Genomic DNA, 57,671 nt, shown 5'->3' with positions numbered 1-57,671 from the left:
TCAGCGCTGGCCACCGGCGTGTCGTCATCGACCGTGATATCGATACTGCCGGAGGCGCTGTCACCGACGCTGTCGGTGATGGTGTAGCCGACGCTGAAGTTGATGTCGCTCTCGACACCGGGGTGGGAATGATCCAGCGGCTTGGCCAGCACCACCTTGTAGTTGCCGTTGGCAACGTCGGTGAGCTGGACGGAGATGACACGGTTACCCGTGTTGTCAAAGCCGACCAGCGAACGACCATTGCCGCTCAGCGACCAGGTGACCGGGCTGCCGCCGGAGGTCAGGACGGGGAGGCCTGTGGTGTTCCAGCTAAAGCTGCCAGGGCCGTCGCTGCCAAAATCGTAGCCCAGTGAGCCGGTGGCCGCAGTCCGTTCGCCGGCCACGTCATTGATGCCACCGGCGATGCCGCCAGGCAGGCCGTCTTCGTCGAGTACCGCCTTGGGGGGCGTGGTGTTGGGATTGCCATCGGTTTCCGGCGTGGTGGGGCCAGTGCCGCCGTCGGCGACTGCGACATTGAGGCTGCCGCCGACCGTGCTGCCGTCACCGTCGGTGGCGGTATAGTCGATGGTGGCGTTGCCGACGAAGCCGGGGTTGGGCGTGAAGGTCAGGGTGCCGTCGGGGTTCACCGCGACGGTACCGACGCCCGCGCCGCCCTGGACGGTGGCGTTGGTGATGCCGCCGGGGCCATCGGCGCCGAACTGGTCGTTGCCGAGCACATCGACGGTGACGGAACCGTCGTTGTCGGTGGTAGCGACGTCGGCGTTGGTCACCGGCATGTCGTCATCGACCGTGATATCGATACTGCCGGAGGCGCTGTCACCTGCACTGTCGGTGATGGTGTAGCCGACGCTGAAGTTGATGTCGCTCTCGACGCTGGGGTTGGAATGATCCAGCGGCTTGGCCAGCACCACCTTGTAGATGCCGTTGGCAACGTCGGTGAGCTGGACGGAGATGACACGGTTACCTGTGTTGTCAAAGCCGACCAGCGAACGACCATTGCCGCTCAGCGACCAGATGACCGGACTGCCGCCGGAGGTCAGGACGGGGAGGCCGGCGGTGTTCCAGCTAAAGCTGCCGGGGCCATCGCTGCCAAAGTCGTAGCCCAGTGAGCCGACCGCCGCGATCCGTTCGCCGGCCACGTCATTGATGCCACCGGCGATGCCGCCAGGCAGGCCGTCTTCGTCGAGTACCGCCTTGGGAGGCGCCGTATTCGGATCTCCGTCGGTCTCCGGCGTGGTGGGGCCAGTGCCGCCATCATTCACCTGGACGCTGAGGCTGCCGTTGACAGCGCTGCCGTCACCGTCGGTGGCGGTATAGTTGATGTTGGCATTGCCGACAAAGTTCGGGTGGGGGACGAACGTCAGGGTGCCGTCGGGGTTGACGGTGACGGTACCGACACCCGCGCCGCCCTGGACGGTGGCGTTGGTGATGCCGCCGGGGCCATCGGCGCCGAACTGGTCGTTGCCGAGCACATCGACGGTGACGGAGCCGTCGTTGTCGGTGGTGGCGACGTCGGCGTTGGCCACTGGCGTGTCGTCATCGACGGTAATGCCGATAGTGCCCGAGGCGCTGTCACCGACGCCGTCGGTGATGGTGTAGCCGACGCTGAAGTTGATGTCGCTCTCGACGCTGGGGTTGGAATGATCCAGCGGCTTGGCCAGCACCACCTTGTAGATGCCGTTGGCAACGTCGGTGAGCTGGACGGAAATGACACGTTCACCCGCGTTGTTGAAGCCGACCAGCGAACGACCATTGCCGCTCAGCGACCAGGTGACCGGGCTGCCGCCGGAGGTCAGGACGGGGAGGCCGGCGGTATTCCAGGTAAAGCTGCCGCGGCCGTCGCTGCCAAAGTCGTAGCCCAGCGAGCCGATCGCCGCGAGCCGTTCGCCAGCCACGTCATTGATGCCACCGGCGATGCCGCCAGGTAGGCCGTCTTCGTCGAGTACCGCCTTGGGGGGCGTGGTGTCGGGATTGCCATCGGTTTCCGGCGTGGTGGGGCCTGTGCCTGTGCCGCCGCCGTCCGCGACTCCGACACTGAGATTGCCGGTAACGGTGCTGCCATCGCCATCGGTAGCGGTGTAGTCAATCGTGGCGTTTCCGGTAAAGCCAGGGTTGGGAACAAAGGTCAGGGTGCCGTCGGGGTTGATGGTGGCGGTGCCAACATCCGGGCCGCCCTGGACGGTAACACTGGTGAGCTCGCCGGGGCCATCGGCGCCAAAGTTGTCGTTGTCCAGTACGTCAACCGTGATGGGCCCGCTGTTGTCGCCTGTGGCGGTATCGTCGCCCGGCACTGGCATGTCGTCATCCACGGTAACGCGGAGGATGCCCTGCGCACTGTCGCCGTCGGCGTCGGTGATGGTGTAGCCGACGCTGAAGTTGATGTCGCTCTCGACATCGGCTCGGGGGTGATCCAGCGGCTTGAACAGGTCGACCCGGTAGGTGCCGGCGGCAAGATCGCTCAGTTCAATCGAGAGGACCTGCTGGCCGCTGGCGCTGGTGCCAAGAAGAGAGCGTCCGTCTGCGCTGAGTGCCCAGCTGACCAGGCTTCCCTGGGAGGTCAGTACCGGCAGGCCGGCGGTGCTCCAGGTGAAGCCGCCAGGGCCGTCATCGCCGAAGTTGTAGCGTAGCCGGCCGGTGGCGATGGTGCGTTCGCCCGGGTAGTCATTGATGCCACCGGCGATGCCGCCGGGAAGGCCATCTTCATCGACCACTGCCTTGGGCGACACGGTGGCAGAGTTGCCATCCGTCTCGGGGGTGGTGGGGCCTATCCCATTGCCGCCGGAGATGACGATGTGGGCACTGGAGCTGAAGCTGTCACCGTCGCCGTCCTTGGTGGTGATGTTGAAATCGAGTGCGCCACTGGCATCGTTGTCGGCGCTGAAACTCCAGGTGCCGTTGGGGTTGACGACCAAGATGCCCTTGCCGGTATCGATCGGGGTGCCGAGCGGATACTCGTTGTCGTCGGCCTGGAGGTTGACGACGGTATCGGCGACGCCGTCGGCCCCGCCTTGCTGTGACCAGGTACCGGTGACGGTATCGCCGGCTTCCAGGCTCGAGGGTGCGATAACGGTGGTGGTCGGCGAGTCATCGTCGATATCCACGCCCAGGCGTGCAGTGGCGCTATCACCGTCACCATCGGTGATGGTGTAGTAGACCGAAAAGATCAGGTTGTTCTCGATGGTTGCGTCGGGATGATCGATCGGGCCGAGCAGCGAGATGCTGTAGCTGCCTGAGGCAAGATCGGTCAGCCTGACCTGAAGTAGGGTGGTGCCATCGCTGGTAGAGGCGGACAAGGTCCGGCCGCTTGTGGAAACCTGATAGGAAAGGGACTCGCCGCCAGATGTCAGTGAAGGAAGGCCGGTGGTTTCCCAGCGAAAGGGATGGGTCGCGGCTGGGCCGTTGGCACCGAAATTATAGCCAAGGGTGCCGGTTGCCACGGTGTCCTGGCCAGCCGCATCCTGTGGGCCGCCAGGAATACCATTGGGCAAGCCATCTTCATCCAGCAGCGCCAGGGCGGTGACCTGGGTGGTGCTGTCCTGCGCCAGCAGTGTGGCGGCAGTGGACTGATTCAATGATGAATCGGTGTTGAAGTTCATTGGATAATTCCTTGCATGGATGCCGTTGGGGAAGGCGGGGCTTGTTAAACGTATGCAAGGAAAAAAGATCGCGACATTGTACTCATGGGCGGGTGCAAGGGATTCAGAGTAGAGGGTGGCAGAGGGGGGCTGAATGCCCGAAATATGGGATGGTTTTTAAAGACCTTTTCGTCTTTTTTTTGCCTAAAAGGGTTTTTCCTTACATTGGATATCGGGCGGTATTTGAGACGATGTCGTGATGCGGGGTTCGCTGCCATGGCTGGGGGGTAAAAACGGTAATGAGCCGGTCCTGGTTTGTACGCGAAAAACGCCAGTTGTGCGCACGGCTGGCTGCCGCGACGCGGATAGGCGATAATGGCCGACTAGCGCCAGCGGTGCAGATTCGGCTGTGGAGCGCGGATCTGGTTGCCTCTATTGATTATCTTGTATTCAGCAGGTCGTATGTCCTTCTTTCACCATCTCGATGAACGTACCCCCCTCAAGGGTCGTCTGGCGCTCAGCGTCGAGTACGACGGTACCCACTATTGCGGTTGGCAGCGGCTCAAGCAGGCCCCGTCGGTGCAGGGGGCGGTGGAGAAGGCGCTGGCCAAGGTGGCGGGTGTGCCGATCACGTTGCATTGCAGCGGACGCACCGACTCAGGCGTGCACGCGACCCGCCAGATCGCCCACTTCGACCCGCCGGTGGAGCGTTCAGAGAAGGCCTGGGTGTTCGGCGGCAACGCCAACCTCCCCCGGGATGTGGCGATCCGCTGGATTCGCGAGGTGCCCGACGAATTCCACGCCCGCTTCAAGGCGTTGGGCCGGCGCTATCGCTACGTCATCCTCAACCAGCCGAGTCGCCCGGTGCTGGAGCGTGCCAACGCCACCTGGTGCCGCGACCCGCTGGATGCCGACGCCATGCACGAGGCCGCCCAGGCGCTGGTCGGCGAGCACGATTTCTCGAGTTTTCGTGCCGCCGGCTGTCAGTCGAAGACGCCCTGGCGCCACCTGCACTTCATCGAGGTACACCGCCACGGCCCGCTGGTGGTGGTGGACCTTCAGGCCAACGCCTTCCTGCACCATATGGTGCGCAACATCGTCGGCGCGCTGGTGACGGTGGGGCGGGGCGAGCAGGGCACCGACTACATCGCGCGACTGATGGCACTCAAGGATCGCAAGCAGAGCGATGTGACGGCGCCAGGCTGCGGGTTGCACTTCGTCGACACCCTGTACGACCCCGAGTGGCAACTGCCCGCCGAGCCACTGGGGCCGAATCTGCTGGCCTTCCTGGGGGAGTGGACGGGTGAGCGCCCGCTACCGGACTGCCCCATGGTGGAGTTTCGCCGCGGACGTCCGATCGCCGAGACGCGCAGGGCGGTACGTGCCGAAGAGCTCGTCGACGGGCTTGCCGACGGGCTCGGCGACGGTTTCGCTGAAGGACCTGCCGGCGCTTCGGCGGCGCACGCCGCGGACAAGGAGTCCTGATGATCGCTGCCGCGCACCGTACCCGCGTCAAATTCTGCGGTTTTACCCGCGAAGAGGATATCGACGCCGCCGCGGCGTTGGGCGCCGATGCCTTGGGCTTTGTGCTGTGGCCCGGCAGCAAGAGGGCGGTCAGCCTGGGGCGGCTGGCCGAACTCGCGGCGCGGGTGCCGGCCTTCGTCACCCGGGTGGGGCTGTTCGTCGATGCCGACGACGAGACCATCGAAAGGGCACTGCCGTGTCTCGACCTGCTGCAGTTTCACGGTAGCGAGAGCGCCGAGGCCTGCGAGCGCTTTGCGCGCCCTTATATAAAGGCGCTGAGAATGCGCGACGGCCTCGATCTGCACGAGGCCGAACGCACCTACGCCGGCGCCCAGGCACTGCTGCTGGACGCCTATCGCCCAGGCGTGCCCGGCGGCACCGGTGACACTTTCGACTGGTCGCGCATCCCGTCGTCGCTGGCAAAACCTGTTATCCTCGCCGGTGGCCTGTCGGCGGACAACGCCGCCGAGGCGATTGACCGGGTGAGGCCCTTCGCCCTCGACGTCTCCGGGGGCATCGAAAGCGCGCCGGGCGCCAAGGATCCAGAGCGCATGCAGGCCTTTATGCGCGCCGTGGGGCAGGGCGACGCCCGCCGCTGACGCGGCAGCAGGCCCCACGCCCGGTAGCGAGCGACCATCACCGACTTTTTATTCAGCCAGTTTATCCGCAAGGAGTCCGACGTGAGCAAGTTCAGTGAACTGACCCAATGGCCTGACGCTCGGGGGCACTATGGGGCCTACGGAGGTCGCTTTGTCTCGGAAACCTTGAGCTTTGCGCTGGACGATCTGAGCCGCACCTACGAAAGCCTCAAGGACGATCCCGACTTTCAGGCCGAATTTGACCATGACCTGGCGCACTACGTCGGTCGGCCGTCGCCGCTCTATCACGCCCGGCGTTGGTCTGCGCAGCTTGGCGGTGCCCAGATCTGGCTGAAGCGCGAGGATCTCAATCACACCGGCGCCCATAAGGTGAACAACACCATCGGCCAGGCGCTGCTGGCCAAGAAGAGTGGCAAGCCCCGGGTGATCGCCGAAACCGGCGCCGGCCAGCATGGCGTGGCGACTGCCACCGTGGCGGCGCGGCTGGGCCTGCGCTGTGACGTCTATATGGGCGAGGCCGATACCGAGCGTCAGAAGCTCAACGTCTATCGCATGCGCCTGCTGGGGGCCAACGTCATTCCGGTGACTTCCGGCACCCGCACGCTCAAGGATGCCATGAACGAGGCGCTGCGCGACTGGGTCACCAACGTCGACGATACCTTCTACATCATCGGCACCGTGGCGGGGCCGCATCCCTACCCGCAACTGGTGCGTGACTTCAACGCGGTGGTCGGCCGTGAAGCGCGGCGCCAGTCGCTCGAGCAGTTCGGCAAGCTGCCTGACGCGCTGATCGCCTGCGTCGGCGGTGGCTCCAACGCCATGGGGCTGTTCTATCCCTTCGTCGAGGACGACGGCGTCGAGATGTATGGCGTCGAAGCCGGCGGCGACGGGGTCGAGACCGGCCGTCACGCCGCGCCCCTGGCCTCCGGCGCGCCCCGCGGCGTGCTTCACGGCAACCGCACCTACCTGATGTCCGACGAGGGCGGCCAGGTCAGCGATACCCACTCGATCTCGGCGGGCCTCGACTACCCCGGTGTCGGACCCGAACACGCGCTGTGGAAGGACGTCGGCCGGGTCAACTATGTGGCCGCCAACGACGACGCCGTGCTCGAGGCCTTCCGTGAGCTGACCCACGTCGAGGGCATCATGCCGGCGCTGGAATCGGCCCACGCCCTGGCCCACGCCAAGGTGCTGGCGCCGACCCTGTCGCCGGACCAGAACATCGTGGTCAACCTGTCCGGGCGTGGCGACAAGGACATCCTCACCGTTGCCAAGATCGACGGAATCGACCTGTAGGAGCTAGAGAATTTCATGTCTCGTATCGATAAACGCTTTCGTTCTCTCGCCGATCAGGGTCGCAAGGCGCTGGTTCCCTACATCACCGGGGGAGATCCCACCCCTGAGGTGACCGTCGACTACATGCACGCGCTGGTAGAGTCCGGCGCCGACATCATCGAGCTCGGGGTCCCCTTCAGCGACCCCATGGCCGATGGCCCGGTCATCCAGAAGGCCTGTGAGCGTGCCTTGAAGCACGGCACCCGCCTGACCGACCTGTTGGCCATGGTGGCCGAATTTCGGCGTCAGGACGACGACACCCCAGTAGTGCTGATGGGCTATCTCAATCCCATCGAGCGCCTGGGTATCGAGCGCTTCGCCCGGGAGGCGAGGGCGGCCGGCGTCGATGGCGTGCTGGTGGTGGACATGCCGCCGGAAGAGGCCGATGAACTGGGGCCCTTGCTGGAAGCCGAGGATTTGGCGCCAATCTTTCTTGTCGCCCCTACCACTTCCCCAGAGCGTGCCGCTACAATATGCGCCCACGCGCATGGCTATCTCTACTATGTGTCGCTCAAGGGAGTGACCGGCTCGGCGAGCCTCAACGCCGACGATGTGGCGGCCCATCTGGCGCCGCTGCGCGAACTGACCGACCTGCCCCTGTGTGTCGGTTTCGGTATCCGCGACGGCGCCTCCGCCGCGGAAGTGGCAAAGGTTGCCGATGGCGTCATCGTCGGCAGTGCCCTGGTCTCACGCATCGCCGAGCACTGTGACGCTCCCCGCGAGGCCATCGCCGAATTGAAGGCGGTGATGACAGAGATACGCCAGGCCCTGGACGCCTGAGAGGCGATCGGGGAAGAGATTCGACCCTGTCGTCGGCCACCGCCGGCGACCGTAGCAACGGAAGACTTCTGACATGAGCTGGCTAGACAAGATTGTGCCCTCGGTGGGCCGCATTCAGCGCAAGGACCGCCGGGCGAGCGTTCCGGACGGTCTCTGGCGTAAGTGCCCCAAGTGCGAGTCGGTGCTTTACCTGCCCGAACTCGAAAAGCACCACAACGTGTGTCCCAAGTGTGATCACCATCTGCGCCTGACCGCGCGCAAGCGCCTTGACTGGTTCCTCGACAAGGAAGGTCGCGAAGAGATCGCCGCCGACCTCGAGCCGGTGGATCGTCTCAAGTTCCGTGACTCCAAGAAGTACAAGGACCGCCTGGCCGCGGCCCAGAAGGACACCGGCGAGAACGACGCCCTGATCGCCATGCGCGGTTCGCTGGATGGCCTGCCGGTGGTCGCGGTGGCCTTCGAGTTCACCTTCATGGGTGGCTCCATGGGGGCCGTGGTCGGCGAGAAGTTCGTGCGTGCCGCCACTATCGCTCTCGAAGAGGGCCAGCCGCTGGTGTGCTTCTCGGCATCCGGCGGTGCGCGCATGCAGGAAGCGCTGTTCTCGCTGATGCAGATGGCCAAGACCTCCGCCGCGCTTGAGCGCCTCAAGCAGGCCGGCGTGCCCTATATCTCGGTGTTGACCGATCCGGTGTTCGGTGGCGTGTCGGCGTCACTGGCCATGCTCGGCGATCTCAACGTGGCCGAGCCCAACGCCCTGATCGGCTTTGCCGGTCCTCGGGTCATCGAACAGACGGTGCGCGAGAAGCTGCCTGAAGGCTTCCAGCGCAGCGAGTTCCTGCTCGAACACGGCACCGTCGACATGATCGTCCATCGCCACGAGATGCGTTCGCGGCTGGGTGGGGTGCTGCGCAAGCTGACCCATCAACCTGCGGTAGGTATCGCCGACGACAGTGAGCCCGACCTGGTGGACGCCGCCGAAGCCGCCGAGCGTGACCTGGCGGTGGCCATGGCAGACAGTGAAGGCGCCCAGGCCGAGCACGCGCCGGAGACGGCCGAGCAGCAGACGCACAGCGACGAAGCCGATGCTGTCCAAGGCGAGGAGCCGAAGGACGGCGAACGCACCCAGGACACACCGCGCTAGCCCATGGACAACGACGGTCTGCCCACCACGCTGGATAGCTGGCTCGCCCGACTCGAGGCCGCCCACCCCGTCGGCATCGATCTGGGCCTCGAGCGGGTCGCCTGTGTGGCACTGCGTCTCGGTCTGACCGAGCGGCCGATTGCACGCCGGGTGATCACCGTCGCCGGCACCAACGGCAAGGGGTCCACGGTGGCCATGCTCGAGGCGCTGGGACGGGCCCATGGGTTGTCCACGGCGGCCTACACCTCGCCCCATCTGGTGCGTTACAACGAGCGCCTTCGGCTGGACGCCAGCGAGGCCAGCGACGAGGTGCTGATCGAAGGCTTCGTCGCGGTGGAGCAGGCCAGGCTCGCGCCATCCCCGGTCAGTCTCACCTACTTCGAGGTCGGCACCCTGGCCGCGCTGTGGACCATCGCCAGGCGCCAGCCCGAGCTGGCGGTGCTGGAGGTTGGCCTCGGTGGTCGCCTGGATGCGGTCAATGTGGTGGATCCGGATGTGGCCGTGGTGACCACCGTGGCTCAGGACCACGCCGCCTTCCTGGGCAACGATATAGCGATCATCGGCCGCGAGAAGGCCGGGATCATGCGTACCGGGCGTCCGGCGGTGCTGGGCAGTCGTGACCTGCCTTCGAGCGTTGCCGACCATGCCCGTTCGCTGGGTGCGCCGATCTTTGCGCTCGGCGAGGCCTTCGCCCATTCGGGCCGCCATGCAGGCCCTCAAGCAGCACCTTGTGCAGGACCTGATGGCGAACAGGGCGGCTGGTCGTGGCGCGGCAGCGACGCACAAGGCCAGCCGGTCGGCCTGGAACGACTAAGCGATCCCGGCCTGCCGCTGGACAACGCCGCTTCTGCGCTGCAGGCACTGTGGCTGGCCCTTGGTGAACTCGATCCAGACGCCTGTCGCCAGGCACTGGCCGAGGTGCGTCTTCCCGGGCGGATGCAGTGGCGCGGTAACTGGTGCCTTGACGTGGGCCACAACCCTCACGCCGCCAACTACCTGGCCGGGCGACTGGCCGAACGGCGTGAAGTGCAAAGGGAGGTCCAGGGGCGAACCCTGTGTCTGATCGGCATGCTCGAGGACAAGGACGCCGAGGGGGTCATCGCCGCGCTGTCACCGGTGGTGGACGCCTGGCTGCCGGTGACGCTCGAGGGCGATCGCGGACGTAGCGCAGCCGACCTGGCGGCACGCATCGAACATCAAGGTGGCACAATCCTTCACCACGCCGATAGCGTCGATGACGGCGTCGACTGGCTCGAATCGTGCGTCGAGCCGGCAGATCGTGTACTGGTGACGGGATCCTTCTTCACCGTGGCTGCCATACTGGCGAGATGGAGCCGCCAGTCCAGTGGCGGTGGCGTCATCGAGGGAGCGACATGAAATACGGAATGCGTGAGCGGATCAGCGGGATCATTATCGTGGTGGCGCTGGGCGTCATCTTCGTGCCGATGTTGTTTGATGAGCCCGAATCCCCCGAGCAGCGGCCGGACCCGGTGCTGACCATCGACCCGCCGGTGGATGTGGAGCGCCGCGACGTGCCTGAGCCCACCCCGCCGGAAGGGCTTGGGCAGATTCAGGCACCGGTTGCCCCCGGCGAGGGCAATGCTTCGCAGGCCGACCAGGGCCAGAGCGAACCCTCCGAGTCCAGCCAGCCACAGCAGGTGGATCCTGAACCGGCGCAGCAGGTGGCCGAACAGGCGTCCTCCGAGCGCCAGGCCGAGCCCGAACCGGCACCCGAGGCCAGCCAGCCCCGGGAAGATCCCATCGCCGCCCTGGCGCGCCAGGCCGAGCAGCGCACGACGAGCGGCCCCACCGCGGTGGAAGGCGGTGAGTGGGCGGTGCAGGTGGGCAGCTTCGGCGAGGCCGGCAACGCCCAGCGCCTGATGCAGAAGCTGCGTGACCAGGGTTACCCCGCCTACTCGCGTGAGCGCAACAATTCGCTGACCACGGTCTACGTGGGCCCCTTCGGCGCGTCCGAGGACGCCGAGGGCGTGATGAGCGAGCTCAAGTCCCGGGAAAATCTGCAGGGGCTTCTGGTCAAGGTGGATAGCTGATGCTGGTGACATGGGTGGACTGGGTCTTCGTCGCCGTGCTGGCGCTGGCCGTGGCGGCGGGGTTCGTCCGTGGCCTGGTGCGTGAGGCGCTGGGCCTGGCCAGCTGGATCGTGGCGCTTTTGGCGGCACGCATGTTCGCCGAGCCGGTGGCCGAGGTGCTGGGCAACTGGATCGACAGTCCGGATGGCCGGCTTATCGTGGCCTTTATCCTGATCATCGTGATCACGATCCTGCTCGGCGGCATCCTGATACGGATGATCCAGGCGGCGGTGGAGTGGGCCGGCGCAGGCTTTCTCAACCGCCTGACCGGCGCCTTGTTCGGTGGGGTGAAGGCGGCAGCGGTGCTGACCCTGGTCACGCTGCTGATCGGCTTTACCCCGCTGGATCAATTGACGGCCTGGCAGGATGCCAGCGTGCGCCCCCACTTCGAGAAATTGCGCGACTGGGGCCTTGGCCAACTGAGTGATTTCGAGGGCAGCCTGCCGGACTTTCCCGAGTCCCTGCGCGAGCTGCCCCAGGCAGAACCATCGCCGCCTACCGGTGGCGAGGCAGAGGGATCTGCCATCGACGATGCGAAGCAAGGTGCCACAAGCACGCTCTGACTTCGCCAGTGACAGACGACTCTTGCGCTGGCCCCCGGGCGGCGTTTCACGGTAAATGAGGTAAGTTGAATGTGCGGTATCGTCGGCCTGATGGCCAAGCAGGCGGTTAACCAGGCAATCTACGACGCCCTGACGGTGCTACAGCACCGGGGTCAGGACGCGGCGGGCATGATGACCTGGAACGAGGGCCGTTTCCTGCTGCGCAAGAGCAACGGTCTGGTACGTGACGTCTTCCACACACGCCACATGGCGCGCCTGAAGGGCAACCTGGGCATCGGCCACGTGCGCTATCCCACCGCCGGCTCGTCCAGCGAGGCCGAGTCGCAGCCGTTCTACGTGAACTCTCCGTACGGTCTGGCGCTGGCGCACAACGGCAACCTGACCAACTCCGAGCAGCTCAAGAAGGAACTGTTCTCCTCGGATCTCCGTCACATCAACACAAGCTCGGACTCCGAGGTGCTGCTCAACGTCTTCGCCCATGAGCTGGGCAAGCAGGGGCCCCATCTGCTGCCGGGCGACATCTTCGACGCCGTGCGTCGGGTGCACCGTCGTTGCCGCGGCGGCTACGCTGCGGTGGCGGTGATCAACGGTGTTGGCCTGGTCGCCTTCCGTGATCCCCAGGGCATCCGTCCGGTGGTCTTCGGCACCCGCGATCAGGGCGAGGGGCAGGAAGTGATGATCGCCTCCGAGTCGGTGGCGCTGGACGTCGGTGGTTTCGAGTTGGTGCGTGACCTGGCGCCGGGCGAGGCCATCTTCGTCGACATGGATGGCAACTACCACACTCAGTCCTGCGCCGATCGTCCGCTGCTTGCCCCCTGCATCTTCGAGCACGTCTACCTGGCACGCCCCGATTCGCTGCTGGACGGTGCCTACGTCTACGGCACCCGCCTGCAGATGGGCCGCAAGCTCGCCGATCGCATCAAGAGCGAATGGCCGGATCACGACATCGATGTGGTCATCCCGATTCCCGATACCTCGCGCACCTCGGCACTCGAGATGGCCCAGCACCTGGGGGTCACCTATCGCGAAGGCTTCATGAAGAACCGCTACATCGGGCGGACCTTCATCATGCCCGGGCAGACCCAGCGCAAGAAGTCCGTGCGCCAGAAGCTCAACGCCATCGATATCGAGTTCAAGGGCAAGAACGTGCTTCTGGTGGACGACTCCATCGTGCGCGGCACCACCTGCAAGCAGATCATCCAGATGGCCCGCGACGCCGGCGCCAACAAGGTATACTTTGCCTCTGCCGCGCCGCCCGTGCGTTATCCCAACGTCTACGGCATCGACATGCCCGCCGCCAGCGAGCTGATCGCTCACGGCCGCAGCGAGGCCGAGGTGGGTGAGCTGATCGGCGCCGATCGTATCGTCTACCAGGACCTTGAGGACCTGAAGGCGGCCTGTCGTGAGGTCAATCCGGCGCTGGCCGAGTTCGACTGTTCGGTGTTTGATGGCAAGTACATCACTGGCGACATCGACGAGGCCTACCTGTCCGATCTCGAGGCTTCGCGCAACGATGGCGCCAAGCAGGATCAGAGCGCTGGCGATCACGCCCTGGTCGGCATGCACAATCAGGACGATATCGACTGATACCCAACAGCTAACCGCAGGGCGTCGTCGGTCGGCAGGGGGAGTGCCCGAAGGCGCTCTCTCTCTACCCGTCCGAGTCGACGGCACCCTGGCGAGTGATGGAGACGGATATGCTGGACCCGACGCAGGACGAATGGAACCTCGAGACCCTGGCCATCCGGGCGGGGCACGATCGCACCCAGGAGCAGGAACACTCCGAGCCGATCTTTCCGACCTCGAGCTTTGTCTACGGCAGCGCAGCCGAAGCGGCGCGCAAGTTTTCCGGTGATGAGCCGGGCAACGTCTACTCGCGCTTCACCAACCCCACGGTACGTACCTTCGAGCGTCGCCTGGCGGCGATGGAAGGGGGCGAGCGCTGTGTAGCCACCAGTTCCGGCATGGCCGCCATCCTGTCCACCGCGCTGGCACTGCTTCAGGCCGGTGACGAGATCGTCGCCTCGCGCTCGTTGTTCGGCTCCACCGTCAGCCTGTTCGACAAGTATCTCGGCAAGTTCGGTATCACCACACGCTATGTGGAGCTTTCCGATCTGGACGCCTGGGAAGCGGCGATGACCCCGGCGACTCGGCTGCTATTCGCCGAGACGCCTTCCAACCCGCTGTCCGAGGTCGTCGATATCGAAGCGTTGGCCGAACTGGCCCATCGCCACGATGCCTTGCTCGCCATCGACAACTGCTTCTTGACGCCGGCGCTGCAGCGGCCGCTGTCACTGGGCGCCGATCTGGTGATCCATTCGGCCACCAAGTACCTGGATGGCCAAGGGCGCGCCATCGGCGGGGCCGTGGTCGGGCGTGACAAGGAGCTCGAGGAAGTCTTCGGAGTGGTGCGGACCTGCGGCCCATGCCTCAGTCCCTTCAATGCCTGGATCTTCACCAAGGGACTGGAGACGCTGAACCTGCGGATGAAGGCTCACGCCGCCTCGGCGCTGGAACTGGCGCGCTGGCTTGACGCTCACCCGGCGGTAGAGAAGGTTCACTATAGCGGACTCGAGAGTCATCCCCAGCACCAGGTGGCGAGCCGCCAGCAGCAGGGCTTCGGCGCCGTGGTCGGGGTCGAGGTCAAGGGCGGGCGCGAGCAGGCCTGGTCAGTGGTCGATGCCACCCGCATGCTGTCGATCACCGGCAATCTGGGGGATGCCAAGACCACCATTACCCACCCGGCGACCACCACCCACGGGCGCCTGTCGGACGAACAGAAGGCAACCGCCGGCATTTCCGAGAATCTGCTGCGCATCGCCGTGGGGCTCGAGAATCTCGACGATATCAAGGCTGACCTGGCCAGGGGGCTCGACGCCCTGGTCTAGAGGTTCGCCCGAGGCTGCCATGCTGGAGCCTCCCCATAGTGATGTGTTGAAGCGCTGCTTTACCATGACCGCCGCACGAGTCCGCTCGTCGGCGGTCGTTGCGTTACGGGGGAAGGGCAGCAGCCAGGCGCGCCATATCGCGGTTTTATCGTATCTATCGTTCGAAATTTTTCCACGGTTTGCCGTCTAAAGATGCGTTAAGCTCGATTTCATCGATTAATCAAAGGACGTTGGCATGTGGCGAAATTCACGCCAGGGGTGGGGCCTGTTCGCCATCCTGCTGCACTGGACAAGTGCGCTGGCGATTCTCGGTCTGTTCGCCCTGGGCTGGTGGATGACCGGTCTCGACTACTACAGCAACTGGTACAACCTGGCACCCTGGTGGCATCGTGGCGTCGGCATGCTACTGCTGTTCGTGGTGGCTGGCCGCATTCTCTGGCGGCTGGTGCAGCCATCCCCCGAGGCCCACGGTTCAGCGCTTGAGCGTCGCGGAGCGGCGCTCGGCCATCTGGCGCTGTATCTGCTGATGACCACGGTGCTGATCAGCGGGTATCTCATCTCCACCGCCGACGGCAAGGGCATCGCCGTGCTTGACCTGTTTACCGTGCCCGCGCTGATCAGTGACCTGCCGGAGCAGGCCTCCCGCGCCGGCGTGGTTCACTGGTACAGTGCGCTGGCGTTGATCATCCTGTCGGCGGGCCACGCCCTGGCGGCCTTCAAGCATCACTACCTGGACCGTCAGGACACCCTGGTTCGCATGGTCGACCCGCGCCTGGCGCGTCGGGCCAAGCCAGAAAAGACCTCCGGGGAGCAGGCCTGAAGACGCCAACGTTACCCTGCGACCGCCGGCAGGTGTTGTCCGGACGTCAAGAATCGACCGCCCCGGGGCCGATACATGACCCAAGGTCGGTATAGAGAAAGAGTGCTGACGCAATTACCGCGTAACCATCAAGGAGAGTAACATGTTCAAGAAGACCGCCATCGCCGCCCTGACCGCCGCTTCGCTGCTGCCGCTGGCCCAGGCCCAGGCCGCCGACTACGCCATCGATTCTGAAGGCCAGCACGCCTTTATCCAGTTCAAGATCAGCCACCTCGGCTATTCCTATATTCTGGGTAGCTTCGAGTCCTTCGACGGTACCTTCAGCTACGATCCGGAAAACGTCGAGGCGGCGTCCGCCGAGGTTGAGGTCGATGTCACCAGTTTGAATACCAACCACGCCGAGCGCGACAAGCACATCCTGAGCGGTGACTTCCTCGACGCCGGTGAGTACCCGACCGCCACCTTTACCTCCACCGGCTTTGAATCTACCGGCGATGGTGAAGGTGTGCTGAGCGGTGACCTGACCCTGCACGGTGTGACCAACAGCATCGAGATGCCGGTGACCCTGCTGGGCGAGGGTGACGACCCCTGGGGCGGCTATCGCGCAGGCTTCGAAGGTTCCACCGAGCTGGCGCTGTCCGACTACGACATCGACATGAGCAAGTTCCCCGAGCCGATGCACAACCTTGAGCTGTACGTGACCTTCGAAGGCATTCGTCAGTAACACGCCCTGGTCAACATGACGAAAGCCCCGGGACAGGTGCCCGGGGCTTTTGCCGTTGAAGGAGGCTGAGCGAGGGTTCGTTATGGCTTACCATAAGCGGCCTATCTACCATCCGGAGACACCGTGCACCTAAGTTCCGACTCTACCTCCCTGGGGCGCACCCTGTGGCAAAAGACCTGGCCGATGGCGATCGGAGTGCTGTCGCTGCTCGGCTTTCAGCTGGTCGACTCTGCCTTCGTCGCGCGCCTGGGCACCGCTCCCCTGGCGGCCCAGTCCTACACCTTTCCGCTGTCGTTTCTGATCATCGGTGTCCAGGTGGGCATGGGGATCGCCATTGCCGCCTTGATTTCCCGGGCGTTGGGCGGAGGCGAAGACGACCGCGCCCAACGTCTGGGCAGTCTGTCGCTGATGATGGGGACAGTCGCCATCGGCCTGCTGGCGCTGGTGTTATGGGCCCTGCAGAGTCCCATCTTCGGGGCCCTTGGGGCCGACGCTCACGCGCGGGAGTTGATTCGCGCCTACTGGGCACCCCAGCTGGTCGCCGCCTGGCTGGGGGCGGTGGTGTACTTCGGCTACAGCCTGTTTCGTGCACACGGCAACACCAGCTTTCCCGGCAGCATGATGGTGCTGACCAGCCTGGTGAACCTGTGTCTCGATCCGATTCTGATCTTTGGACTCGGCAACTGGGATGGGCTGGGCCTGCCCGGGGCCGCCTGGGCCACGGTGCTTGCCTTTGGCAGCGGCCTTGCCTTGCTCGGCTGGCAGTTGAAGGGGCGCCACTGGCTCGCGTTCGAAGGCCTCCGGGAGGAATGGCGGCTATCGGGGCGGTCCTTTGCGGGGGTCGCCTGTCCCGCCATGGTCAGCCAGTTGATGCCGCCACTGGCGGCGATGCTGGCGATTTCCACGGTGTCACGCCTGGGCGAATCCGCCGTGGCGGCCTGGGGACTTGCCAGCCGTCTGGAGACGGTGTCGCTGATGGTGGTGCTGGCGCTGACCATGTCGCTGCCACCCTGGCTCGGCCGCTGCTACGGCGCCGGCGACTGGGCCCAGGTGCACCGCCTGATGCGCCTTGCCCTCAAGGTGGTGGTGGTGTGGCAGTTGATGCTGGGTGTGTCGCTGGCGCTGGCTTCGCCCTGGGTCGCCCGTGCCCTGGCCGGCACGCCGGAGGTCAGCGAATCGCTGATGGTGCTGATGCGCTTCATGTTGCCGAGCTATGCCGCGCTCGGGGTGTGCATGCTGGTGGTGTCGGCCGGCAATGCCCTCGGCTGGCCGATGCGCGCCATGTTGCTGTCTGCCGCGCGGTTGTTCGTGTTCTACCTGCCGTGCCTGTGGCTCGGTGTAATGCTGATCGGCGGTGTTACCGGCCTTGGGCTTGGAGCGGGGGTTGGCAACCTGCTGGCGGGGCTTGGCGCCTACCTGTTGCTGCGGCGGACCCTGTCGCGCCCCAAGCGTAGCGGCAGGGGTGAAATTCAGGGTAGTTGAATCAACTGTTTTAAGAAGCTTGAAAGAAAGTAAAGCCTGTGACTTGTAATAACTTCGATATCACCGTTCGCGTAAGGTGGGTAAAAAAGAATAAAACACTTCGGACTCGACCCTATACTCCTCTCATTGCAGGCCGTGGCCATTGGCCACGGCCTATCTCATGCTCAACGCCCGGGATCGGGACGGGCCATCGACAACGAGAACAGAGGAGTGGCGACATGAAGGTACTGGTACTGGGAGCGGGTGTCGTAGGGGTTACCACCGCCTATTATCTGGCCCGTCAGGGACACGAGGTAAAGGTGGTCGATCGTCAGCCCTCCGTGGCGATGGAGACCAGCTACGGCAACGCCGGCCAGGTATCCTTCGGCTTCTCTTCCCCCTGGGCTGCCCCGGGCATCCCCCAGAAGGCGGTCAAGTGGATGTTCCAGGAGCATGCACCGCTCAAGATCCAGCCCAAGATGGACTCGAACATGGGTCGCTTTATGATGCAGATGCTCAGCAACTGCAATCCCGACAGCTACGCCCTCAACAAGGAGCGCATGGTCCGCGTCGCCGAGCACAGCCGTGCCTGCATCAATGCGCTGCGTGACGAGACCGGGCTGCGCTACGAAGATCGCCAGCGTGGCCTGCTGCAGCTGTTCCGCACCGGCAAGCAGGTCGAAGCGGTGGGCAAGGACATGAAGGTCCTCGAGCAGTGCGGCGTGCGTCATGAACTGCTGGACGCAAGCCGCATCGCCCAGGTGGAGCCGGCGCTTGCCCGTGTGCCTGGCAAGTTTGTCGGTGGCCTGCATCTGCCCGACGATCAGACCGGTGACTGCCACCTGTTCACCAATCGCCTGGCCGACTACTGCCGCGAGAAGCTCGGCGTCGAGTTCATGTTCAATACCACCATCGAGCGGCTGACGCGGGTCTCCGGCAAGGTAGAGGCGGTGCACACCAGTGCCGGCACCCTGACGGCCGACGCCTACGTGATGGCGCTGGGCAGCTACTCGCCGTTCCTCGCCCGTGACCTGGACATCCGCCTGCCGATCTACCCGGTCAAGGGCTACAGCCTGACCCTGCCGGTGGTCGACGACGGCGGCGCGCCCCAGTCCACCGTCATGGACGAGACCTTCAAGGTGGCGATTTCGCGCTTCGACGACCGAATCCGTGTCGGCGGCACTGCGGAGCTGGCATCCTACGACCTCAGCCTGGCCGAGAAGCGTCGTGCCACCATTTCCATGGTCGTGCGCGATGTGTTCCCGGAAGGCGGTGATCTGGCCAAGGCCGAATTCTGGACCGGGCTGCGCCCGATGACTCCGGACTCCACACCGATCATCGGCGCCACCAAGTACGACAACCTGTGGCTCAACACCGGCCACGGCACCCTGGGCTGGACCATGAGCTGTGGCAGTGCTCAGCTGCTGTCCGACCTGATCGACGGTCGCACGCCCGCCATCAACCCCGATGGTCTGGCCGTGTCCCGCTACGCCGCCTGAAGCCTGAGGCAGTAGAGGCAAGACAAGGCACAGCGCCAAGGCATAACGCCAAGACACGCGCCTACCGATAGATAGCCAGAGCAGGGTGGTGCAGTAGTGCTGCCACCCACGCAGCCGCTAAACGACACCCCGACGGGCCTTGCCCGCCGGGGTGTCGTCGTTTGTGGTATTCGACCACGGCGCGTCGTCTAATCGTGGCCAAACCAGGAAAAGGGTGGGGCGCACTCAGCGACGTCGAGGCAAAGCTCGAATCCCCGGATATGTCGGTATATGCTGAAAGGCAACAACTAAATTTAGCCACAATGACAGACAGTCCAGATCCATCAGGGCGTGGAAGCCTGGACGCCTTATTCAAGCCTGGTGGGGTAGTGCTGATTTCAGGGAAGGAAGTGGCAGCAATCGCCATGGAAGGGGCGTGTCTATGTGACATTCTCCCGCGGTAGCCTGCCTGTAGGGTAATCGGCAACCGGAATATCCACGCCGGGCCGGTGTCGTTGCTATAGCAGATCCAATGGGCTGGATGTGCCAGCAAACCGTTTGCCGATGACGTGGGTATAGATCTGCGTGGTTCGAACATCGGTGTGGCCCAGCAACTCCTGTACCGTGCGAATGTCCTGACCTGCCTCAAGCAGGTGGGTGGCAAAGGAATGTCGGAAGGTATGACAGCCGACCCGTTTATCCACGATACCTGCTTGTTTCACCGCCACCTTCAGCGCCTTGCGAGGGACCGAGTCGTGGAGGTGATGTCGACACAGAATGCCCGAAACAGGATGGGCACACAGGCCAGTGGAAGGAAAAACGAACATCCAGGCCGGTTGGCGGTAGGCACCTGGGTATTTCTTACCCAGCGCAAAGGGCAGCGAAGGGCCTACCCCACGTGCGACATCCTCGCGTTGAAGGGACAAGGCAGTATCCATCTGCCGAGTCAGTTCAGACATCAGGGTTGTACTCAGCAATGTCTTGCGATCCTTGCCTCCCTTGCCGCTGACGATGGTCAAGGCCCTTGTATCGAAATCGATGTCTTTGACACGAAGCCGAAGACATTCCGCGATACGTAGCCCACTGCCATAAAGTAAAGAGAAGATCAGCCAGTTTCGTCCCGACATGCACGACAGGATTGCCGCGACCTCGGCACGCGTCAGTACGGTGGGAAGCCTACGATGTTGGCGAGCATGCTTGAAGTCGAGCGGTCCCAACTCGACACCAAGACACTTGTGGTACAGAAAGGCGAGAGCATTCAACGCAATCTTTTGCGTATTGACCGAGACACCGTTGTCGTTGGCGAGCGATGTCAGGAAGACGCGCACCTCGGGTGCACCCATCTCAGCAGGATGTCGGCGTTGGTGAAACAAGATGAATCGCTTGATCCAGTGCAGGTAGGTTTTTTCTGTTCGAATACTGTAGCCACGCAAGCGTAGATCTCGGCGGATGGACTCCAGGAACGGGCTCTTGCTCATGTGCAACCTCCAAAATACGGTAACTATACATTCATACAGTATATCGAGAAGCGTCCAGCTGACGCGCCTGGAAAGCAACAGAAGAACGCATGTTTTCTCCGCACAAATTCTAGAAAAAAGGCAGAACATCAGAGAGATGTGAGCAGAGTCCGGTGGAATGTCGCGCACACTTTCGCAGGAATTCGAGCATGCGCGTGTTGGCGACTAAGGGCGAAGAAGGCATAGGATGAATTTCTTGGTAGTATCAAGAAGATGTGAAGCACCTTGTGCAGATCCACGCGGCGTCAATTTAAGCACGCATACGATTAAAAATGTTATACGTTTAAGGAGAATATATGGATATCGAGCATGGTAAAATTGAAGGCAATATTGAGGTTACCTCACATCTAAAAATGCATGGAATGTTTACAGGCAATGTAACTGTTAAAAATGGTGCTCACTTAATTCTTCATGGAATGGCGACAAAGTCTTTGTGTGTTGAGTTTGGTGCTGTTGTTGAAATTCCGGGCATGGTAAGCGGTGACGTAATTAATCAAGGTGGTAAATTAACAATAACAGGCTCTATATCTGGTCAAGTAATCGAGCAAGCAGGTGAAACTATGATTGCTGCTACTGCCTCAATCGGTTAACAACGTATAACAAGTCAATTAAAAGGACTAAAAATAGTGGGCTATCTCGCTTTGCTCGTATTTTAGCCCACAATTTTTAGCCTCTTATTGAGGCGTTATATGTCTGGCTTCACTGGAGACGAGAGATGGAAGACGACGTAGAAATCGAGATGAGCCCTCTTTGCCAAAAGCTCACCGACTCCGGGAAGACAGTGCGTGTCGACATTTATCGCGGAGAGGAGAAGAGGTGGATTCTCGAGGTAGTAGATGCGGGAGGCACTTCCACCGTATGGGAAGATCTGTTCACGACTGATGCCGAGGCTTTGAAAGAAGTGAAAGCGACGATACGTGATGAGGGGATTGATGTGTTGATAGGTCTCTCCAAGTAAAGCGGATGCTAAATACATATAACAATGCCAGGCAGGCGATGCAAAAAACCGCACGCCTGCTGGCGGGCGTTATGCATCCCGATAGCTGACTGATAGTGACCATAGAATGAGTGAACCGCTGCTAAAGCCCTACTATGTTTACGAACTCGTCGATCCACGTTGCGGAACTACCTTTTACGTCGGCAAGGGGAAGGGGCAGCGGGCTTTGGCCCACGGCGCTGAAGCTGGAACATCAACTGATCACAACGAAAAGCTAGCCAGAATCCGTGAGATACGGGCGGCCGGAGAGAAAGAGCTAGCAATAGTCATCGGTAGGTATGAAACCGAGGAACAGGCGTATGCTGTCGAAGCCACACTTATACATTGGGTGTACGGCTTTTACAGTTTAACGAATGTTCAGGGAGGGCATGGTGGCTCTACGATTCGCCCGAACGGAGCTATGGACGAGATTCCAGGCATAGATATCCCGAGGCGGGCTTACCGCCAATCGGGAGAATATTCTAGCGCCATGATTCGCGCTCGCGAACAAAATGACACTGTATCGTTCGCATTGGAGATTAAGCGAGCGCTGGAGGAAGAACTCGATGTGGGTTTTACTGAGCCGGATCTCGGTGAGAGCAATAAGACAAAGATCTACTCATACTTCGATGCTGCGAGGCTTCGAATTGGTATCACTCACACTAAGAATCCAACCATGTGGTTGGCGTTTGAGCCGACTGGAAAATCGGCAGAGGAAAAGGATAGATTTCTGAGATTCGCAGTCGGCGCTGAGCTATACATCACCAATGCTAAGAATCTAGCCAGGTATCCGGACTATAGTGGCACTCGTGAGATTGACGTGATTATCAGGGAAGCTAGAAAAGGAATTCAGCTGTTGGAACACGGTGATGCATAACAAAGCGCTGCTGCCGGACAATTTTTCCGCTGCGCTCAAAATTTGCCGCAGAGCACGGCGTTAGGACTAAACATGGATACAAGCACGGAATTTAATAAAGTATGGATAATTGAGTCTCTTCGCCCTGGGGATATAGAAACAGGAAAGAGTTTATATAACGATGTTTTGCTCCCCATTGCGCAATCCAATCCTGATCTTCACGTTGACATAGAGTGCCCCGTTGACCGCGATACATTTTTTAAAGCTCTAGATAAAGTAAAGAAAGACTGTGAACGCGGCCTATTCCCAATGCTGCACTTTGAGTGCCACGGTGGGGAAGAAGGATTTCAGTTAGGTAATGGCGAAATCATAGAATGGCATGAGGTTCGAGACGCTCTGATCTCAATTAGTATTGCGAGCAATCTCAATGTTGTCATCGTTGTAGCGGCTTGCAACGGAATCCATCTGATAAATGTATGCACTCAATTAGATCGCGCTCCTTTCTGGGCGATTATCGGGCCAGAAGAAAAAGTGATGGACCTTGAAGTGAAGCGCGATTTTGCAGCCTTCTATCGCAAATTCTTCGAGTCTTTGAATGGCGATGATGCAATGCTGGCGCTTAACAGAGGAGTGCAGGGTCGAGATCGACCATACCATTTTCTAACCAGTATTGGATTGTTTAAGCGAGCGTACATCGCTTATCACAGAACCAGCTGCCAAGGAAAAGGGAAGCAAGCGCGCATTGAGAACTTAGTGACGCAGGCGATGAAAGATCCAAAGTGTAAGGCTTTAGGTGTCAACGAGGTCCGTCGCCGAATCAAGGATAGGTTGGCGCAGGAAGAACACCATTTTCAGAATCTGAAAAAGCGGTTCTTTCTTATGGATCTATATCCTAAGAACGCAACTCGATTTCCTATCACCTATGACGATATTATCTCAAGCCTGCCGTCCTAACAAAAGCGTCAACACGGACCGGCTTCTCCGCTGGCGCTCCGAAACCGGCCGGTTACTCTAATCGTTAGGCAATAAAATGGACTCATCACAAGATAAATACCGGGCAGTTCTAATTGAGATCAAGCGGCGAACGGCTGTCGTAGATTTATTGCTTTTCGGTCAAGCCCACGCACTCTACGTCCCTTCTACAGTTGAGTCGGTCTGTTTGCAGATTAGAAAGATTCTAGAGCTGATTGCATTTAGCTCTTTGATCGCCAATAGAGAAAAATATTCCGCCCAACACAAGAAATTTGCAGAGCATTGGAATGCTAGGCTAATGCTCAAAGATCTAGAGCGCATCAATCCAGGTTTTTATCCGCACCCCATCATACAAAATCCAAGCAAAACGCCGGGAGTCACGTCTGATTGGGCGGATCGAAAAGATGATTTTCTAACAAAAGAACAGTTCGTTAAAGTTTATGATAGGTGCGGCGGAATATTGCACGCTGATAACCCCTATGGCACTAAAACAGACTATCCGTATTATCAGGAGCAGGCCAAAGACTGGAGAAACCGAATAGTCAACCTGCTTAACGCACACACCATCAAGCTTATTAATGATAAGAGCCTCTATCTTTTCCAAATGGGAGCAAAGGATGCAAACCCTAGTTACAATGCTTTTGCCCCAGTCGTATAATAAAGGCCTAACAATCGCAGGCAGAGGGACAACATTTCCGCTGCGCTACAAATTTTCCCGTGCTGCGGGCGTTAGCTTATTATGAGCATGGAGACATAAATGGGTCATAATGATCACATGGATGATCAAGGGTTTGAGATGGTTGACAAACATGTGTGCGCTGAATGTACTTTCGATATTGTATTAGCTCAACTTGTGATCGATAATCTTGTTAGCCACTCGTGCTCTTATTGCGAAAAATCATCAAAATCTATGATCGCCGCTCCATTTGCAAAAGTAATGGAGCGTATCTATGAGTCTATTTGCGTCTACTATGCAGACGCACAAGACATAGGGGTCCCGTGGGATGGAGGTTGGGTTTTTCCTGAAACCGAACCATATGATGTGCTTGAAGCAGTAAACCCAGGTTGGAAAGACGAATTTAGCCAAGACGTCCTAGAGTGTTTAGGGTGTGATAAATATTGGGTTCAACACTCACAGGGGGACTGGGGTTTAAGCAATCCTGCAGAAGCGTTGGCATATGGATGGAGTGCATTTACTAACACCGTTCTTTTTAAGACCCGTTATCTATTTCTTTCAGAGCCATTCGATGATCTGGATATTGGGAGGCCCGACTATATACCGGTAAAATATATTTTAGACGCGCTTGGAAATCTAGTTAAACGTCTTAACCTTGTTAAAGTTCTGGATAAAGGAACAGTGTGCTATAGAATTAGGGTTTCAATAGAAGGTGAAGTTTACAGTAAGTTCTCTGAGATAAGCGTACCTCCCAGAAGAGTTGCTAGGGCAGGGAGAATGAACCCGGCTGGAATTCCATATATGTATGTTGCACTTGAAAAAGAAACAGCAAAGCTTGAAACTCTCTTTGATAAGAAACGACGATATGCAGTGGCAGAAATGAAAACTATAAAGCCACTTAATTTATTAGATTTGTCTATTTTGCCTCAAATACCAAGTGTTTTTGAACCCGATAAATATACTGAGAGGCATGAAATACAATTTCTTCGACAATTTCGAGATGAGATTTCAAAGCCGATATCGAAAGACGGGATGGAGCACATAGACTATATTCCAACACAAATAATTTCGGAATATTTTCGTCATCGATTTACAATAGATGGTTCCAGTATTGATGGCGTTGTTTATAAGTCTTCAAAGAATCCAAATGGTAAGAATATAGCTTTGTTCGTTTCTGAGCACAAAGATGTTGAAGATATGGTGTTGTTGTCATCATTGCTGATGGAAAGCTAACAATACCAAGCACGCGGAGAATGTACTCGCTATCGCTCAAAAATTTCCGGTGTTGGCGGCGTTAGGCGGCAGGAATACACTATAGAGGGGCGTAAATGCCATACGAGATTGAAAGCAGATTAGTAATTGGGGTTGCATCAAGCGCGGTCTTTGACCTCAGCGAGTCGGATGCGGTTTTCCGCAGCGATGGCGAGGAGCAGTACCGCAAGTACCAAGAAAAGAACCTCGACGTTCCGCTGCCAAAAGGGATTGCTTATCCTTTCATCAAACGCCTTCTGGCGCTTAACGATCTCGATGTGTCTGACCCACTAGTCGAAGTGGTGCTACTCTCGCGCAATGACCCTGACACTGGCCTTCGAGTTATGAAAACCATCGAGCACTATGGTTTGGGGATGACTAGAGCAATATTTATGCAGGGGCGTTCACCGTACGAGTACATTCCCGCTCTTAATATCGCTCTGTTCCTATCCGGGAATAAGCAAGATGTGGAGGCCGCGATTGGCTTAGGTCATCCTGCAGGACAAGTGCTGGACTCAAAATTCGACGACGATGAAAGCGATAAAACACTACGCATTGCGTTCGACTTCGACGGGGTTTTAGCTGGTGACGAGTCTGAGTCAGTGATGCAAGCTTCCGGTCTCACAGCCTTCCACGACCATGAGGTCAAGAACGTCATGCAGCCCCACAATCCAGGGCCGCTTCAGGAATTACTGGTCCGCATCTCAAAGATTCAGTCTGCCGAAGAGTCATACAAGAAACAGAATCCTGATTACGAAAACAGGATTCGAGTTTCTATTGTAACCGCACGTAATGCGCCATCGCACGAACGAGCTCTTAAAACGCTAAAGAGTTGGGGCGTAATGGCCAACGATGCATTTTTCCTTGGTGGTATTGAAAAAAGCAGAATTCTAGGTGTTCTAAAGCCTCATATATTCTTTGATGATCAGTCTGGCCACCTTAAGTCCGCGAGTGCTGTCGTCCCGTCTGTTCATATTCCTTTTGGCGTCACCAATCAACCTAAGCCGGGAACAGACGTGTCAGACGCAACAGACGTATAACAATTCATTCAAGCCGCGCTTCTTTTCGGTGCAGCTTAACTCGGGCGTTGTGCCTTGGAAGGTGCACCGTATCACGAAGACAGTCGACGATAGATCGTCCAGCCATCTAGGTGTCAGGTCTCCGATGATCGATCACGATAAGTTACGCGCCTTGGTCAAACAACTTTATGCAACGGTTAGCGAATTGGAAGCCATGTTTCCTGGAAGGCACTTTACTCCGGATGGACATATGGTTGGTAGTTTGGGGGAATGTCTCGTTGCGGATGCATATAATCTGGAGCTGATGGCAGCGTCCAACGAAGGCTATGACGCGGTCACTGAGTCCGGCCTGGAAGTCGAGATAAAAGCAACACAGTCAAATTCAGTGGCGTTTCGAAGTCAGCCGCAGCATACGATCGTCATCAAAATCTTGCGCGATGGTGCTTTCGAGGAAATCTACAATGGACCAGGAGAACTTGTATGGAGCCATTTCAGAGGCAAACGTGTGCCGAGTAATGGTCAGTTTCAAATCTCTGTCAACACACTCCGGAAGCTTAATGAAACCGTCGAGGAAGTAAGCCGTGTGCCAAGAAAAACACAGTCAGAATTTGGGAGTAAGGAGGGCTGAACGATCAGACATAGACGCACTTCTACGCTTGAATCACGAGCTTGGTTTAACACACTTTGACAATGCACCAGAGGCATTTGTACAACCTTCTGACGCGGAAAAGGACTTCCTTCTAACCGCTTTAGACGAGACGGCTAGAATTTTTCTGGTAGCGGAAGTTGCCGGCGACATTGTCGGATTTGTAACAGCGAAAATCACGCGAAATGAGTCGATTACGTTTCTGATAAGTAGCCCGATATGTCGAGTTAGTACCATAGTCGTAGATGAAGCCTCAAAAGGATCTGGTATTGGTCGTATGTTGATGTCCCATTGCGATGATTGGGCTAAAGCACAAGGCGCGGAGCAAATTAGGCTGGAGGTCATGTCCTTTAATGAAGATGCGGAGAGGTTCTATAAAGAGCTAGGCTACAAAGATCAATCTAAGACTCTGTGGAAGACTGTAGAGTAGAAAAACGTGGGAGTTTCTTCATTTTTTACAGGTCTATATTTCAGCTGTGTTTCATGAGATCACGTTTGAAGGCCTAGTGTCTGTCCGTGGTGAGCGTTTTGGTTGAGCACCTTTAGTTGAATGAGTATTCTCGACTTTTAAAGTTAAGCTTGTGGGAGTTGGCCGGGTTTTTAGTCTTTGATGTAAGTGTTATAACACATATGTGCAGTGCTTTGGTATGGGCTGGCAGTCAGATAATATATAAAGGCTAGAAAGATGGTGGTGCTTGTGGGGCGATATAGATAAGTAAATAGTATGTTTGCGCTGATATTACCAATCGAGGGATAGGCCAACATGGACGTCGAGATTAGAAGAGCTGAGCCATCCGATGCTCGTGGTGTCAAGGAAATATACGACTGCAGAAGCGCTTTTGAGGGTACGCTCCAGCTTCCTCACCCATCTATTGCCTTGTGGGAAAAGCGCTTAGCCAGCACACCAGACAATGTGTATATGTACGTTGCTTTACTGGATGGAGAAATCGTCGGAACCCTTGGCCTGGAGGTTTGTCAAAACCCGCGTCGACGACACGTCGGCTCCTTGGGTATGGGAGTAAAGGATAAGGCTCAAGGTTCAGGCGTGGGCACAGCCTTGCTTTCTACAGCGATCGACCTGGCCGACAATTGGCTTGCTCTTCGGCGGTTGGAACTCACCGTCTATGTCGATAATAAACGCGCCATTGAATTATACAAACGATTCGGTTTTGACATCGAGGGAGAGGCTAAGGATTTTGCCTTTCGAGGTGGTGAGTACGTGGGAGCATTTTATATGGCGCGGCTTGGTGATGAACAACATCGGGCTACGGAGCCATAAGAAGTCGGCGGCCTCAATGAGCAAGTGCGTGCGGCATCGAACGGGACCTGCAGTTTGGCGCCATTTTTCCTGCGCTGAATAGGCATCTGCGTGGGCGATCGTCATGTGGCTCAGGACGGATGGTGCTTAGCGGGACGGCGCCGTCTCGGTGGTATCCGGTATCGAATCGGTGAGCGGGTGGCTGAGGATGCATCAGGCTAACCGAGGCCGGCGATCAAATAGTGCGGTACACCCAAGTGTGCACTCGGTGCACTCGGTGCACGCGATGCATTCAGGCTCAGGCTCAGGCTCGGGGAGATGGCGTATGACCAGGCACGTTGGGTTTCGGAGGCTATGTCTCTCGATTGTGATACTCGCTGGTTCGTCGGTGGCCCTGGGCGCCGGCCTGCCATCGGGGGAGGGCAGGGAGGCTGTCGAAGTGCAGTGCTCGGTGTGCCATCCGGTCAGTCGCATCAGCCAGAGCCTTGGCTACAGCCGAGAGGGTTGGCTCGAGTTGATGGGTACCATGGTGGATCTCTCGAGTGATCCTGCCCGCCGCGGGGCTATCGCCGACTATCTGGCGGAGCACTTTCCTCCCAATGAGCGACGGGCACCGACGTTGCTTGAGGGAGATACCGATATCAGCTTCCATGAATGGGTGGTGCCGACGCACGGGCAACGCTCGCGGGATCCGGCCGAGGCGCCAGATGGCGGGATCTGGTGGGCGGGGCAGTGGGGTAATCTGGTGGGGCGCATTGATCCCATGTCCGGTGAGATGCGTGAATACCCGCTGCCGCCCGGCAGCATGCCTCACTCGGTGACGCTGGATCGTGACGGTGGTGTGTGGTTTACCGGTAACAAGAACGGGACGCTGGGGCGTCTCGACCCGGCCAGTGGTGATATCGAGGTGGTCGACATGCCTGACCCCTCGGTGCGTGATCCCCACACGGCGGTGTTCGATGATGACGGCCTTCTCTGGTTTACGGCACAGCACGCCAATCGCGTCGGACGCCTCGATCCGCAAACCGGTGAGGTCGAACTCGTTGCCATGCCCACCACTGGGGCGCGGCCCTACGGCATCAAGATGGATGCAGAGGGCACACCCTGGGTGGCCTGCAATGGCAGCAACTGCCTGGTACGGGTCGATCCCGACACCATGGCGCTTACCGAAATCGAACTTCCCCACCAGGCAACCACTGTGCGCAGGCTCGATATCGCCGATGACGGCATGATCTGGTACGTCAATTCGGGAAGGGGCCGGCTTGGGCGCTATGACCCCCGCAGCGGTGAGGTGCAGGAGTGGCCGTCGCCAAGCGGCGAGAAGTCTCATCCCTACGCGATCGCGGTACTCGATGGCGTGGTCTGGTACAACGAATCCGGGATGCGCCCCGATGCTTTGGTGCGCTTTGATCCCGCCACCGAGACCTTCCAGAGCTGGGCGATCCCGTCCGGCGGTATTTACGCCGGTATCGTGCGGCATATGCGACCGACCCGGAATGGCGACCTGCTGATTCATCAGAGCGCCACCAATCGCATCATTCGTGTCGAGATCAATCGCTAGGGACCAGGTTGTTCCGGTGAACGTTACGCCGACTCCTTCAGGCACCCCGTCGAGAAAGCCTCTCGGCGGGGTGCCTTCGTTTGTTGCCTTGGTGGTTGATTGGACATCGTCACATTCACGAAACAGTCTATGCTTCAAAGGCCAAGTTTACTTAGGAAGAGTGTTCTACGGGGGTAGTCATTCTGATTGAATCCATCAGGAATACTTGGTAAGTACTTGATAAATTAGCCGAGATGTTTGGTGTCCTGCGGTCGTGGCCCCGGTGCCTTTTTAAGCACATTTTATTCAGGGCTGCGCCGCCAGAAGCGCTTTCCTTTCCGTGTCAGATGAAAGAGGTCAGCGCGGGGACGCTGTCGGGGCGCCTTGCCCGTTATCCAAAGCTCCGGTGTCCGAGCATGTTTCCCTCCTTCCTCGCATAGCACCAGATTCCGGTCGCCTGCCTCCTGTTTCGGTGGGCTGACGTCCCGGAAGTCGACTACCCCCGCTCGGTCATCGTTTCGATGACCCGGGTAGCGTTATTTCTCGCCGAGCTTCTTGTTGACGACCTGTACTGCGCTGCCCTGCGAAGTTGCAAACGTCATTCAACGTCAAGGAGCCAACACATGAACACGTCAAAAGACCCCGATCCCTGCCCATGCCGCTCTCAGGTGGGGCTGGGCAAGGATCGGGCGGAAGAGCTCGTGGTGGCCAAGGTGCCCCAGGGCTTTGAGGCCAACATCAATGTGCGCCTCGTGCCTGGAGGAGACTTCGCGCTCCCCAAGCGTCCTCTGCGCTGCCGTCCTCGCAAGGGAGCGCCCCGTCGGGATGCCGAGCCTCTTGCGTTACCAGAGGAGGTGATGAAGAAACTCCAGGAGGCCGACAAGTTGATGATGGAGTGGTTGGCCAAGGACGAGGCGAACGCGAGCCTATACATGGCGCATCCTGTCGAGGCCTTGCTCAAGGCCGGTGTCAAATTGTCAAGGCAGGAGCTGAAGGCCGTCGAGCGGGCCCACGGGGAGGTCGAACAGACAGCAGTGGTAGGTCCCGGAGTGAAGGTGGCGGGTTTCAAGGCTGCGGCCTTCCCGCGTGGTCGTATCGGCGAGATCAAGCCGGGTGCGAAGCCGCAGGACGATGATGGCTTTGCCGTTCACAAGGAGGGCTAGTCATGGCACTTGATCGAACTGCCGGTTTTGACATGCTCGTTCAGATTTCCGAGAACGAACTCAACAATCAACTTGCCACGGCCTTCCTCGCCGGAGGGATCTTTCCACCCAGTATCAGCGTGCCAGTCAATGCAGGCGGTGTCAGCGGGAGCGCCGATCTGAATTTCGATACCCCCGTCGCCGACCTGGACCGCCCTCGGCCGAGAATGGGGCTGACCGTTCCCTTTTCCAATTCTCAGCTCCAGATCACCGCGCCCCTGGCGTTGACGGTGGCCCCGATCGGTGGCGCCATCACGGTGGTGGACAGTATCGCCATGGTGACCGAGGGCAGCAATCAGTTCGCCACCATGGACTTCAATGCCGGTGCGCCCACGGTCAATGTGGCCTTCGATCCTGCGTCGGTGTCACTGCTTGAGCCGCTTCTGGATGTTGCGGGGCTGAGCCTCACGCAGGCGCAGAACATGATGGCGGGAGTCGTGCTCGACCAGCTTCAGTCCAGCATCGGTCGAATCGATCTGACGCCAGCGATCCCGGTCGTCGACGATACGGATGCGACAACCGTCTTCGACATCGATGTCACCACCGTGAACGATACCACGGCACTGGATCGTGATTGCCTTGCGTTCGGTGTGCGCATGTCCAGCGACGGCGGGGGTAATATCAATAACGTCACCTCCAGCTTGATCCCTGCCGGGAGCCAGTCGCTGGTGACGATGAGCAACTTCTGGTTGCTGGCCAGGGTAATGCGCCCACGTATCGCAAGCTCCATGGGCAGACCTGTCACCGATTTCGACACCCCCTTGAGGCTAAACCGCAGTATCCCCGCACCGGGTGGTCAGGGGACGCTTCGAAGTCTTGAGGCTCGCGTTGTCGCCAATCGCATTTCCGTCACGGGACGTGCCACCGACTCGGGTAGTGGTTGGTCGGCGGAGTCGAATTTCTCGTTCTTCATCGATATCGGTCTGGATGCTGGGGCGATCACGGTGACTGCCACCACGCCGGTGGTGGATACCGATGTGGACCTGGCCTGGTGGGTGTGGCTTGCCTCACTCGGTCTGGGAGGTCTGTTCGGCGGTATCGTCGGAGTCATCATTGCCGCCGTGGTGCTGGCGATTGTCGAGGCGGTGGCAGAAGGCATCGCCGATGGTCTGATTTCGGATGGAATCAGCGGGGCCATTGGTGGCCTGCCGGCGATCCCGCTCGGGCCGATCGGTGGTGGTCTGACGCTGTCCAGTATCGTCCTCGATGATCTGGAATTGCGCTCGAGCATCGTGCGGTCGGTCTCGGTGCCGGTAAAACACCAGGGCGGAAACGTCGGTCTCGGAGGGTTCTCGGTGGATCTGGACAGTGGCGCCCTCAGTGCGGGGGTGCTGCCCGGAACCGATCTCGCCTGGAATCCCGCAAGCGGCTTGAATGCCGTCGGTGGCAGTGGGCTGACGGTCACGGGGACCTCCTTCGGCGCGCTGACACCGGTGCAGATATCGCGCCTGCCGCTGGCAACAAGCCAGATGTCTCTGGGCCTGATACCCCTCACGTGGCCACGATGGTTCCTGTTCATGCCTCACCATGAGGTGGTCTTCGGGATGCGCACGTCCGAAGGGCGCCTGGCCAAGTTACGTGCCTGGCGCCAGATCGATCAGCAGGGGGCACTGCATCTGGACTGGATCACCTTCGACACCCCGACGCCATCGCTGGATATTGCGGCACGATGGAGCGTGACAGAGCGCGGAGAGGTGACTGACTACATTGCGAAGGACTGTTCTCGTTGTCGTTCCAGCCCGGTGCGATGGTGCGGCGTGTTTGAAGCCTGGCCCAGGCTCACCGCCTTCCCGGTGGACTACGAGTGGTGCCTGTGTGGGCAGACCCTGGAACAGGGCGATGGCAAGGTGAAGAGCGCGGCAGGCATCATTACCTATCGACTGGAGGGACGACGCCTCAAGATCGCGACCGAAATGGGCCAGTCGTTCAAGTGCGAGCTGTGTGTCAGCGCCATCGATGCCCGTGGCCTGGAGCTCTACACCTGTATTCAGCTCAATCAGCCCGGTATAGAGCGGCGTTGCCGTCCGTGCAAACCGACTCGCAAGGATGTGTCGGTCAATCTGTTGCCGGTGGCCGCTGAGCTTGCCTACTGGCGACCCTTGCTGCCGCGGGAGCCGCTGGTCGAGGTAGATCCCATCGGCTAGGCTCGAGCCCACAAGAAACGCAAGAAAGTAGAAGGAAAAGAGATGGCAGGAGGGGCCGGTACCCGAGCAGGGTTCCGGCCCTTTTTTTATGGACGCGGGTCAGCATGGCAGCGAATGGGGTCTTGTATCCTGATATTTTGCCGACATGGGGTATGTCATGAGGTATGGCGTCTGTGGTCTTTTCCTGATGCTAGCGCTGTTGCCGGGAGGCGCCGTGGCCCATGATGATCCCTGGACCAGGGACATCAACGAAGCGGCGGTGGGTTCCGGCTTTGATGATCCTTTTTCGCAAGGCATCAACGAAGCGGCGGTAGGAACCGGTTTCGATGATGCGTTCACGCAAGACGTCAACGAAGGCGTGATCGGCGCGGGCATCGATGATCCGTTCACCGACGATATCAACGAAGGCGCAGTCGGATCAGGGCACGACGATCCTTTTACCCCGGGTATCAATGAAGGCGCGGTAGGCTCGGGGTTCGATGATCCGTTTACTGAACAGATCAATGAGGGGGCGATTGGCTCGGGTAGCGGTGGTTTCTGATCCGCTCTTGTCAGTGCGGGTCTCTGTCGCAGGTCTCTGGCGCAGGTCTCTGGCGTCAGCCTGGCATATGCACCGGGAAGGCCGTTGACGTCGTCTCGTGCTACATTGCCAAGTTCGCCGTGGCGGATTGCGATTTCCGTGACGGCCGCTGGGTGTCTTGTCCATCATCACTGAGGAAAACCGTTGAGCGCCATCGCCACCACACCGACACCGCCGTACTACGCGGTGATCTTCACCTCCACGAGAACGCCGGGGGATGACGGCTACGGCGAGATGGCCGAGCGCATGGTCGAACTGGCGGCACAGCAGCCGGGGTTTCTGGGGGTGGAGTCGGCGCGCTCGCCGGGTGAATATGCCGCCGGCATCACGGTGTCCTACTGGTCTGATCTGGCATCGATCCGCGCCTGGAAGGCCAACCTGGATCATCGCGAGGCCCAGGCCAGGGGCCGCGAGCGCTGGTATGCAAGCTATCGCGTCAGGGTGGCACTGGTGGAGCGGGAGTATGGGCTCGACGAGACAGCGGGGATGAGCTGAGCAGCGACGTCGCTGTCATGACGCACCGCTAACATGACATGGCCAATGATAAGGCCCCGCCGGGGAGCTGCTGCACTGCAGCCCGGCGGGGCCTTGTCGTTCTTGCGTATTGCTCTCACGCGCCACGCCACTTTCACCCGACGGGGCTGGCTTTATCGCCTCACCCTTGCTCAGCGGCGGGCGGCGAGCCTGACGGCGGTGTCCCGCTGGTCGTGGCTCGCCTCACCGCCAGCGAGTGCATCAACGACGGGTATGAGCTGTGTGATGACAGCTTCCACGCAATCGTCATCGTAGCGGCGGCCGCGTCGCTTCTTGAAGCCCTGCTCGTACAGGCGCATATGGTGATTGGCGCTTACGCCGGCCTTGTCCAGGCAATGGGCGGTGCAGTGCATCTGACAGCCATCGAGTGCCACGATCGGTCGCCCGGATTGTGCCTTGCGCACCAGCCCCGGCACGCCGCCACCGACGCCCGAGATGCACGACATCTCGGCGATGCCGCGATGGTCAAGCGCAACAGCAACGCTGTTGGCGAGCTGGGCCACGTCGGAGCAGCCGGAGCAGGCGTAGACCAGGGGAAGGGTTGAGGGGGTGGCCATGGTGGGCTCTCCTTGTCTGACCATTCAGGGTGTGATGTCGGCGTTAAGGTCGCCGGGCTAGCGGGCAAACTGGCTTAGCGGCAGGTAGGGATAGCGCTGGCCGGGCACCACCTGCTGGCCGGGGGGCACCTGTAGGTAGCCGTCGGCTTGTGCTGCACTCTTGAGCATATTGGAGCCCTGGTCGCCGGCGATCCTGGCCACCGGGGCAATGTCGCTGTGATCCAGGCGGACGCGCAGCCACTGGGTGCGCGTGCGGTTGGCGCGGTAGGTGAAGCCTGCGTGTACTGCAAAGCTCGCCAGCGGGGCGATGGTTCGACCCTGTCGGCGATGCAGCACCGCCAGGCCCAGCAGGTGCCAGGCGACCAGGGCAGCGGTGGGGTTGCCGGGAAGTCCCAGCAGCGGGGTACCGGTGGATGGGGACTGGCCGATGTAGCCCAGGGTGAAGGGCTTGCCGGGCTTCATCGCTACGCCGCTGAGGCAGATGCCGCCAAGGCGCTCGAGACAGGGCCTGACGTGGTCTTCCTCACCCACCGAGACGCCGCCGGTACAGACGATCAGATCGGCCTGGCGGGCGGCGAAGGTCAGCGCTTCTTCGAGTGCCGTGGCGGTGTCGCTGATGATGCCAAGGTCGACAAGCTCGGCGTTGTGATCCTGCAGCAGGGCATGCAGCATGCCGGCGTTCGAGTTGTAGATCTGGCCCGGGGCCAGCGGCTTGCCCGGCGTGACCAGCTCCGAGCCGGTACTGATGACGGCGACGCGCACCCGACGCCGGCAGGGCACCTCGGTGATGCCCTGGGCCGCCAGCAGTGCCAGGCGGATGGCATCGAGGGGCTCACCTGGCTCGAGCAGCGCCGCTCCCAGGGTGAGCTCTTCGCCACGTCGCCGGATATGGTCTCCCAGGTGTAAATCCGAGGGAAAGTGGATCTGACCGGCGTCATCGATCCGTACCCGTTCCTGGGGCACCACCACGTCGGCACCGCGGGGAATCGGTGCGCCGGTGAAGATGCGCGCACAGCCGTCGAAGGGCAGGGTGATCGGGGCGGCGCCGGCGGGTACCCGGGCCACCACGGGCAGGGCAAGCCGGTGCTTGAGGTCGGCCAGACGCAGGGCGTAGCCGTCCATGGCGCTGTTGTCGATGCCGGGAACGTCGTGCAGCGCCTTGAGCGGCGCGGCCAGGATGCGGCCACGGGCGTGGGTCGTTCTCAGCGTCTCGGTGTCCTCCAGTGGGCGGGTCAAGGCGATGACCTGCTCGCGGGCCTGCCAGGGATCGACCAGGGTGTGGCTTCTGGTCGGTGTGTCACAGCCGCAGGTCTCGCTCATGGGGTGACCTCCAGGGCTTCGTGTCGAGCCGTCATCCCGTTGACTGAAGCGACGTGGTGATCCGCGCTGCGGCTGCTGCAGCGCTGGCTGTCCTTCACCACCATGGCGACGAAGTTGCAGGGCCGGGTGCGGGCGTCGAGCTGGGCTGCAAGAATGTCGTCCCAGGCCATGGCGCAGGCCTTGGGCGAGCCGGGCATGGAGAACACCAGGGTGCGATCGATCACCCCGGCCACGGCGCGGGACTGGATGGTGGAGGTGCCGATGGCCTCGAAGGAACGCAGACGAAACAGCTCGCCGTAGCCTTCGACGACCTTGTCGAACAGTACCGTCAGTGCCTCCGGTGTGTTGTCCCGGGCGGTAAAGCCGGTGCCGCCGTTGACCAGCACCACCTGGATGTCGGAACGGATCACCCAGGCGCTGACCTGGGCGCGAATGCGATAGATGTCGTCGGGGACCAGGGCGCGCTCGGTCAGGCGGTGTCCGGTGCCGGCTAACCGGTCTGCCAGCAGGTTGCCGCTGCCGTCTTCGTCCAGGCCACGGGTATCGGACACGGTGAGGATGGCGATATCCAGCGGGGTGAACACGGCGCACGTGGACGTATGAGACATGCAAGGACTCCGGTGGAGAGAACGTGAAGGGAGCCCGCCGGACCCTGAGGTCTGGCGGGGGTGTCAGGTGGGAGGGAAGGGGGAGTCGCACGCGTCATTCGCTAGGGCTTGTCTGAAAAGTGCCTGCGCTCGGTAATACGGCGTTAAAAATCGGATTAAAATGCTCATTTACACCCCGTAAACTGCGCTTTCTCACCGATTTTTGCCTTGTCTAACCTTCGCTCGTCGACTTTTCGGACAGCGCCTAGTGGCGCCTGATCGGCGCTCTGTCTGTGCTCTTTCAACGCCCTTGGTGGCGACCTTGCAGCGCCCTCGTCAGCGCATCAGGGGGCCGTCGACGTCATCGTCGGCCAGGGTGAAACCCTCGACGCCGATCTCGCTTTCCAGCGCCAGCAGGTAGTGGCGCAGGGCGACGCGGGTGGCCTGTTCGGTCAGCTCGTGGGCGACCCTGTCCTTGACCTCGGCGTAGGGCAGTGGCTGGCGCTCCAGACGGGCGTCGATGACGACCACGTGCCAACCGTAGCGTGACGGCAGCGGACGCTCGTGCAGGCCTTCGGGCAGGGGTTCCAGCGCGCGGTCGAGCTCGCTGACGGTCTGACCGCGGCTGACCCAGCCAAGGCTCCCGCCTTCGTCCTTCGACGGGCACTGCGAAAACCGCTGCGCCATTTCATCGAAGCGTTTGGGATGCTGCTTGAGGGTGTCGATCAGCCCTTCGGCCTTCTTGAACTGCTCGTCGCGGGCGTTCAGGTCGTCGGGGGCCGCCGCCAGCAGGATATGCCGGACCTTGAGACGGGTGGGCTCGCAGAAGCGTTCGGGGTGAGCCGCGTGAAAGCGTACGCAGGCCTCTTCATCGGGCGGGGGGACTTGCAGTTCCTGATCCAGCATCACGGCGATCGCACGCTCGTCGGGCTCGTGCAACGAGCCTGTCTCGATGCCCAGGATCTCGGCGCGCTGGCGCAAGAGTTCCTGGATGACCAGGGCGCGGGCCGCCGCCTTGGCGGCGGCCTCGCGATCCGTTGACGGATGGAACTGCATCTCCCCGGCGATGGCTTCCTCGCCGATCACGCTGTCACCAACACGAATGCTGGGAACCGTTGTGTGCGGCAGGGTTTCCACGGGGATGGTTTGCATGACATGCCTCCTCAGGCACGGCGCCGGACGATCTGGTAGCGACGCCCCAGGTAACCCAGGGGAGCGCTCCAGGCGTGAACCAGGCGAGTGAACGGGAACACCAGCACGATGGTCAGACCGACCAGAATGTGCAGGTGGTAGATAAAGCCAATGCCTTCGAGGTGGGTGGCGGCGCCGCCCCGGAAGAAGACGATGGCCTGTGCCCATTCGGCGAGCTTGATCATCACGCCGCCGTCCAGGTGATGCAGGGCGGCGGGAATGGTCAGCAGGCCCAGGGTGACCTGAACCACCAGCAGCACGATGATCAGGTTGTCCATGAAGCTGGAGGACGCCTTGACCCGTGGGTCGGTGAAGCGGCGATGCAGCAGCATGGCGCCACCGATCAGACAGGCGATACCGGCAAGGCCACCGACCAGGATGGCGAACACCTGCTTGGTGCCGGCGCTGATGAAGGGGGCGTAGACCCAATGCGGTGTCAGCAGGCCGACCAGGTGACCGAAGAAGATCACCAGGATGCCGACGTGGAACAGCGGACTGGCCAGGCGCATGCGCCTGGACGACAGCATCTGGCTCGAGCCGGTCTTCCAGGTGTACTGGCCATGGTCGAAGCGCAACAGGCTACCGATCAGAAAGACGCTGCCCGCCAGGTAGGGATAGAGGCCGAACAGCAGGGTGTGCAGGTAGTTCATGACAGACCTCCAGTGGGTCGAGAGGGCATGGCATCGGGGAGGCGAACGGTGTCGGGCTGGATACTGCCCCGACGTTCGGCGAGGCGCTTGCCCTCGGCGGAGGTCAGCGCGCAGTCCTGGTCGGATTCGGCCGAGAAACGCACGGCCTCCTCCTCCCACACGGCGTCGAGGGCGGCAGGGGTGTTGTCGGCCGGTTCTTCCTTGACCGCTTCGCGGTGGAGGTCCACCTGATCCTCGGCGCCGATCAGCGACAGCAGGGTCAGGGTCACCAGCGCCTGGTCGCACTGCTTGGCCTCCAGGCGGGCGGTGATGAGCGCCAGGATATGGCTGACGTCACCGATCCAGCGAGCCACCTCGTCACCCTCGCGGGTGGAGAGGAACTCCAGCAGCAGTGGCAGGTGGTCGGGCAGCTCGCGGCTGTCGAGGGCAAAGCCGGCGTCCTCGTACTCGCCGAGCAGGTCGACCATCGCCTGGCCACGGTCGCGGGACTCGCCATAGACGTGCTCGAACAGCAGAAGCGAGGTGGCGCGGCCACGATCGAACTGGGCGACGTAGGCCGCCTGGACGTCCAGCAGACGGGCATCCGCCAGGCGATCACACCAGTCGAGCAGTGCCTGCCGGGGGGCTCCCCCCGGCAGTGGCATGGCGGCGATCGCCGCCTTGACCTCGGCAAGCCCCTCGATCAGTTCCCGGTCGGGATAGTCGAGCAGCCGGGCCAGGGCGCGCAGACCCTGGGCGAGTGGATTAGTCATGCTCGACCTCCGGATGGCTGGGGTCGTACTGCTCGACGTTGACCAGGGTGGTGGTCTGCTTGCGTCCGCCGAACAGGCTGGTCTTGTCGCTGCCACCCTGGCAGCCGTTGCCGAAGGTGAAGCCGCAGCCGCCACGCTCCGGGAAGGCCTCGCGGGCCTGCTCGCGGTGGCTGGTCGGGATGACGAAGCGGTCCTCGTAGTTGGCGATGGCCAGGTAGCGGTACATCTCCTCGACCTGGGCCTCGCTCAGCTCGACCTCGTCGAGCACGTCGTGGCGCAATTCACCGTCCACGTGCTTGCCACGCATGTACTCGCGCATCGCCATCATGCGCTTGAGCGCGCGAACCACCGGCGCCTCGTCCCCGGCGGTGAGCATGTTGGCCAGGTACTTCACCGGGATGCGCAGTGATTCGACCTTGGGCAGCACGCCGTCGGTTTCCACGTGGCCACCGTCCACCGCCGACTGGATCGGCGACAGCGGCGGCACGTACCAGACCATCGGCAGGGTGCGGTACTCCGGGTGCAGCGGCAGCGCCAGCTGCCAGTCCATGGCCATCTTGTAGACCGGGGACTCCTGGGCCGCCTTGATCACGTTGTCATCGATGCCGTCACGCTTGGCCTGGGCGATGACCTCGGGATCATTGGGGTCGAGGAAGATCTCGCACTGGCGCTTGTACAGGTCGCGCTCGTCCTGGGAGGCGGCAACCTCTTCGATGCGATCGGCGTCGTAGAGCAGCACGCCAAGGTAGCGGATGCGACCGACGCAGGTTTCGGAGCACACCGTCGGCTGGCCCGACTCGATACGCGGGTAGCAGAAGATGCACTTCTCGGACTTGCCGGACTTCCAGTTGTAGTAGATCTTCTTGTACGGACAGCCGGACACGCACATCCGCCAGCCGCGGCACTTGTCCTGGTCGATCAGGACGATGCCATCCTCTTCACGCTTGTAGATCGCACCGCTCGGGCAGCTGGCCACACAGGCCGGGTTGAGGCAGTGCTCGCACAGGCGCGGCAGGTACATCATGAAGGTGTTTTCGAACTGGCCGTAGATGTCCGCCTGGATCTTGTCGAAGTTGGCGTCCTTGCGGCGCTTGGCGAACTCGGTGCCGAGAATCTCTTCCCAGTTCGGGCCCCACTCGATCTTCTCCATGCGCTGACCGGAGATCAGCGAACGGGGGCGCGCCACTGGCTGGTGGCGGCCCTTCTTGGCCTGGTGCAGGTGCTGGTAGTCGAAGGTGAACGGCTCGTAGTAGTCGTCGATCTCCGGCAGGTCGGGGTTGGCGAAGATGTTCGCCAGCACCCGCCACTTGCCGCCGATGCGCGGCTCGATGGTGCCGTCCTCGCGCCTCAGCCAGCCGCCTTTCCAGCGCGCCTGGTTCTCCCACTCCTTGGGATAGCCGATGCCCGGCTTGGTCTCGACGTTGTTGAACCAGGCGTACTCGACGCCTTCACGACTGGTCCAGACGTTCTTGCAGGTCACCGAACAGGTGTGACAGCCGATGCACTTGTCGAGGTTGAGCACCATGCCCACTTGGGAACGGATCTTCATTTCACTGCCTCCTGGGCGCTGTCCTGTCCTTCGCCGTCCAACCAGTTGACGTGCTTCATCTTGCGCACCATGACGAACTCATCGCGGTTGGAGCCGACGGTGCCGTAGTAGTTGAAGCCGTAGGAGAGCTGTCCGTAGCCGCCGATCATGTGGGTCGGCTTGGGGCAGACGCGGGTGACAGAGTTATGGATACCGCCGCGGGTACCGGTGACCTCGGAGCCGGGCACGTTCACGATGCGCTCCTGGGCGTGGTACATCATCGCCATGCCGGTCTTGACCCGCTGACTGACCACCGCGCGGGCGGCGATGGCGCCGTTGGCGTTGTACAGCTCGATCCAGTCGTTGTCCTCGACACCGATGGCGACCGCGTCCTCCTCGGACAGCCAGACGATGGGGCCGCCACGCGACAGGGTCAGCATCAACAGGTTGTCGGAGTAGGTGGAGTGGATGCCCCACTTCTGGTGCGGGGTGATCCAGTTCAGCGCGATCTCCGGGTTACCGTTGGGCCGCGGCATCGCCATGGCCTTGGTGGCCTTGGTGTCGATGGGCGGACGGTAGACCAGCAGGCTCTCGCCGAAGTCACGCATCCAGGCGTGATCCTGGTAGAACTGCTGGCGGCCGCTGACGGTACGCCAGGGAATCAGCTCGTGGACGTTGGTGTAGCCGGCGTTGTAGGACACGTGCTCGTCCTCCAGGCCAGACCAGGTCGGGCTGGAGATGATCTTGCGCGGCTGGGCCACCACGTCGCGGAAGCGGATCTTCTCCTCTTCCTTGGGAATCGCCAGGTGGGTGTGGTCGCGTCCGGTGATCTTCGACAGCGCGTCCCAGGCCTTCACCGCCACCTGACCGTTGGTCTCCGGTGCCAGCGCCAGGATCATCTCGGCGGCGTCGATGGCGCTTTCGAGTCTGGGCTGACCCTTGGCCGGACCCTCGAGCTTGACGTGGTTGAGGCCACGCAACAGCTCGACTTCCTTGTCGGTGTTCCAGCCGATGCCCTTGCCACCGTTGCCGATGCTCTCTAGCAGCGGACCCACCGAGGTGAAGCGCTCGTAGGTCTCGGGGTAGTTGCGCTTGACCTCGATCAGGCTCGGCATGGTCTTGCCGGGGATCGGCTCGCACTCGCCGCGCTTCCAGTCGAGCACTTCGGGCTGGGCCAGCTCGCCGGGGCTGTCATGCTGCAGCGGCAGGGTGACCAGGTCGGTTTCCTCGCCCAGGTGGCCGGGGCAGACCTGGGAGAATCTCTTGGCGATGCCCTTGTAGATGTCCCAGTCGCTGCGCGCTTCCCAGGCCGGATCGGTGGCGGCGGTCAGCGGGTGGATGAAGGGGTGCATGTCCGAGGTGTTGAGATCGTCCTTCTCGTACCAGGTCGCGGTGGGCAGCACCACGTCGGAGTACAGGCAGGTGGTCGACATGCGGAAGTCCAGGGTGGTGAACAGATCCACCTTGCCCTCGGGGGCCTCGTCGTGCCAGGTAACTTCCCGGGGCATGGCGCCGCCGGATTCGCCCAGGTCCTTGCCCTGCAGCCCATGGCGGGTGCCCAGCAGGTACTTGAGCATGTACTCGTGACCCTTGCCCGAGGAGCCCAGCAGGTTGGAGCGCCACACGAACATGTTGCGCGGGAAGTTCTGGGGGTTGTCCGGGTCCTCGGCGGCGAAGCCAAGACGGCCCTGCTTGAGCTGGCTGACCACGTAGTCGGCGGTGGACATGCCGGCCTCACTGGCGGGGCCTGCCAGGCGCAGCGGGTTGACCCCGAGCTGCGGCGCCGACGGCAGCCAGCCCATGCGCTCGGCGCGCACGTTGAAGTCGATCAGGCTGCCGTCGTACTTGTCGGCCTTGGCCAGCGGCGACAGCAGTTCCTTGACCTCGAGCTTCTCGTAGCGCCACTGGCTCGAGTGGTTGTAGAAGAACGAGGTGCCGTTCATGTGGCGCGGCGGACGCTGCCAGTCCAGGCCGAAGGCCAGCGGAGTCCAGCCGGTCTGGGGACGCAGCTTTTCCTGGCCCACGTAGTGGGACCAGCCGCCGCCGGACTGACCGATACAGCCGCATAGCACCAGCATGTTGATCAGGCCACGGTAGTTCATGTCCATGTGGTACCAGTGGTTCATCCCGGCACCGACGATGATCATGGACCGACCCTGGGTCTTGTCGGCGTTGTGGGCGAACTCGCGGGCGATGCGGATACACTGGTTGGCGGGCACGCCGGTGATCTTTTCCTGCCACGCCGGGGTGTAGGGACGCAGCTGGTCCAGTGCGGTGGCGCCGTCGTCCTCGCCTTCGCCGCCGAGGCCACGGTCGATACCGTAGTTGGCGCACATCAGGTCGAACACGGTGACCGCCAGCACTTCCTTGCCATCGGCCAGGGTCAGCTTCTTGGCCGGCAGGCAGTGGTGCAGCACCTCGTTGCCTTCGACGTGGTCGAAGTGCTCGTGGGCGATGCCACCGAAATAGGGGAAGGCCACCTTGGCGACGCTGTCGTGGGCGTCGGCCAGCGACAGTCGCAGGTCGATCTCCTGGCCGTCGGCGTCCAGTGACTCAAGGCTCCACTTGCCCTTTTCGTCGTCGCCGTTCTCGCCCCAGCGGAAGCCAATGGAACCGCGCGGCACCACCAGCTGGTCACGGGTCTCGTCCCAGGCGACGGTTTTCCACTCGGGGTTGTTTTCCTGGCCGAGCGAGGCGTCGAAGTCGGCCGCACGCAGCTGCTTGCCCGGGGCGTAGGTGCCGTCCTCGCGGGGCTCGAGGGCCACCAGGAAGGGCATGTCGGTGTAGCGCTTGACGTAGTCGGTGAAGTAGACGCTGGGCGAGGCGAGGTGGAATTCCTTGAGGATGACGTGGCCCATGGCCATGGCCAGGGCGGCGTCGGTGCCCTGCTTGGCGGACAGCCATTCGTCGGTGAGCTTCGAGACCTCGGCGTAGTCCGGGGTGATCGACACCGTCTTGGTGCCCTTGTAGCGCACCTCGGTGAAGAAGTGGGCGTCCGGGGTACGTGTCTGCGGCACGTTGGAACCCCAGGCGATGATGTAGCCGGAGTTGTACCAGTCGGCGGATTCCGGCACGTCGGTCTGCTCGCCCCAGGTCTGGGGGGAGGCCGGCGGCAGGTCGCAGTACCAGTCATAGAACGACAGGCAGACTCCGCCGATCAGCGACAGGTAGCGGGCGCCGGCGGCGTAGGAGACCATCGACATGGCGGGGATCGGCGAGAAGCCGATGATGCGGTCGGGACCGTAGGTCTTGGCGGTGTAGACGTTGGCCGCCGCGATCAGGGTCTGCGCCTCGTCCCAGTCGGCGCGGACGAAGCCGCCCATGCCGCGGGCACGCTTGTACTGATTGGCCAGGACCGGGTCCTCGACGATGGAGGCCCAGGCATCCACCGGGTCGGCGTGCTTGTCCAGCGCGCGTCGCCACAGGCTGACCAGCTCCTGGCGAATCAGCGGGTACTTGAGGCGGTTGGCACTGTACAGGTACCAGGAGTAGCTGGCGCCACGGGGGCAACCGCGGGGCTCGTGGTTGGGCAGATCGGCGCGGGTACGCGGATAGTCGGTCTGCTGGGTTTCCCAGGTGACCAGGCCATTCTTGACGTAGATCTTCCAGCTGCACGAGCCGGTGCAGTTCACCCCGTGGGTGGAGCGCACGATCTTGTCGTGCTGCCAGCGGGCGCGATAGCCGTCTTCCCAGTCACGTGTCTCTTCGCGGGTTTCGCCGTGTCCGTTGGCGAATTCCGGAGGACGTTTGGTCAGGTATCTCAGGCGATCGAGAAAATGACTCATGGAGGTCTCCTCAAAGGCCCCCCGAAGGGGGCCTGGCTAGGCGGTCCTTGCGGACTTATATGTCACGGTCTTGACGGGAACGTCAGTGCTGGGCCTGGGCCGCACCGGCGCTTGGCTTGCGGGTGGGACCCGCATCCAGGTTCAGTTCGATCTCCGCGCCCTTGCGGCTGTAGTAGAACCAGGTCAGGGCGGTGCAGAACACGTAGAACACGATGAAGCCGATCAGCGCTGCTTCGGCGCCGCCGGTCAGCGAGATCGAGGTACCGAAGGACTTCGGAATCAGGAAGGCGCCGTAGGCGGCGATGGCCGAGGTGAAGCCGATGGTGGCAGCGGATTCGCGCTCGGCGTGGACCAGCTGCTCGGCGGCGGTCAGGTTCGGCATCAGCCGCGGCACTTCCTTGCGGAAGATCGACGGGATCATCTGGAAGGTGCTGGCATTGCCGACGCCGGTGGCGAAGAACAGCAGCATGAAGGAGGCGAAGAAGCCGTAGAAGGCGATCGACATGTCCTTGTTCATCAGGAAGAACAGCACGCCGATAACGCCGCCGATCATGGTCAGGAAGGTCCAGAAGGTGACCCGGGCACCACCGAAGCGGTCGGCCAGTCCACCGGTCCAGGCACGACTCAGGGCGCCGACGAACGGGCCGAGGAAGGCGTACTGGAGGGCATCGATGGCCGGGAACTGGGTCTTGGTCAACAGCGGGAAGCCGGCGGAGAAGCCGATGAAGCTGCCAAAGGTGCCGGTATAGAGGATGCACATCAGCCAGTTGTGCTTGCGCTTGAAGATGACCGACTGCTCCTTGAAGGAGGACTTGGCGCTGGCGATGTCGTTCATGCCGAACCAGGCGGCGACGGTGGCGATGACGATGAACGGCACCCACACGAAGCCGGCGTTCTGCAGCCACAGCAGATCAGTGTCGGACATCGGTTGGCCACTGCCGGTGAACATCACGAAGCTGCCGGTGGAGATCACTACGGGCACCAGGAACTGCATCACCGACACGCCGAGGTTGCCGAGACCGGCGTTCATGGCCAGGGCCTTGCCCTTCTCACGCTTGGGATAGAAGAAGGCGATGTTGGCCATGGAGGACGCAAAGTTGCCGCCGCCGAAGCCACACAGCAGGGCGATGATCGCCATCACCAGGTAGGGCGTTTCGGGATTCTGGACGGCGAAGCCGATCCACAGAGCAGGCAGCAGCAGCGAGGCGGTGGAAATCGCGGTGAAGCGACGGCCGCCGAAGATCGGCACGGTAAAGCTGTAGAAGATCCGCAGGGTGGCACCGGAAAGCCCCGGCAGGGCCGCCAGCCAGAACAGCTGGTTCGGGGTGTACTCGAAGCCTACCTGGGGCAGCTTGGCCACGACCATGGACCACACCATCCAGATGCAGAAGGCCAGCAGCAGACAGGGGATGGAGATCCACAGGTTACGCGTGGCGATCTTGCGACCGGTGGACTGCCAGAAGGACTCGTCCTCGGGGCGCCAGTCCTCGAGCACGAAACGGCTCGGGGTGGACAGCTCGGGCAGGTCGGTGGACTCGCAGCGATCGCGGGCCTCGATACGCTCGGCCTTGCGGATGGCGAAGTGCATCCACATGAGCGCTGCGGCAACCACGACGAACATCAGCATGAAGCAGCTCTGCCAGATGCCGATGACATCATTGAGCATGCCGAAGGTCAGCGGCAGGAAGAAGCCACCCAGGCCACCGACCATGCCGACGGCGCCACCGACCAGGCCGACGCTCTTGGGATAGTAGACCGGGATGTGCTTGTACACGGCGGCCTTGCCCAGCGACATGAAGAAGCCCAGCACCATGGTCAACAGGATGAAGCCGACCAGCGGCATGGCGAAGGTGAACTCGACCGGACCACGGACGCCATCGACGACGTACTGGGTGGGCGGATAGCTCAGCAGGAAGGTGCAGATGACCGAGGCCAGGAAGGTCCAGTACATCACGCGACGGGCGCCGTAGCGGTCGGACATCCAGCCGCCGAGAATACGGAACAGCGAGGCCGGGATGGTGTACAGCGCCGCCACGATACCCGCCGCGGAGAGGCTCAGGCCGTAGACCTCGATCAGGTAGTGGGGCAGCCAAAGGGCGAGGGCGACGAAGCCACCGAAGACGAAGAAGTAGTAGAGCGAGAAGCGCCACACGCGCAGGTCGGCCAGGGGCGCGAACTGCTCGGACAGCGGCAGGCGCACGGCATTGCGCGACTGATTCTGGGGGTCTTCCTTGGCCAGCAGGATGAAGGCCACGCCCATGATCGCCATGATGGTGGCGTAGACCAGGGCGGTGCTTTTCCAGCCCATTGCCATCAGCAGGAAGGGCGCGCCGAAGTTGGTGACGGCGGCACCGACGTTACCGGCCCCGAAGATGCCCAGCGCCGTACCCTGGCGTTCCTTCTCGAACCAGGCCGAGGTGTAGGCCACGCCGACGATGAAGGAGCCACCGGCAAGGCCGATACCCAGTGCGCCGACCAGCAGCATCACGTAGCTGTTGGCGAAGGTCAGCAGGTAGACACAGGTAGCGGTGACCAGCATGAGCAGACCGAAGACCCAGCGGCCCCCGAAGCGGTCAGTCAGTACACCGAGAAAGAGTCGGCTGATCGAACCCGTCAGCACGGGAGTGGCCATCAGCAGGCCAAGTTGGGTGTCGGAGAGCGCGAAGTCCTCCTTGATCTGGATACCGAGAATCGAGAACAGGGTCCAGACGGCGAAGCAGAGAGTGAAGGCGAGTGTGGATAGGCCTAGCGCTCTGTTCTGCTGACGCCGGGGTACGGTGTCATGTTGGAGCATGTGCTTTCCTCTTTAGGGGTGCCGGTTCGGCCCCTAAACCTTGCTACAATGTATCTGTATGGCACTTGATTGTGGTCAAGAGAATTGCGTGCTATATCCAGCGCATTTGCTTAATTACCTCCATGGAGGTATCCGGGTGTTTTTGAGGTGTTCGTCACGTATTATCTGCCCTCTCAGATGGATGCGACATTCCGGAAATTTCTAGATGATGAAACCCTTGATCTGGGTCAAAAAGGGAAGGTGTAGTAGATGAACGGCGCCTTTTACCTGCGCCGATCACTGATGCTGCGCATGCTGGTCGCCATGGCGGCGATATCCTGTCTGGCCCTGGTCAGCCTGCTGGGCTCCATCGTCATCGCAAAGAGCGCGGGAGGTTATGCCGACGCCATCAACCAGGCGGGCTCGCTGCGAATGCAGGCCTATCGACTGCTGGCGACGTCGGAGTTGCTGCCGGCGGATCACCCCAGGCGACGCTGGCAGCACGAACAGATGGAGGCCACGCTGGCTGCCGGGGCGATCATCGCGCTGATTCCGGTGGACGCCGATGATCCGCTCAGAGAGGCCTACGACAGGGTGGTGGAGTGCTGGCACGAAACCCTGCGTCCCAACACGGTGGATTTCGAAGGTGGTGACGTCTTTCGGCTGGATGACAAGGTCGCCGAGTTCGTCGACAAGGTCGATATTCTGGTGGGAAGGCTTCAAGAATACGCCGAGTCAAAGGTCGTATTTCTTGAGGTTTTTCAGGGGGCATCACTCGCCGTTCTCGTGATCTTTATGGTGATGGTTGTCTATCGAATAGTCTGCGGTGTCATGCCGCCATTTCGTGACCTTATTCGCGTTGTGAATGGTGTTATGGTCGGTGACTTTTCGGGGAGAACCATCTACCGGGGTAACGACGAGTTAGGCTTGTTATCCAGAACAATCAACAAGATGAATGCCAGCCTGTCGGAAATGTACGGTCAGCTGGAAAAGCGTGTCGCGGCGAAGACCCATGAACTGAAGCGCAGCAATGATGCGTTGCGCATGCTTTATTTGACCGCGCGGCGTCTCAATGGGGTCACTCCGCTGACCCGGGAAGAGCTCGAGGAAGTGCTGCGCCAGCTGGAAGCGGTGACCGACGAAGGCCCCTTCGAGCTGCGCCTGTCCATGGGAGGCAATGGCAAGGATATTGTCAGACTCAGCTCTCGCCCCGGCGCGGAAAGCGCTTTCGTTCAGGAACCATCGCGCGGGTGTGAAATATCAGACAAGGCAGTCTCAGGACTGTATGCCAACGGCAATGAATACGCGGTCAGGGTGCGCGAAGCGGGTCGGGATTTTGGCGAGTTGCGTGTCCATCAGCCTCCCGGCCATATGCTGGCCCAGTGGAAGATCGAGCTGGTGGAGACGGTGGCCGGGCTGATTGCCGCGGCCTTGTCGCTGTCCGAGAAAGCCGACGAACAGCGTCGTCTGGCGCTGATGGATGAGCGCGCGGTGATTGCGCGAGAGCTTCACGACTCGCTGGCGCAGTCGCTGTCCTACCTGAAGATCCAGGTCACCCGTCTACAGATGCAGCTCGATCAGCAACGCCACGAGCAGGTGGCGCAGGTGGTCGCGGAACTCCGGCACGGTCTCAATTCGTCCTACCGCCAGCTCAGGGAGCTGCTCAACACCTTTCGTCTGCGCATCCATGAGTCGGGTCTGGAAGCGGCGTTGGAGGAAACGGTGCTGGAGTACTCCAAGCGGGGCGACTTCGAGCTGACCCTGAAAGGCCAGTGGAGCGGGCTGTCGCTGACCCCCAATGAGGAAATTCATGTGCTGCAGATCGTGCGCGAGTCGCTGTCCAACGTGGCCCGCCATGCACGTGCTCGGCACTGCACCATCAGCCTCGCCGTCGACGACACGGGGCACTATCAACTTTCGGTCACGGACGACGGTGTAGGCATCGGACCGCAATCGGATCCTTCCATGTCCCACGGGATGGCGATCATGGAAGAGCGGGCACGAAGCCTGAGTGGAAAGCTCACGGTCAGAGGCATCAAGCCCTGCGGCACCGTGGTGACCGTCCGCTTTCTGCCGCGTTTGTTGGCGCAGTTACCTGTGGCGTCCGAGTGATGGGCTTTCACGGGCGCGAGGTCGCGACGACGTGGCCTGCTGAACGTGTTGCCCGGCAGCGGGTCGGGTGAAACCACTCTGGAGATAGCACTATGAGCATGCTTCGATTGATGATCGTGGACGATCACCCCCTGTTCCGGCGTGGGGTGCGTCAACTGGTGGACATGGATCCTAGCCTGGTGGTGGTCGGTGAAGCCTCGGATGGTGCCGAGGCGGTGCGCAAGGCCGTCGATCTGCAACCCAACCTGATCCTGCTCGACCTCAACATGCAGCCCATCGACGGCATCGAGGTGCTCAGGCGCATGCGTGACGCCCGGGTCAAGAGCCGCATCGTGATCCTGACCGTGTCCGACTCCGACGATGACGTGGTGCGCGCGCTCAAGGAAGGCGCCGATGGCTATCTGCTCAAGGACATGGACCCCGAGGAGGTGCTGCGGTTGATTCGCGAGGCGGCCCAGGGTCAGGTGGTGCTGGGGCCACAGATGGCGTCGCTGCTGGCCAGCGTGGTCAAGGGCGAGCTGCCGGCAGGGGGCGACGACGGCATGTCGTGCCTGACCGCTCGAGAGAGGGACATCCTGCGGACCCTGGCTCGCGGCCTGTCCAACAAGATGATCGCCCGTGAGCTGGACATCGCCGAGGGCACCGTCAAGGTCCACGTCAAGCATCTGTTCAAGAAGCTGGATCTTCGCTCACGGGTGGAAGCAGCGGTGTGGGCCACCAAGCATGGCCTGGGCTAGGGCTTGTCTGAAAAGTGCCTGCGCTCGGTAATACGGCGTTAAAAATCGTCTGGTGCGCCAGCCCGGTCAAAATGCTCATTTACACCCCGTAAACTGCGCTTTCTCACCGATTTTTGCCTTGTCTAACCTTCGCTCGTCGACTTTTCGGACTGCGCCTAGGGCTTTTGCGAAACCTGCCTACGCTCGTCGGCTTTTCGGACAGAGCCCAGGGCTCGCAGAAACAGGCTTGCAGGAATGGTGGTTGCGCTCGGTGGCGCCGGGAAGTTCGTCCGGATACGACAACGCCCGGGACAGGCCCGGGCGTCGTTTACTGGCTGGCACAGCCCGCTGGCAGGGCGTCAGTCGTTGACGGCGGCCACCGCCTTGGCCAGGTACGGCAGGTTCTCCTGGGAGAAGCCGGCGACGTTGGCGCGGCCCGAGCGCACCATGTAGATGCCGTACTCGTCGCGCAGGCGGTCCACCTGTTCCGGCGTCAGGCCGGTGTAGGAGAACATGCCACGCTGCTCGGCGATGTGGGCGTACTTCTGGTCCAGCCCGTAGGGCTTCAAGGCCTCGACGAAGTCACGACGCAGGGTGTTGATGCGATCGCGCATTTCGGTGAGTTCCTCGCGCCACACCGCGGCGAGTTCCGCCGAGTTGAGGATCTCCGCCACGATGCTGCCGCCGTGGGCCGGCGGGTTGGAGTAGTTCTCACGGGCGACGATGGCGATCTGCGAGCGGACGTTCTCCATCTCCTCGCTGTTCTTCGCCACCACGATCAGGGCGCCGGTACGCTCGTTGTAGATGCCGAAGTTCTTCGAGCAGGAGCTGGTGATCAGCACGTTGTCGAGATTCTCGGCCAGCAGGCGAACGGCGTAGGCGTCCTCGTCGAGGCCCTCGGCGAAGCCCTGGTAGGCGAAGTCGACCAGCGGCAGCAGGTCGCGCTGCTGGATCACTTCAAGCACCTGTTGCCACTGCTGGTGGTTCAGGTCGAAGCCGGTGGGGTTGTGGCAGCAGGCGTGCAGCACCACCACGTCGCCCTGGGGGATCTGCTTGAGGGCTTCCAGCATGCCGTCGAAGTCGAGACGGTTGTCGGCGTCGACGTAGGGATACTTGTGCAGTTCGATGCCGGCGGCGGTGAAGATGCCGTGGTGGTTCGGCCAGGTCGGGTCGCTGACCCATATGCCCTTGCCAGGCAGTTGGGTCGCGACGAAGTCCGCCGCCAGGCGCAGGGCGCCGGTACCACCGGGGGACTGGGTAACGCTGGCGCGGCCGGCCTCGAGCACGGGGGAGTCCTGGCCCAGCACCATCGGCAGCACCACGGCACCGTACTGGGCGGCGCCGTGTGAGCCGATGTATGTCTTGGTGGTCTCGTTGTTGAGCAGCAGGGCTTCGGCCTCCTTGACCGCACGCATCACCGGAGTGTTGCCCTTTGCATCGCGGTAGACGCCGACGCCAAGATCGACCTTCTGGGGATTGGTGTCCTTCTTGAAGGCCTCGATGAGCCCGAGGATGGCATCCCCGGGAACCCGCTCAATCTTCTCGAACATTTTAGCTTGCTACCTCGTCGGTTCTGGCCGCTAGGATGAAATCGTTCTTGTGCAGGCCCTTCATCTCGTGGGACCACCAGGTCACGGTGACCTTGCCCCACTCGGTCAACAGGGCCGGGTGATGGCCGGCTTCCTCGGCGATCTCGCCGACGCTGTTGGTAAAGGCAAGGGCCTGCCGAAAGTTGCGGAACTTGTAGCTCCGCTCCAGTTGCATGATGCCATCGCGCTCGACGATCCGCCACTCGGGGATCTGCGCGTGCCACTGTTCGATCTCGTCCTCGGTGGCGTGGGGGGCGTCCCAGCTGCAGGCTTCGCAGGACTGCTCGGTGAGGGTCTGGGTGGTGTCGTTCATGCTGTCTCCTGGTGGTGTCGGTGAGCGAATGTGGATGTTCAGGCGTGTTCGCTGCGTCGGTCGTTGTCGGCACCGTCGTGGGCGATGGGGCCGTTCTCGCCGGTCTCGCCGGGCGTTGGCTTGGGCTTGGTCGTTGAATTGGGCTTGGGCGGAAAGCGCGGTTCGAACAGTCCCAGCGCCTTGGCTTCCTCCACCAGTGCCATCAGGTCGCGCCGGGACAGTTCCTGAAGCCTGTCGAGGCTGTCCAGAACGTAGTAAAGAGGCTGCAGGATGTCGATGCGATAGGGGGTGCGCAGGGCGTCGAGGGCGTCGAAGGGCGCATGTTCAGGGGTATCGGACAGGGCGTGCAGGGTCTCCTTGGGCGAGGAGATGATACCGCCGCCATAGATGCGCCGGCCTTGCGGGGTGTCTACCAGGCCGAATTCCACGGTCATCCAGTAGAGCCTGGCCAGGTAGACCCGGTCCTTGGGTTCGGCGGCAAGGCCGATGCGGCCGTAGGTGGCGGTGAACTCGGCGAAGGCCTCGTTGGTCAGCATCGGGCAGTGGCCGAAGATCTCGTGGAAGATGTCCGGTTCCTTGAGGTAGTCCAGCTCCTCGGGGGTACGGATGAAGGTCGCCACGGGAAAACGACGGTTGGCCAGCAGTTGAAAGAAGGTGTCGAAGGGAATCAGCGCCGGTACCTGGGCGGTCTGCCAGCCGGTGGCCTGCTCGAGGACCCGATCGACGTCGCCCAGTTGCGGAATACGATCGCTGGGCAGGCCGAGGCGCTCGAGGCCGTCCAGATACTGCTGGCATACGCGCCCTTCGATCAACGTCAGCTGGCGCTCCATCAGCGTCTGCCAGGTTCGGTTCTCGACCTCGCTCCAATGGATGATGCCGTCGGCATCAGGCTCACGGGCCTGATAGGCGGTGCCCTTGGTGGACGGGGTGGACGAAGAAGGTGCGTGCATGGTGTCTCCCGGCGATTGTCGACTGTTGTGGTATCGAGACTGAGTCGAGTCTAGGCATGGGGGCTTTCCTCCCGCAGCCACGCATTCGGGGGACAGGTGCCATGTTGTCGGCTTTTTCTGTAACAAAATCTTTACGCAAGGCGCTCGGGATGGTGTCTATCGACCAAAGATGCAGGACGCGCTCCTCTGTCTTCGATAGGCTGTAACGAAATCTTGACATACGAGTCAGACCAGCCTGACGGAAACTTCAGATGGTGTGACCCTTTTGCGGAGCCATTCCCTTCATGCGCCTGAGAGTTCACTGCCAGAATCGTGTCGGCATCCTTCGCGACATAGTGGCCCTGCTGGCCGACTATGGGGTGAACGTGGCCCGGGGCGAGGTGGGCGGCGAGCACGGCAACGCCATCTATCTGCACGTGCCGCAACTGTTGCACGCCCAGCTGGCGACGCTGAAGCCCAGCCTCGAGCAGGTGTCCGGCGTATTCGGGGTGCGCCGGGTCAGCCTGATGCCCAGCGAGCGCCACCAGCTCGAGCTGGAGGCGCTGCTGTCGTCACTCTCCGACCCGGTGATGTCCATCGACATGGAGGGGCACCTGGTGGCGGCCAACCGGGCGGCGAGCCAGTTGCTCGGCGTGCGCGTCGACGAGGTGCCCGGGCTGTCGCTGAATCGCTACCTGCCGGAGCTCGACCTGCCGGAAGTGATTCGTCGCAACAATGCTCGGGTCAATGGCCTCAGGATCCGGCTCAAGGACGCCACCTACCTGGCCGATATCGCGCCGCTGCATCGCGAACACCACGACGACGTGGCCTCGCTGGCCGGGGCTGTGGTCACGCTGCATAGCGCCGATCGTATCGGCGAGCGTATCTATCAGGTGCAGCGCCAGGAGATGCGCGGCTTCGAGGCGATGTTCGCGGCCAGCCCCCGACTCGCCTCCCTGATCCACGAGGCGCGGCGCATGGCGCCGCTGGACGCGCCGCTGTTGATCTTTGGTGAGACCGGCACCGGCAAGGAGGTGCTGGCGCGGGCCTGTCACCTGGCCAGCCAGCGCGGTCAGGCGCCGTTCATGGCGCTGAACTGCGCCGGCCTGCCGGAGTCCATGGCCGAGACCGAACTGTTTGGCTATGCCCCGGGCGCCTTCGATGGCGCTCGCCCCGAGGGCAAGCTGGGTCTGCTGGAGCTGACCGCCGGTGGCACCATCTTCCTCGATGAGGTCGGCGAAATGAGTCCGCGGCTGCAGGCCAAGCTGTTGCGCTTTCTGCAGGACGGTGGCTTTCGCCGGGTCGGCGCCGATGACGAGACCTACCTGGACGTGCGGGTGATCTGTGCCACCCAGCAGGATCTGCTGGCCCTGTGCGGCCAGGGGCTGTTTCGTCAGGACCTCTATCATCGCCTCAACGTGCTGTCGTTGAGCGTTCCGCCGCTGAGGGATTGCCTGGATGGCATCGAGGCCCTGGCCGGGCACTTTGTCGACCGAGCCGCGCGCCAGATCGGCTGCGCGCTGCCTGCGCTTTCCCCCGCGGCACTGGCGCGCATGGCCAGCTATCACTGGCCCGGCAATGTGCGGCAACTCGAGAACGTGCTGTTCCAGGCGGTGTCGCTGTGCGAGACCGGGCTCATCGAGCCGGCCCATCTGCGGCTGCCGGCCTCGGGGGCGCCGGCGGGTCTTGCCGGTATCGACCTGGACGGCTCGCTCAACGACATCCTGGGCGAGGTTGAGCGGCGCGTATTGGCCTCGCTGTACCCCCAGCATCCGTCCAGTCGCCAGTTGGCACGCCGCCTTGGCGTATCCCACACCACCATCGCCAACAAGCTGAATCGGTATGGCATCACCGGCAGCGAAGGCTGACGGTGAGTGTGAGAGTGAAAGTGAGACTGAGGGGGCTCGAGGCACCGACGGGGCATCGAGGCCCACTGCTCGCGGTCGAATAGCTGGCGGTCGAATAGCTCGCGGTCGCAAGGCTAGCCTTCGAATAGTGGTGCGAGGGCCTGCCTGACGTCGGTATAGCGGGCGCTTTCCTGGCTGGCGAATCCCGGCAGGCGTCGCGCCTTGGCCTGGCTCAGGCGCGGGCTGATGACGCCGCACAGGAAGCGGGTAGCAAGCTCAAGGTCCAGTGGCTTGCCTGGCTCGACACTTTCCAGTGCCTGGGCCAGGCCCGTTAGCCAGGCTCGCAGTTCGCCCTCGTCCGGGAGCGCCGGAGTCGGGGCGGGCGGCAGGCTGGCGGTCTCGCCGCGACAGGCCGAACAGTGGCCACAGCGTCGGGGGGCATTGGGGTCACCGAACCAGTCGGCGAGTCGCGCGCTGATGCAGTCGTCGGCCTCGAACAGCGCCAGCATGGCGTCGAGTCGCTCGAGTTCGACCCCCGCGCGCTCGACGAACTGCTGATGCAGCTCGGGGGCCAGCCGTCCGGGATCCACGGCCGCGAGTTTGTGGTAGACCTCGGTCATCTGCTTGCTTTCCAGGCGCATCAGCCCCTGTTCCGCCAGGTAGTCGAGCGCCTTGAGCACCCGCGGGCGGGAGGTGTCGAGGCCGCGTTCCTGGCCCAGCTGGTCGAGGCGTTCGAAGTCCAGCCGATACCAGGTACGGGCCTTGTGCGAGGCATCGAGCAGTGCGCCGAGAAAGGCGCCGCGCTCACCGGGGAAGCGGGCGAGCAGGGCGTCGGGTTCGATCGCCAGGCTGAAGCGATACTCGGCGAAGTAGCTGTGGCTGGCGCGCACCACGCCGGCCAGTTCCAGCTTGACCAGCAGCGTCTTCAGCGGCAGCTCGCGGATGTCCGAGAGGCGTGACAGGGCGTTGAGCGACAGCTCCCAGCTATCGGAGGCATCCGCCAGGTCGGTCAATACCGCCTCGATGCCCGACAGCGGTGGTACGTCACCATGGATAAAGTTCTCGAGCACTGGCAGGTGTTCACGTCCGGCCAGCATCAGGCACTCCGACGGCTTGCCGTCGCGCCCGGCGCGTCCGATCTCCTGGCTGTAGTTCTCGATGGACTTGGGCAGGTCGAAGTGCACCACCTGGCGAATATCGGCCTTGTCGATGCCCATGCCGAAGGCAATGGTGGCGACGATGCCGGGCAGGCGTCCGCTCATGAAGTCCGCCTGCAGTCGCTGGCGGGTCTCACTGTCGAGCCCGGCGTGGTAGGCGGCGACCTCGAGCCCGGCGGCCTTGAGGTAGGCCGCCAGGCGCTCGGCGCTTTGCTGCAGGGTGACGTAGACGATGGTGCCGCCGTTGCCGAGTCTTGGCGCCAGCCAACTGGCCAGATGGCGAGCCCTGTTGTCGGCGGGCAGCGGGGAGACGGCAAGGTCCAGATTGGCGCGGTAGAAGCCGGTGGTGATGACATCGTCAGGCGCGATATCGAAGCCTCGACGCATGTCATCGATGACCTTGGGCGTGGCGGTGGCGGTCAGCAGCAGCACCTGGTCGATGCTGAACTCCCGGCGATAGTCGGGCAGTTTCTGGTAGTCCGGGCGAAAGTTATGTCCCCATTCCGACAGGCAGTGGGCCTCGTCGATCACCATCAAGGAGACCCGCACGTCGCGCAGAAAGGCGCGAAAGCGTTCATTGCGCAGGCGCTCGACCGATACCATCAGGACCTTGAGCTGGCCGTTGCGGGCCGCTGCCATGACCTCCCGAGCCTGATCGCGATCCTGACTCGAATCGATGCTGGCGGCGGCGATACCGCGCGAGGTCAGCGTCGCCAGCTGGTCCTGCATCAGCGCCAGTAGAGGGGATACCACCAGGGTGAGGTAGGGCAGGTGCAATGCCGGCAGCTGATAGCACAGCGACTTGCCCGAGCCGGTCGGGAAGATCGCCGCTGCGCTGCGGCCTTCTGCGATGGCGTTGATGGTCTCCCGCTGTCCTGGCCTGAAGTGGCGGTGGCCGAAGACGTTCTCGAGGGTCTGGTCGATGGTGGTGGACATGCTGGCTCCCTGATGGCGGGCCCTGTGACAGCGGCAGGATCGGGGGCAAGGGTACCCAAAACAGTCACCGGCATGAAGCGACGACGTGCCAGCTCAGCTGGCGGTGTCAGGATGATCCCTGGGGCAGCCAGCGCTGGATCACGCGATCGCGGCCCTGTTGCTTGGCTTCCATCAGGTTGGTGTGGACCTGCTGCATCAGTTGCGCGCTGCTCAAGCCGCGAACAAAGTCGGAGACACCGATACTGACGGTGACCTTGTGGCGACCGATGCCGAAGTCCTGACGAGAGATGCTCTCGCGCAGGCGCTCCGCCAGCTCGCGCGCTCTGCCAGCGGGTGTCATCGGCAGCAGCAGGGCGAATTCGTCGCTGCCCATGCGTGCCAGCATGTCCTCCTGGCGCAACTGGCTGGATGCCAGGGCGGCGATCTGACAGAGCACCCGATCACCGAGTCCGCGCCCCCAGGTGTCGTTGATCAGGGCAAAGTGGTCCAGGTCGATCAGCAACAGCGATAGCGGCGTGCCATGGCGGTTGGACATGGAGGCGATCTTGTCGATGTGTCCCATCATCGAACGTCGGTTGGTCAGCCCGGTGAGTTCGTCGGTGCCGGACAGGTAGCGAAGACGTTGCTCTTCGGCGACCTGATCCTCGATGTCCACCAGCAGGCCGTGCCACAGGATGCCTTCGTCCGAGCGCTCCGGCAGTGCCTCCAGCGAATACCAGTGCGGGGTGAGTTCGCCGATCGGCAGGCGCAGTCGCGTGGATACCGGCGACAGCCAGTGCG

At 61.7% G+C, this 57,671-nt stretch carries 48 protein-coding genes (2 of these 48 cut by a window edge); 32 read left to right on the top strand and 16 right to left on the bottom strand.

What is annotated here, in order from left to right; translation table 11 throughout:
- A protein-coding gene (locus RBB39_RS08920) for an Ig-like domain-containing protein (RefSeq protein ID WP_306169033.1) crosses the window boundary here: on the bottom strand, window positions 1-3,596 show its start. It extends 3,838 nt beyond the left edge of the window; 3,596 of the gene's 7,434 nt are visible here — the first part of the coding sequence; the start codon lies at window positions 3,594-3,596; the stop codon falls past the left edge of the window.
- A gap of 441 nt (window positions 3,597-4,037) precedes the next feature.
- Here RBB39_RS08920 and truA point away from each other — a divergent pair, with 441 nt between their 5' ends.
- The 14 genes from truA (at window position 4,038) to RBB39_RS08850 (ending at window position 18,999) form a co-directional block, all read left to right on the top strand.
- Entirely contained in the window at window positions 4,038-5,060 is a 1,023-nt protein-coding gene (truA, locus tag RBB39_RS08915) for a tRNA pseudouridine(38-40) synthase TruA (RefSeq protein ID WP_083970367.1), read from the top strand.
- Window positions 5,060-5,698, top strand: coding sequence for a phosphoribosylanthranilate isomerase (locus RBB39_RS08910; RefSeq protein WP_045992453.1), 639 nt, complete (start codon window positions 5,060-5,062; stop codon window positions 5,696-5,698). Before truA ends, RBB39_RS08910 begins: the two co-directional genes overlap by 1 nt.
- Before the next feature lie 81 nt (window positions 5,699-5,779).
- Entirely contained in the window at window positions 5,780-6,994 is a 1,215-nt protein-coding gene (gene trpB, locus RBB39_RS08905; RefSeq protein ID WP_181248630.1) for a tryptophan synthase subunit beta, read from the top strand.
- 15 nt (window positions 6,995-7,009) lie between these two features.
- Window positions 7,010-7,813, top strand: coding sequence for a tryptophan synthase subunit alpha (gene trpA, locus RBB39_RS08900; RefSeq protein ID WP_108133029.1), 804 nt, complete (start codon window positions 7,010-7,012; stop codon window positions 7,811-7,813).
- 73 nt (window positions 7,814-7,886) lie between these two features.
- Window positions 7,887-8,954, top strand: a complete 1,068-nt coding sequence (accD, locus tag RBB39_RS08895) for an acetyl-CoA carboxylase, carboxyltransferase subunit beta (RefSeq protein WP_253028813.1) — start codon at window positions 7,887-7,889, stop codon at window positions 8,952-8,954.
- Window positions 8,955-8,957: 3 nt separating this feature from the next.
- Window positions 8,958-10,331 (top strand): folylpolyglutamate synthase/dihydrofolate synthase family protein, encoded by a 1,374-nt coding sequence (locus RBB39_RS08890; protein WP_253028814.1) that lies wholly within the window; start codon window positions 8,958-8,960, stop codon window positions 10,329-10,331.
- Complete coding sequence (locus RBB39_RS08885; RefSeq protein WP_045992458.1) at window positions 10,328-11,005, top strand: SPOR domain-containing protein; 678 nt, start codon at window positions 10,328-10,330, stop codon at window positions 11,003-11,005. The genes RBB39_RS08890 and RBB39_RS08885 overlap by 4 nt, the downstream gene beginning before the upstream one ends.
- Window positions 11,005-11,607: a CvpA family protein gene (locus RBB39_RS08880; RefSeq protein WP_253028815.1), complete on the top strand. Its 603-nt coding sequence runs from the start codon at window positions 11,005-11,007 to the stop codon at window positions 11,605-11,607. The genes RBB39_RS08885 and RBB39_RS08880 overlap by 1 nt, the downstream gene beginning before the upstream one ends.
- A gap of 69 nt (window positions 11,608-11,676) precedes the next feature.
- The gene (gene purF, locus RBB39_RS08875) at window positions 11,677-13,194 is read left to right on the top strand and encodes an amidophosphoribosyltransferase (protein ID WP_045992459.1); all 1,518 of its coding nucleotides are present in this window, start codon (window positions 11,677-11,679) and stop codon (window positions 13,192-13,194) included.
- A 110-nt stretch (window positions 13,195-13,304) separates the two neighbouring features.
- On the top strand, window positions 13,305-14,495 hold the full coding sequence (locus tag RBB39_RS08870) for an O-succinylhomoserine sulfhydrylase (RefSeq protein ID WP_239452535.1): 1,191 nt from the start codon (window positions 13,305-13,307) through the stop codon (window positions 14,493-14,495).
- Window positions 14,496-14,730: 235 nt separating this feature from the next.
- A complete protein-coding gene (locus tag RBB39_RS08865) occupies window positions 14,731-15,315 on the top strand; it encodes a cytochrome b (RefSeq protein WP_253028816.1) in 585 nt (194 codons plus the stop codon).
- Between the two features lie 142 nt (window positions 15,316-15,457).
- Window positions 15,458-16,039: a YceI family protein gene (locus tag RBB39_RS08860; RefSeq protein WP_108448841.1), complete on the top strand. Its 582-nt coding sequence runs from the start codon at window positions 15,458-15,460 to the stop codon at window positions 16,037-16,039.
- Between the two features lie 183 nt (window positions 16,040-16,222).
- On the top strand, window positions 16,223-17,521 hold the full coding sequence (locus RBB39_RS08855) for an MATE family efflux transporter (RefSeq protein WP_253028831.1): 1,299 nt from the start codon (window positions 16,223-16,225) through the stop codon (window positions 17,519-17,521).
- 218 nt (window positions 17,522-17,739) lie between these two features.
- Entirely contained in the window at window positions 17,740-18,999 is a 1,260-nt protein-coding gene (locus RBB39_RS08850) for a D-amino acid dehydrogenase (RefSeq protein WP_306169032.1), read from the top strand.
- A 497-nt stretch (window positions 19,000-19,496) separates the two neighbouring features.
- Here RBB39_RS08850 and RBB39_RS08845 read toward each other — a convergent pair whose 3' ends face one another.
- Window positions 19,497-20,456, bottom strand: a complete 960-nt coding sequence (locus RBB39_RS08845) for an integron integrase (RefSeq protein ID WP_045992465.1) — start codon at window positions 20,454-20,456, stop codon at window positions 19,497-19,499.
- 335 nt (window positions 20,457-20,791) lie between these two features.
- On the opposite strand from RBB39_RS08845, the gene RBB39_RS08840 reads away from it, so the two are divergent.
- The 15 genes from RBB39_RS08840 to RBB39_RS08775 all read left to right on the top strand — a co-directional run bounded on the left by RBB39_RS08840 (window position 20,792) and on the right by RBB39_RS08775 (window position 34,110).
- Window positions 20,792-21,085 carry a polymer-forming cytoskeletal protein gene (locus tag RBB39_RS08840; RefSeq protein ID WP_157033135.1) on the top strand — a complete coding sequence of 98 codons (294 nt, stop codon included), beginning with the start codon at window positions 20,792-20,794 and terminating at the stop codon, window positions 21,083-21,085.
- Between the two features lie 125 nt (window positions 21,086-21,210).
- Entirely contained in the window at window positions 21,211-21,453 is a 243-nt protein-coding gene (locus RBB39_RS08835; protein ID WP_306169031.1) for a hypothetical protein, read from the top strand.
- 106 nt (window positions 21,454-21,559) lie between these two features.
- The gene (locus RBB39_RS08830; RefSeq protein WP_052704539.1) at window positions 21,560-22,348 is read left to right on the top strand and encodes a GIY-YIG nuclease family protein; all 789 of its coding nucleotides are present in this window, start codon (window positions 21,560-21,562) and stop codon (window positions 22,346-22,348) included.
- Window positions 22,349-22,420: 72 nt separating this feature from the next.
- Window positions 22,421-23,281, top strand: coding sequence for a hypothetical protein (locus tag RBB39_RS08825; protein WP_157033134.1), 861 nt, complete (start codon window positions 22,421-22,423; stop codon window positions 23,279-23,281).
- 76 nt (window positions 23,282-23,357) lie between these two features.
- Window positions 23,358-23,957, top strand: coding sequence for a hypothetical protein (locus RBB39_RS08820; RefSeq protein WP_253028818.1), 600 nt, complete (start codon window positions 23,358-23,360; stop codon window positions 23,955-23,957).
- Between the two features lie 99 nt (window positions 23,958-24,056).
- On the top strand, window positions 24,057-25,208 hold the full coding sequence (locus RBB39_RS08815) for a HEPN-associated N-terminal domain-containing protein (RefSeq protein WP_083970592.1): 1,152 nt from the start codon (window positions 24,057-24,059) through the stop codon (window positions 25,206-25,208).
- A 95-nt stretch (window positions 25,209-25,303) separates the two neighbouring features.
- On the top strand, window positions 25,304-26,266 hold the full coding sequence (locus RBB39_RS08810) for a 5'-nucleotidase (protein ID WP_045994424.1): 963 nt from the start codon (window positions 25,304-25,306) through the stop codon (window positions 26,264-26,266).
- Window positions 26,267-26,390: 124 nt separating this feature from the next.
- A complete protein-coding gene (locus RBB39_RS08805; protein WP_083970593.1) occupies window positions 26,391-26,873 on the top strand; it encodes a hypothetical protein in 483 nt (160 codons plus the stop codon).
- Window positions 26,827-27,321, top strand: coding sequence for a GNAT family N-acetyltransferase (locus RBB39_RS22760; protein WP_204248986.1), 495 nt, complete (start codon window positions 26,827-26,829; stop codon window positions 27,319-27,321). The genes RBB39_RS08805 and RBB39_RS22760 overlap by 47 nt, the downstream gene beginning before the upstream one ends.
- 333 nt (window positions 27,322-27,654) lie before the next feature.
- Window positions 27,655-28,170: a GNAT family N-acetyltransferase gene (locus RBB39_RS08800; RefSeq protein ID WP_045994425.1), complete on the top strand. Its 516-nt coding sequence runs from the start codon at window positions 27,655-27,657 to the stop codon at window positions 28,168-28,170.
- Window positions 28,171-28,474: 304 nt separating this feature from the next.
- Window positions 28,475-29,710: a hypothetical protein gene (locus tag RBB39_RS08795; protein ID WP_306169030.1), complete on the top strand. Its 1,236-nt coding sequence runs from the start codon at window positions 28,475-28,477 to the stop codon at window positions 29,708-29,710.
- A gap of 602 nt (window positions 29,711-30,312) precedes the next feature.
- A complete protein-coding gene (locus RBB39_RS08790; protein WP_045994426.1) occupies window positions 30,313-30,852 on the top strand; it encodes a hypothetical protein in 540 nt (179 codons plus the stop codon).
- A 2-nt stretch (window positions 30,853-30,854) separates the two neighbouring features.
- Window positions 30,855-33,035, top strand: coding sequence for a hypothetical protein (locus RBB39_RS08785; RefSeq protein WP_045994427.1), 2,181 nt, complete (start codon window positions 30,855-30,857; stop codon window positions 33,033-33,035).
- A gap of 214 nt (window positions 33,036-33,249) precedes the next feature.
- On the top strand, window positions 33,250-33,576 hold the full coding sequence (locus RBB39_RS08780) for a hypothetical protein (RefSeq protein WP_157033113.1): 327 nt from the start codon (window positions 33,250-33,252) through the stop codon (window positions 33,574-33,576).
- 183 nt (window positions 33,577-33,759) lie between these two features.
- Window positions 33,760-34,110, top strand: a complete 351-nt coding sequence (locus RBB39_RS08775; RefSeq protein WP_045994429.1) for an antibiotic biosynthesis monooxygenase — start codon at window positions 33,760-33,762, stop codon at window positions 34,108-34,110.
- A gap of 170 nt (window positions 34,111-34,280) precedes the next feature.
- Here the strand turns inward: RBB39_RS08775 and RBB39_RS08770 are convergent, their stop codons facing one another.
- The 9 genes from RBB39_RS08770 to RBB39_RS08730 form a co-directional block, all read right to left on the bottom strand.
- On the bottom strand, window positions 34,281-34,706 hold the full coding sequence (locus RBB39_RS08770; RefSeq protein ID WP_083970594.1) for a putative zinc-binding protein: 426 nt from the start codon (window positions 34,704-34,706) through the stop codon (window positions 34,281-34,283).
- A 57-nt stretch (window positions 34,707-34,763) separates the two neighbouring features.
- Entirely contained in the window at window positions 34,764-36,026 is a 1,263-nt protein-coding gene (gene glp, locus RBB39_RS08765) for a gephyrin-like molybdotransferase Glp (protein WP_052704489.1), read from the bottom strand.
- Window positions 36,023-36,634, bottom strand: coding sequence for a molybdenum cofactor biosynthesis protein B (moaB, locus tag RBB39_RS08760; protein ID WP_045994430.1), 612 nt, complete (start codon window positions 36,632-36,634; stop codon window positions 36,023-36,025). The genes glp and moaB overlap by 4 nt, the downstream gene beginning before the upstream one ends.
- A gap of 315 nt (window positions 36,635-36,949) precedes the next feature.
- Window positions 36,950-37,765, bottom strand: a complete 816-nt coding sequence (locus RBB39_RS08755) for a peptidylprolyl isomerase (protein WP_045994029.1) — start codon at window positions 37,763-37,765, stop codon at window positions 36,950-36,952.
- A gap of 11 nt (window positions 37,766-37,776) precedes the next feature.
- Window positions 37,777-38,454 (bottom strand): respiratory nitrate reductase subunit gamma, encoded by a 678-nt coding sequence (gene narI / locus RBB39_RS08750; RefSeq protein ID WP_306169029.1) that lies wholly within the window; start codon window positions 38,452-38,454, stop codon window positions 37,777-37,779.
- Window positions 38,451-39,206, bottom strand: coding sequence for a nitrate reductase molybdenum cofactor assembly chaperone (gene narJ / locus RBB39_RS08745; RefSeq protein ID WP_306169028.1), 756 nt, complete (start codon window positions 39,204-39,206; stop codon window positions 38,451-38,453). Before narJ ends, narI begins: the two co-directional genes overlap by 4 nt.
- The gene (gene narH / locus RBB39_RS08740) at window positions 39,199-40,755 is read right to left on the bottom strand and encodes a nitrate reductase subunit beta (protein WP_108133051.1); all 1,557 of its coding nucleotides are present in this window, start codon (window positions 40,753-40,755) and stop codon (window positions 39,199-39,201) included. Before narH ends, narJ begins: the two co-directional genes overlap by 8 nt.
- Window positions 40,752-44,519, bottom strand: coding sequence for a nitrate reductase subunit alpha (locus RBB39_RS08735; RefSeq protein WP_222568865.1), 3,768 nt, complete (start codon window positions 44,517-44,519; stop codon window positions 40,752-40,754). Before RBB39_RS08735 ends, narH begins: the two co-directional genes overlap by 4 nt.
- Before the next feature lie 82 nt (window positions 44,520-44,601).
- Window positions 44,602-47,313 (bottom strand): MFS transporter, encoded by a 2,712-nt coding sequence (locus tag RBB39_RS08730; RefSeq protein WP_045994024.1) that lies wholly within the window; start codon window positions 47,311-47,313, stop codon window positions 44,602-44,604.
- Window positions 47,314-47,604: 291 nt separating this feature from the next.
- On the opposite strand from RBB39_RS08730, the gene RBB39_RS08725 reads away from it, so the two are divergent.
- Entirely contained in the window at window positions 47,605-49,404 is a 1,800-nt protein-coding gene (locus RBB39_RS08725) for a histidine kinase (protein WP_306169027.1), read from the top strand.
- A gap of 92 nt (window positions 49,405-49,496) precedes the next feature.
- On the top strand, window positions 49,497-50,141 hold the full coding sequence (gene narL, locus RBB39_RS08720; RefSeq protein WP_045994022.1) for a two-component system response regulator NarL: 645 nt from the start codon (window positions 49,497-49,499) through the stop codon (window positions 50,139-50,141).
- A 338-nt stretch (window positions 50,142-50,479) separates the two neighbouring features.
- Here the strand turns inward: narL and RBB39_RS08715 are convergent, their stop codons facing one another.
- The 3 genes from RBB39_RS08715 to phhA are packed head-to-tail and all read right to left on the bottom strand — an operon-like array spanning window position 50,480 to window position 52,972.
- A complete protein-coding gene (locus RBB39_RS08715; RefSeq protein WP_108133056.1) occupies window positions 50,480-51,670 on the bottom strand; it encodes an amino acid aminotransferase in 1,191 nt (396 codons plus the stop codon).
- Between the two features lies 1 nt (window position 51,671).
- Window positions 51,672-52,022 (bottom strand): 4a-hydroxytetrahydrobiopterin dehydratase, encoded by a 351-nt coding sequence (locus tag RBB39_RS08710; RefSeq protein WP_045994020.1) that lies wholly within the window; start codon window positions 52,020-52,022, stop codon window positions 51,672-51,674.
- A 38-nt stretch (window positions 52,023-52,060) separates the two neighbouring features.
- A complete protein-coding gene (gene phhA, locus RBB39_RS08705; protein ID WP_306169026.1) occupies window positions 52,061-52,972 on the bottom strand; it encodes a phenylalanine 4-monooxygenase in 912 nt (303 codons plus the stop codon).
- A 284-nt stretch (window positions 52,973-53,256) separates the two neighbouring features.
- Between phhA and RBB39_RS08700 the strand changes: the two genes are divergently transcribed.
- Entirely contained in the window at window positions 53,257-54,819 is a 1,563-nt protein-coding gene (locus RBB39_RS08700) for a sigma-54-dependent transcriptional regulator (protein WP_045994019.1), read from the top strand.
- A 113-nt stretch (window positions 54,820-54,932) separates the two neighbouring features.
- Here the strand turns inward: RBB39_RS08700 and RBB39_RS08695 are convergent, their stop codons facing one another.
- Both RBB39_RS08695 and RBB39_RS08690 read right to left on the bottom strand, forming a co-directional pair.
- Window positions 54,933-56,891, bottom strand: coding sequence for an ATP-dependent DNA helicase RecQ (locus tag RBB39_RS08695; RefSeq protein WP_306169025.1), 1,959 nt, complete (start codon window positions 56,889-56,891; stop codon window positions 54,933-54,935).
- Window positions 56,892-56,997: 106 nt separating this feature from the next.
- Window positions 56,998-57,671 carry the 3' portion of a GGDEF domain-containing protein gene (locus RBB39_RS08690; protein ID WP_213227121.1) on the bottom strand. 259 nt of this gene lie beyond the right edge of the window, so 674 of the gene's 933 nt are visible here — the last part of the coding sequence; its start codon lies beyond the right edge, outside the window; it ends in the stop codon at window positions 56,998-57,000.

Source organism: Halomonas sp. MMSF_3323 (genome assembly GCF_030733595.1).
GTDB lineage: Bacteria > Pseudomonadota > Gammaproteobacteria > Pseudomonadales > Halomonadaceae > Halomonas > Halomonas litopenaei.
Note: the sequence above shows the minus strand (reverse complement) of the source record. Positions and strands in the feature narration are given on the sequence as shown.

Bases quoted from the DNA above. Each gene is read 5' to 3' on its own strand.
- glp (WP_052704489.1), bottom strand. From the start codon at position 36,026: ATGAGCGAGACCTGCGGCTGTGACACACCGACCAGAAGCCACACCCTG.
- RBB39_RS08830 (WP_052704539.1), top strand. From the start codon at position 21,560: ATGAGTGAACCGCTGCTAAAGCCCTACTATGTTTACGAACTCGTCGAT.
- RBB39_RS08795 (WP_306169030.1), top strand. From the start codon at position 28,475: ATGACCAGGCACGTTGGGTTTCGGAGGCTATGTCTCTCGATTGTGATA.
- trpA (WP_108133029.1), top strand. From the start codon at position 7,010: ATGTCTCGTATCGATAAACGCTTTCGTTCTCTCGCCGATCAGGGTCGC.
- RBB39_RS08710 (WP_045994020.1), bottom strand. From the start codon at position 52,022: ATGAACGACACCACCCAGACCCTCACCGAGCAGTCCTGCGAAGCCTGC.
- RBB39_RS08715 (WP_108133056.1), bottom strand. From the start codon at position 51,670: ATGTTCGAGAAGATTGAGCGGGTTCCCGGGGATGCCATCCTCGGGCTC.
- RBB39_RS08695 (WP_306169025.1), bottom strand. From the start codon at position 56,891: ATGTCCACCACCATCGACCAGACCCTCGAGAACGTCTTCGGCCACCGC.
- RBB39_RS08785 (WP_045994427.1), top strand. From the start codon at position 30,855: ATGGCACTTGATCGAACTGCCGGTTTTGACATGCTCGTTCAGATTTCC.
- RBB39_RS08840 (WP_157033135.1), top strand. From the start codon at position 20,792: ATGGATATCGAGCATGGTAAAATTGAAGGCAATATTGAGGTTACCTCA.
- RBB39_RS08805 (WP_083970593.1), top strand. From the start codon at position 26,391: ATGATCGATCACGATAAGTTACGCGCCTTGGTCAAACAACTTTATGCA.
- RBB39_RS08885 (WP_045992458.1), top strand. From the start codon at position 10,328: ATGAAATACGGAATGCGTGAGCGGATCAGCGGGATCATTATCGTGGTG.
- RBB39_RS08880 (WP_253028815.1), top strand. From the start codon at position 11,005: ATGCTGGTGACATGGGTGGACTGGGTCTTCGTCGCCGTGCTGGCGCTG.
- RBB39_RS08825 (WP_157033134.1), top strand. From the start codon at position 22,421: ATGGATACAAGCACGGAATTTAATAAAGTATGGATAATTGAGTCTCTT.
- RBB39_RS08815 (WP_083970592.1), top strand. From the start codon at position 24,057: ATGGGTCATAATGATCACATGGATGATCAAGGGTTTGAGATGGTTGAC.
- RBB39_RS08835 (WP_306169031.1), top strand. From the start codon at position 21,211: ATGGAAGACGACGTAGAAATCGAGATGAGCCCTCTTTGCCAAAAGCTC.
- accD (WP_253028813.1), top strand. From the start codon at position 7,887: ATGAGCTGGCTAGACAAGATTGTGCCCTCGGTGGGCCGCATTCAGCGC.
- narH (WP_108133051.1), bottom strand. From the start codon at position 40,755: ATGAAGATCCGTTCCCAAGTGGGCATGGTGCTCAACCTCGACAAGTGC.
- RBB39_RS08845 (WP_045992465.1), bottom strand. From the start codon at position 20,456: ATGAGCAAGAGCCCGTTCCTGGAGTCCATCCGCCGAGATCTACGCTTG.
- RBB39_RS08855 (WP_253028831.1), top strand. From the start codon at position 16,223: ATGGCGATCGGAGTGCTGTCGCTGCTCGGCTTTCAGCTGGTCGACTCT.
- RBB39_RS08735 (WP_222568865.1), bottom strand. From the start codon at position 44,519: ATGAGTCATTTTCTCGATCGCCTGAGATACCTGACCAAACGTCCTCCG.
- purF (WP_045992459.1), top strand. From the start codon at position 11,677: ATGTGCGGTATCGTCGGCCTGATGGCCAAGCAGGCGGTTAACCAGGCA.
- RBB39_RS08870 (WP_239452535.1), top strand. From the start codon at position 13,305: ATGCTGGACCCGACGCAGGACGAATGGAACCTCGAGACCCTGGCCATC.
- RBB39_RS08860 (WP_108448841.1), top strand. From the start codon at position 15,458: ATGTTCAAGAAGACCGCCATCGCCGCCCTGACCGCCGCTTCGCTGCTG.
- RBB39_RS08910 (WP_045992453.1), top strand. From the start codon at position 5,060: ATGATCGCTGCCGCGCACCGTACCCGCGTCAAATTCTGCGGTTTTACC.
- RBB39_RS08865 (WP_253028816.1), top strand. From the start codon at position 14,731: ATGTGGCGAAATTCACGCCAGGGGTGGGGCCTGTTCGCCATCCTGCTG.
- narI (WP_306169029.1), bottom strand. From the start codon at position 38,454: ATGAACTACCTGCACACCCTGCTGTTCGGCCTCTATCCCTACCTGGCG.
- RBB39_RS08755 (WP_045994029.1), bottom strand. From the start codon at position 37,765: ATGCAAACCATCCCCGTGGAAACCCTGCCGCACACAACGGTTCCCAGC.
- RBB39_RS08725 (WP_306169027.1), top strand. From the start codon at position 47,605: ATGCTGGTCGCCATGGCGGCGATATCCTGTCTGGCCCTGGTCAGCCTG.
- RBB39_RS08820 (WP_253028818.1), top strand. From the start codon at position 23,358: ATGGACTCATCACAAGATAAATACCGGGCAGTTCTAATTGAGATCAAG.
- RBB39_RS08890 (WP_253028814.1), top strand. From the start codon at position 8,958: ATGGACAACGACGGTCTGCCCACCACGCTGGATAGCTGGCTCGCCCGA.
- RBB39_RS08770 (WP_083970594.1), bottom strand. From the start codon at position 34,706: ATGGCCACCCCCTCAACCCTTCCCCTGGTCTACGCCTGCTCCGGCTGC.
- RBB39_RS08700 (WP_045994019.1), top strand. From the start codon at position 53,257: ATGCGCCTGAGAGTTCACTGCCAGAATCGTGTCGGCATCCTTCGCGAC.
- RBB39_RS08790 (WP_045994426.1), top strand. From the start codon at position 30,313: ATGAACACGTCAAAAGACCCCGATCCCTGCCCATGCCGCTCTCAGGTG.
- truA (WP_083970367.1), top strand. From the start codon at position 4,038: ATGTCCTTCTTTCACCATCTCGATGAACGTACCCCCCTCAAGGGTCGT.
- RBB39_RS08850 (WP_306169032.1), top strand. From the start codon at position 17,740: ATGAAGGTACTGGTACTGGGAGCGGGTGTCGTAGGGGTTACCACCGCC.
- narJ (WP_306169028.1), bottom strand. From the start codon at position 39,206: ATGACTAATCCACTCGCCCAGGGTCTGCGCGCCCTGGCCCGGCTGCTC.
- phhA (WP_306169026.1), bottom strand. From the start codon at position 52,972: ATGCACGCACCTTCTTCGTCCACCCCGTCCACCAAGGGCACCGCCTAT.
- RBB39_RS08800 (WP_045994425.1), top strand. From the start codon at position 27,655: ATGGACGTCGAGATTAGAAGAGCTGAGCCATCCGATGCTCGTGGTGTC.
- RBB39_RS08730 (WP_045994024.1), bottom strand. From the start codon at position 47,313: ATGCTCCAACATGACACCGTACCCCGGCGTCAGCAGAACAGAGCGCTA.
- RBB39_RS08810 (WP_045994424.1), top strand. From the start codon at position 25,304: ATGCCATACGAGATTGAAAGCAGATTAGTAATTGGGGTTGCATCAAGC.
- moaB (WP_045994430.1), bottom strand. From the start codon at position 36,634: ATGTCTCATACGTCCACGTGCGCCGTGTTCACCCCGCTGGATATCGCC.
- narL (WP_045994022.1), top strand. From the start codon at position 49,497: ATGAGCATGCTTCGATTGATGATCGTGGACGATCACCCCCTGTTCCGG.